This window comes from Flavobacterium ovatum (genome assembly GCF_040703125.1).
Lineage (GTDB): Bacteria > Bacteroidota > Bacteroidia > Flavobacteriales > Flavobacteriaceae > Flavobacterium > Flavobacterium ovatum.
The window spans coordinates 1,211,099-1,268,769 of the sequence record NZ_CP160035.1; the positions used below are offsets into that span (position 1 = coordinate 1,211,099).

The window sequence follows — 57,671 nt, forward strand, 5'->3', positions numbered from 1 at the left end:
ATTTCTCAATTGGATAATCTCCAGAAAGATTAATGTTTAAGATTGGAATTTCCTCAGAAAGGTTTAAATCAAATACATTGGGTTCTACTTTTACACCATTAAAAGTAGGCCAGTCTTCGTTTGATTTTTTAGCATCAACTTTGTCTTTTACTTTTTGTTTAGCGTCTTCAACTGCAATTTTCTCGTCAAATTCAACGGTAATAATTCCATAATCTTCTTGAGAAGTGGAAGTTACTTTAATAACGTTACTGACGTTTTTGATGTCCTCTTCTAAAGGGTCTATAATCAATCGTTCGATATCTTCAGCAGTATTTCCTGGGTAAACCGTACTGATGTAAATTTTGGTTTCCTTAATCTCAGGAAAATCTTCTCTTGGCATGGCATAATAAGCCGAAATTCCCAAAATGAAGAACAAAGCCATGATGACATAGACCGTCATTTTATTGTCAACGGCCAACGAAGAGAATTTAAATTCTTTATGCTTGATTGGTTTGTTCATGTTTTTGTTATTTTGTTATAGACACAACTTGTCCGTCTTTTACGCTTCTTGCTCCTTCTTTGATAATCAAATCACCATCACTGATACCTTCCAAGATTTCAATATAATCGCCTTGTGATTTTCCAGTTTTGATTATTACTTTTTTAGCTCTAGTTTGATTTTTCTCTCCGCTTTTCTCAACAATATAAAGGTATTGTTCTCCTTCAGAATTTTCGGAGATAATGCTCATTGGAACCGTTACAACACTCTTGTTCGAATAATCATTTATATTCAATTTAGAAGATAAGTTGGGTTTGATTAATCCTGATTTATTAGGTACTTGAACTTGAACTTTGAAAGAACGATTGGCTGGATTGATGTTGTTGTTTACCAATGTAATATTGGTTTTAATCGTTTCATTTAACATTGGAAAATTTACAATTACCTCGGTTCCACGTTTAATCGTGTTAATGTGTTTTTCAGGAACATCAGCTTCAAGGTACATATTGCCAAGATTGATGATTCTTAAAATTGGAGTTCCAGGTCCTACAACAGTTCCTTTTTCTGAAATAATTTCGTCAATTACACCAGAGAATGGTGCTTGAATCACAGTTTTAGCAATTTGTTTTTTTAATTGTTGCACTGCTTTGTTTTGACCTTCATAAGTAGATTTAGCTTGCAAAAACTGAATTTCAGAACCGATTTTTTGATCCCAAAGATTTTTTTGTCTTTCAAACGTAGTTTTGGCTAAAGTAGCTTGAATTTCTAATTGGGATAATTGTTGTGTCAATCCACCATCATCTACTCTTCCTAAAGTTTGTCCTTTAGAAACTCGTTGTCCTTCTTTAACAGAAAGTTGTTCCAATATTCCGCCAAGTTGTGCATTAACGATTAAGTTCTCTTTGGTTTGAACTTCGGCTTGTAGCTCAAGATAGTGTCGGAATACTGTGTCCTTTGCCGTAATAGTAGTGATCAGTGTTTCTTTATGATTTTCATCGACTAGACTAATAGCGTCATCTATTTTTTTTAATTCTTTAGAAAGTTCATCTGCTGATTTTACAATTTCAGTGCGTTTTAATCGCAATTGTTCTAGATTTCCAGATTCGATTATCGCTTCGGTTGAGTTCTTTTTGTCGCCTCCACATGAGAGTAGTACGATTGAAAACACGGTTAATAAAATAGTTTTTTTCATGATATATCTGTCTTTATTGCTGATTTTTATTTATTGTTTAATTTTTCTAAGCTTGCTTTTTTGTTGATAATATTGATCATTGATTGCAGGTAATTTTGTTGAGTCGTGTACAACTGTCTTTGTGCTTCACTGAAATCAAAACTAGAAGACAATCCTTCTTTGAATTTAATTTGTTGCTTTTTCTCTATTCTTTCCGCTAGAGCCAAATTATTTTTGGCTGTTGCCAATTCTTCTACGCCAAAATCAAATTCGCTTTTAGCATTAGCATATTGTAATTTTAGTTTTTGGTCCGTTTCGTTTAATTGTGTTTTAGCTTGTTCAACTGCGATTTTAGCTTGTTGTGTTTTAGCACGGAAGGCAAAACTGCTGAAAATAGGTACAGATAATCGCACTCCTAAATTGGAGTAATTTAACCACTTTTGATTCGATGAGAAAAAATTGAATTCATTGGCAAAAGAGTTGTATCCAAAGTTTACATTCGCTGCTAGGGTAGGCAAGGATTTACTCCTTTCTAGTTTGTATTCTAACTCTCTTTGTTTTTGAAAATTGGTTGCTATTTGATAATCAATGTTGTCATTACTATTAAACTGATCTAAAGTTAAAGCAACTCCCATACTAGTACTTGTAAGGTTTTCAAGTTTGTCTGTTACAATAAGCTGGTCGTTAATTTCGATTCCTAAAGTAATTTTTAGCATTTTGTATGCAATATCAAGTAATCGCGTTGTGTTGTTTAAATTACTATTTACAGATGCTAAAGTGATTTGTAGTTGTTCTACATTTTCTTCTTCGATCAAACCATTTTTGAAAGTTTCTTTAGTGTCTGATAAAGTTTTGCTTAAAGTATTTTTGTTTTTATTTAAGATAGCAATACTTTCTTGTGCCAAAAGGACATTACCGTAGGCGTTGATCACCATTTCCTTTACTTCGATGTCTGTTTTTATTTTAGCATTTTCGTAGTATTGTAAGTAAGTTTTTGAAGCTTGTAAAGCCACAATATAGGAACCGTCAAATAACAACTGACTTAAAGTTGCTGCGGCATTCATATTATGTTTGGTCCCAAAAGCAAAGGTTGAAATAGTGCCTTCATCACCTCCAAATGGCCCTCCACCAGTAACCCCTTGTTGTTGAAGAGAGAAATTGTTTGAGTAGTCAACTGTTCCATTTATTTGTGGTAAACCGGCAGCGGTAGTTTCCCATTTTTTTTGTCTTGCCACTTCTATATCCCGTCCAGAATTGATAACAGAATAGTTGTGCTCCAAAGCGTGAATGATCGCTTGTTCTAAACTATAGGAATAGGTTTTCCCTGTTTCCTGTGCATTTGCAATGGATGCTATTATTAAAATAGAGGTTAGTAGTATGTTCTTCTTTATCATAAAGTATGGTTTTCTAATTGTTTTTCAAGTACTGTTATTCCTTTTGCTGTTGCCATCGCACGGGTATGGTATTCAAGTGCTCTGAGTTCTAATCTTTTTGCTTCTTTTTCAGAACTCGTATTTTCATTGATGCTGAATATCAAAGTGTAATAAAACTTTACGTAATCCTCAATGTCTAAATCTTCTCTATACAGTCCTGAAGCTATTCCTTTCTCAATATTTTGTCTAAAACATTTGCTACATTCATTGATTTCAATAGATAATACCTCGGCATATATTTCAGGATAATGTTTTTTTAATTGATAAATAGGTGAGGTGTCATTGGATTGAAACATATCACTGAACATTTTTCTAATTTCAAAATTTTCTGTGATGGCATTATCGTTTTTGGTTGTAATGGATTCAATGATTTGATGCACTTCTTTGTGAACATGAGCCGTGCTTTCCTTGATAAGTGCTTCTTTGTTACAAAAATATTTATAAATTGTTTTTTTTGAAATGCACATTTCACAGGCGATATCGTCCATGGTAATGCTTTTAAAACCTAGTTTTAGGAAAAGTTCACTTGCTTTTTTTATTATTTTCTCCTTCATTATCATTTCTGTGTTTATGCTGTAAATTCTAAATTTGCTTCAATATGTAAATCTTGTCCAAGCATGATTCCGTCTTTTTGAAAAATGGAATTGGTTTTTAAATCAAAATCATTTCTATTGATGATTCCTTTTACTTCAAAAGAGGCTTTTCGGACACCGTTATAGAAATTATATCCTAAAAATGTAGTGTCTAACTCAATTACTTTTGTGATGTTTTTTACAGTCAGATTTCCTTTTAAGAAGTTGATGTTTTTATTAACTTTCTGGAAGGAAGTTGATTTGAAGTTAATTATAGGATATGCTTCTGTCTCAATGAAATCATTGATTTTTAAATAAGTATCTATTTGTTCCAGTGTGTTTTCCTTATTATTCACATCTAATGAAAATTCAATACATGCATTTTCAATGATGTCGTCTTTGATGTCTACATTACCTTTGAATTTATTAGTAGTTCCCGCGATATAAGCGATTATCGAATGTTTTATTTTTATTAACACATCCGATTGTTCTGAATCTATAGTCCATTTTGTTGGCATACTAGATGTTTTTTAATTAAATGACTAACTGCGAGCTGATTTAAGTTGTGAATTCTGGTGCAAATGTATGAAGGAAACTTTAGACACCAAAATAGTTTCCAGTGTTTTTTTTGTTTTTTTTGACATTTCATTAGTATCGTGGGTTTGTAATCCAGTGGGATTACTGTAAATTAGCCGAAAATTATTTTTATGCATTCTATTTTACAGTATCAAGAGTTTTTTATTAATTATTTAGAAAATCAATCTATTGATAAAGAACCAAGAAATCTTTACGAACCTATACAATATATAGTAAGTTTAGGAGGGAAAAGAATGCGACCTGTTTTAACTTTAATGGCGGCTGAGGTTTTTAATACAAATTACCATAAAGCACTTCCAGCGGCAATGGCGGTTGAGGTTTTTCATAATTTCTCATTAGTACATGATGATATTATGGATGATGCACCTTTGCGCAGAGGGAACCAAACGGTTCATGAAAAATGGAATGTTAATACAGGAATACTTTCTGGTGATGCCATGTTAATTCTTGCCTATCAATATTTTGAGAAATACGAACCGATCATTTTTAGAGATCTGGCGAAATTGTTTAGCAAAACAGCACTAGAAGTTTGTGAAGGACAACAATGGGATGTTGATTTTGAAGAACGTACTGATGTAACGATTCCTCAATACTTAAAAATGATTGAGTATAAAACTGCTGTTTTAGTAGCTGCTGCCATGAAAATGGGCGCTATTATTGCGGAAACTACTACTGTAAATGCCGAATTGATTTATGAATTTGGACTCAATTTAGGTTTGGCTTTTCAGTTGCAAGATGATTATTTAGATGCTTTTGGGAATCCAGAAACTTTTGGTAAACAAGTAGGTGGTGACATTATTGAAAATAAAAAAACGTATTTGTACCTCAAAGCAATGGCATTTGCCAATCCTGAGGATAAAGTTGCACTTTCGCAATTGTTTGCCAGTCAATTGGAAGATAGTACGGAGAAAATTGAAGAGGTGAAAGCTATTTTTATTCGTTCAGGAGCTGATGCATTGACACAAGATGCTATTGAAGAATATACCTTGAAAGCATTTGCTACTTTGGATAAAATGGACGTAGAAACAGCTAAGAAAGAAGTTTTAAGAGTGTTTGGTGAAAACCTAATGAGGAGAAAAGCATAATTCAATTAGTTATATTTAATGAATAAAATAGTAACGGCTTTGGTTAATGAAGGCAGATATTCTAATGCAAAAATACAATTAGTTTATGCGTTGTGTTTTCCATTTTTTACTATTTTGGCGTTAGGAATAGATTCGGTTTCTTTTGCGGATCAGTATTTTGATGGTAGGCAGATAACCAATGTTTTGGGTCTGATCTATTTTGCAGGTTTTTATTTGGCTTCCAAAACTCATTTACGAAAATTGATGTTGGTGATGGTTGGGCTTTCTTATATAGGAGAGCTTATCTTTTGCAAACTACTTGGTATGTATGAGTATCGCACCCCAATGATTCCTTTGTATGTGCCTTTTGGTCACGCCATAGTTTATGCTTCGGGCTTTGTATATGCTAATACAGTTTGGTCTTTTGAGAAAGAATTGCATTTAAGAAAGTACTTTCTCCTATTTTTTGCCTTTTTGTTTTTAGGTGTTGGGCTCTTTCTTAAGGATTATTTTTCATTGTTATCTGGGATCTTATTTTTTTGGCTTTTAAAAAGAAAACGTTGGCAGAATTTATATTGTTTTATCGCGTTTTGCGTTATATTTATTGAGTTGGTTGGGACTTATTTCAAATGTTGGGCTTGGGTTCCAAATGTGTTTGGATACATTCCTACTTCAAACCCTCCTATGGGAGCCGTCTTTTTCTATGCAGGTGGTGATGTTTTGCTAGCCAAAATTGTAAAGGCTTGGGATAATAAAAAAAAATAAAGTAAAATGAATTTCATTGCTCCAATATCGGTTGATTTATTGCTCCAAGAAGCAGAACAAGAATCCTTGTATCTTTCTTTGGTAGAACAAATTAATAAAGATTTTAATTTGGCTAATGAAGGAATTGATTTCCCTAAAAGCATAATGCCTGAAGAACTCAAAATTCAGTTGCACGAAAAAATCTACCGCATGATTCAGTATAAATTTGCTGAGTATTTGAATCTTCTATATATTATTGATGTTTCCGAAAAACAAATCAAAGCCCTTGATGGTTCGGATTTAGTAGTTTTAGCAGAGCAAGTGGCGTTCTTGATTCTGAAAAGAGAATGGCAAAAAGTGTGGTTTAGGAATAAGTACCGATAAGATGTTTATTCTCTTGTCTTTTGTAAGTCTTATAAATAACAAAACCGCTAAGATTTAGCGGCTTTTATGTATATCAATAAAGGCTTAATTTTTATTTGTTTAAAAATTAGAACTACGAATTTCAAAAGTTCCAGAATAATTCCCTATGATTACATCTCCAGAGCTAGAGGTCATTTGATAAGTACAGTTTATAGTTCCTGTTCCTGCAATAGTATCGATAGTAATGGCATTGATTGTAACCGTTCCGATTCCACCTGTTGGCATTTGAAACAGATTGGCTCCTGTATAACTAGGTTGTCCGTAAGATAATCCGCCACTTACGAAGGGATCATCAAAGTTTACTATGTTATTCAATACTTCGGTGTCATCAGTGTCCAAAGTGTGTGTGCCAACACCAACTGGCGCCATAGAAAACCCGGATGAAATGGGAACAGGTACATTCTCAATATACAAAACAGCCGCTTGTGTCATCGTTGTTTGCACAGCTACTTTGGATGGTGTTTCTTGAATTAAAGGTGCGTTTGAAAAGGTTAAGAAATACCTATTGTTTAAAGCGGAACCTTCGTCATATATTAAATAGGCATGTGGTGTTGCAAAATCGGTAGCGTTGACGGTGAAGTTATTGGACATTGGTGTTACTACAGGCTCATCCTCTGTGCAAGAAAATAATAGGCTTGATAATAAAAATAGTTGTAATAGTTTGATCGTTTTCATCTTGTTTGTTTGAGTGTTATATTACTATATAAACAAGCAATGAAAATTGTTACCCTATTTTTTTTGTAAATATTAAAATAAAAAACGAAAATATAGCTGTTCACTATAGGAACTGTTGACAAAATGAAAAATTATCTTTCTTTATCGATAATCATATATTTTGTAGAAAGCAAGCGACTAATATTATAATAGTACTGTGGTTCTTATAAACCAAAAATGTATTTGGGATGCAATATTTTGTAAATAGCCCCAACAGAAATGGAAAGCCTATACACGGAAAAAGCTAGTTTTTTGTAGTGCTAGCAGAGCGACTGAAAGAAGCTCCTGCTAGCGCATACAAAAATAGCTTGAGACGGATATAGCTTGTAGTGTATGGTGGGAAATAGCTCCTAATCCTAAAAATAAAACCGAATAAAAGGCATGAAGGCATCGCTATAAGCTCGGTTGTTTTGTTTGAATAAAACATTGTAGCGAACACCAATAGTTGCGTTGCCGCTTCGGTAACCTGCACCTAGGAATAATCCAGTATTCCAGAAATCATCAGTAAAATTATTAGGCGAAATTCCGGTTACATTGACGCGAAGTTGTTCTAATTCTACTGAAAGTTGAACCTCTGGTAAGGGGTTGAATAAAGTGATTAAGCTGCCTCCATAAAGATTGGAAGTGTAAGAGTTTTTGAGTTTTGCGTAGGTATACTGTGCGCCTAATCCTACGGAAAAGTATTGATTGACATTGTAAATTGCAGATGGAGCCACTGAAATATCAGTATATCCAGAGCCAATACTGAGTCCTAATCCGCCTCCAAATTGAACTTTATCCCAAAAATTATTTGAAGAATCAGAATATCTATTTTGAAATTGTGCACTCAACGAAAAACTAACAAAAAGCGAGGTTAAAATTAAATAAAGGTTTAAAAAGTGAGAAAGGTGATTATTTTTCATGGTTTTATAGTTTTTTTTAACAAATCTATATGTAAAAGTACTTAAAAAATAGATTCAGATATAATGGATTATTGTATTTTTGCGTAACTATTTAACAAAAAGTATATTCACTAACATTATGGATAGGTTTTCATTTTTAAACGCAGCACATACCGAATTTTTCGCACAATTATACGATCAATATTTAGAGAATCCAGATAGCGTAGAGCCTAGCTGGAGAAGTTTCTTTCAAGGTTTTGACTTTGGAATGGAAACTTATAATGAGGAAAATCCAGTTCAGTATAGTAATCAATCGTCTTCTGTAGCGTCATCTTCTGTAGATAGCAGTAAGATTTCGGAGCAACTTCAAAAGGAATTCAAAGTTTTGAAATTGATTGAAGGCTACCGCACTAGAGGTCATTTGTTTACTAAAACAAATCCAGTAAGAGAACGTAGATCTTTTACTCCAACATTGGATTTAGAAACTTTTGGACTTTCATCAGCCGACTTAAGTACGGTTTTTGATGCGGCCAAGTTATTAGGCCTGCAACCTTCGTCTTTGTCACAAATCATTAATCACTTAACTAAAGTATATTGTCAGCACATTGGGGTTGAGTACACGTATATTCGTAAACCAGAAATTGTTTCTTGGATTCAAGATAAATTGAGTATAAACGAAAATCAACCTACGTTTACTGTTGCTGAGAAAAAAAGAATTTTGAGCAAATTGAACCAAGCGGTTTCTTTTGAGAATTTCTTGCATACTAAATATGTAGGTCAAAAACGTTTCTCTCTCGAAGGAGGAGAAACTATTATTCCAGCTTTGGATGCTTTGATCGAAAGAGCAGCTGAACAAGGGGTAGAGCAGTTTGTAATGGGAATGGCACACCGTGGTCGTTTGAATGTTTTGGCTAATATTTTCGGGAAATCGACTCAAGACATTTTTGGGGAATTTGACGGAAAAGATTATGATCAAGAATATTTTGACGGTGACGTGAAATACCATTTAGGGGTTACGGCTGATAAAATTACACGTTCTGGAAAAAATATCAACATCAATTTGGCTCCAAATCCTTCGCACCTTGAAACAGTTGGTGCTGTAATTGAAGGGATCACTAGAGCAAAACAAGATAAATATTTTGAAGATGATTTCTCTAAAGTTTTACCCATTGCCGTTCACGGTGATGCTGCAATTGCAGGTCAAGGTATTCTTTATGAAATCATTCAAATGGCACAATTAGAGGGTTATAAAACTGGTGGGACGATCCATATTGTAATCAATAATCAAGTTGGTTTTACAACTAACTACTTAGATGCACGTTCGTCAACGTATTGTACGGATGTGGCTAAAGTAACTTTGTCGCCCGTGTTACACGTGAATGCAGATGATGCAGAATCTGTAGTACATGCTATGCAGTTTGCATTAGACTTTAGAATGCAGTTTGGGCGAGATGTTTTTATTGACTTGTTAGGATATAGAAAATACGGTCATAATGAAGGTGATGAGCCTCGTTTTACACAACCGTTACTGTATAAAATTATTGCGAAGCATAGTAATCCAAGAGAGATTTATGCAGAGAAATTATTATCAGAAGGTGTTATCGACGCTAATTTGGTAAAAACTATCGAGAAAGAATATAAAGACGACTTAGATCACAATTTAGAGGCTTCTCGTAAAAAAGAATTGACAGTGATCACTCCATTTATAAGTAATGAATGGGAAGGTTTTGAGCAAGTTTCTACTGAGGGTATGCTTGCAAAAGTAGATACTGCTTATTCTAAAGAAGGATTAACTGAGGTAGCTAATGCAGTTTGTAATTTGCCAGCTGATAAAAAATTCATCAGCAAAATTCAGAAGTTAATCAATGATAGAAAAACAATGTTTTTCGAAACTAATAAGTTGGACTGGGGAATGGCAGAGCATTTAGCTTATGGTTCATTACTTCAAGAAGGATTTAGTGTTCGTATTTCGGGGCAAGATGTAGAGCGTGGTACGTTCTCACACCGTCATGCTGTGGTAAAAGTAGAAGACTCTGAAGAGAAAGTTACACTTATTAGGAATTTGGAGAATGCTAAAGGGAAATTTTATATTTTCAATTCTTTCTTGTCTGAGTATGGAGTTTTAGGTTTTGATTATGGTTATGCTTTGGCAAATCCAAAAACCTTAACAATCTGGGAAGCACAATTTGGAGATTTCTCTAATGGAGCTCAGATTATGATTGACCAATACATCTCTTGTGGGGAGGATAAATGGAATACCCAAAATGGAATAGTATTGTTATTGCCACACGGGTATGAAGGTCAAGGTGCGGAGCACTCTTCAGCGCGTATGGAACGTTACTTGCAATTATGTGCGCGTCACAATATGTACGTGGCAGATTGTACTACTCCAGCTAACTTTTTCCACTTGTTGAGAAGACAAATGAAAACGACTTTCCGTAAGCCTCTTGTAGTGTTTACTCCTAAGAGTTTGTTGCGTGATCCAAGATGTACGTCTCCTGTTGAAGACTTTACTTCGGGAAGTTTTCAAGAAACGATTGATGATAATGAGGTAAATAAAAAAGAAGTAAAATCATTGGTTTTCTGTACCGGTAAGTTCTACTTTGATATTACTGCCGAAAGAGAAAATAATGGACGTAAAGATGTTGCGGTTGTTCGTATCGAACAATTATTCCCATTACCTGTGGAGCAGTTAAAAGCAATTATAGCACAATATCCAAATGTTGAAGATTATGTTTGGGCACAAGAAGAGCCTAAAAACATGGGTGCTTACGCGTATATGTTGGTTAACTTTGATTTAGTAAAATGGAGATTAGCTTCATTAAAAGCATATTCTGCACCAGCATCAGGAAGTTACACAAGAGCAAAACGTCGTCATGCGGATGCAATCAAAATGGTATTTGATAAAACATTATTTAGGTAAAAATTAGGAGCTATTTCCTGCTGTCCGCTGTATCTTTTATCCTGAACTCGTTTCAGGATCCTGAAACAAGTTCAGGATAAAAGGATGCCGCTACCATCAGGGCTAGGGACAATTGCAAATAATAAAGATTTATAATTAAAAGAAAATTAAAATTCATAATTTAAAATATAAGGACATGATTTTAGAAATGAAAGTTCCATCACCAGGGGAATCTATAAAAGAAGTTGAAATCGCCACTTGGTTAGTACAAGATGGAGATTATGTTGAAAAAGATCAAGCGATTGCTGAAGTAGATTCAGATAAAGCGACATTAGAATTACCTGCAGAAGCAAGTGGTATCATTACCCTAAAAGCAGAAGAAGGTGATGCGGTAGCAGTAGGTTCAGTTGTTTGTCATATTGATACAGCAGCGGCTAAACCATCTGGTTCTTCGGAAGCTTCTGTAGTAGCAACTCCAGTGGCTGAAGCACCAAAAGCAGCAGCAGCACCAGTAGTACCAGCAACACCGGCAGCGACTTATGCTACAGGAACTCCTTCGCCAGCAGCTAAAAAAATTTTAGAAGAAAAAAATATTGCACCAGCATCTGTTTCAGGAACTGGTAAAGCAGGTAGGATTACTAAAGATGATGCTGTAAATGCAGTGCCGTCAATGGGAACTCCTACAGGTGGTAGTCGTGGTCAAGAGCGTACTAAATTATCAATGTTGCGTCGTAAAGTAGCAGAGCGTTTAGTAGCTGCAAAAAACGAAACAGCGATGTTGACTACTTTTAACGAAGTAAACATGACGGCTATCAACAATATCCGTAACGAATACAAAGATACTTTCAAAGCGAAACATGGTGGTGTCGGTCTTGGATATATGTCTTTCTTTACCAAAGCGGTAACTAGAGCATTGCAATTATATCCAGACGTTAACTCTATGATGGACGGTGATCACAAAATTGCTTTTGATTTCTGTGATATCTCTATCGCGGTTTCAGGACCCAAAGGTTTGATGGTTCCTGTAGTTCGTAATGCTGAGAATTTATCTTTCCGTGGTGTGGAAGCTGAAATCAAAAGATTGGCTATCAAAGCACGTGACGGACAAATTACTGTTGATGACATGACAGGTGGTACATTTACAATCACAAACGGTGGGGTATTTGGAAGTATGTTATCAACTCCAATTATCAACCCTCCTCAGTCGGGAATCTTAGGTATGCACAATATTATTGAGCGTCCTATTGCTGTAAATGGTAAAGTTGAAATTCACCCAATGATGTATGTGGCACTTTCTTATGATCACAGAATTATTGATGGTAAAGAATCTGTTGGTTTTTTAGTGGCTATTAAAGAAGCACTAGAAAACCCATTAGAATTACTATTGGAAAACAATCCTAAAAAAGCATTGGAACTATAATTCAATACTTTTAAACAATAAAAAATCCCAAATTCATTTGATTGAATTTGGGATTTTTTATTGGGATGAATTAGTAATTGGTATTTATTAGTAAAGTTGATTCTTTGTTTATAGTTTAATACTATCAATAATTTGAGCTTTATTTTCTTCTGTAATTCTTCCGTTTTTGGTGATTTCTCCACCTTGGAGGAAATAATAGGAGTGTGATAAATCAAGTGCAAAGCCAACAAATTGTTCGACTAAAAGAACAGATACATTCAATTCTGAGGTGACTTTTTGAAGGATTCTTCCAATCTCTTGTACTACGTTGGGTTGAATACCTTCTGCAGGTTCGTCTAGTAAAATCATTTTGGGTTCTATGACAAGCATTCTAGCGATGGCCAATTGTTGTTGTTGTCCACCACTTAACATTCCGCCTTTTCGTTTACTAATTCCCTTTAGGTCGGGAAAGTAATCGTATCCGATTTCGAGTGCTTTTTTTAAGTTCATTTTTCGCACTTCGCATCCCAATAAAAGATTTTCTTCAACAGTTAAGTACGGGAAAATCATTCTACCTTGTGGAACGTATCCAATGCCTAATTGAGATATGGCTTCCGAATCAAAATTAGTAATATCTGTGCCGTCAAAAATAATTTCTCCAGACTTAGAGGGTAATAGTCCCATGATTCCTTTAAGAAGCGTGGTTTTTCCCGCTCCATTGCTTCCTATAATTGAGCAAATTTCGTTCTTGGGAATGGTTATATTGATGTCGTGAATGGCTGAGGTTTCTGAAGAATATCCAGCGGTCAAGTTTTTTATTTCAAACATATTTATTGAATTATGTGGATGTATTATAAGGAGAACATTCGAAAACAATTAGCTGTTTACTTTTGTCGTCCCAAATAAATTTCGATGACTTCTTGATTGTTGACTATTTTGTCAAAAGTACCGTTGTCAATGATTCGTCCTTCGTGCATTACTAATACCGAAGTAGAAAAATTGCTAACGAACTTCATATCGTGTTCAACTACGAAAACAGTTCTTTCCTGTGCAATTTGAGTTAGAAGTTCACCAGTTTTATCTCTTTCGTTGGGAGACATTCCTGCGATAGGTTCATCTACCAATAATAATTCAGGTTTGTTGATAATGGACATGGCTATTTCCAACCACTGCTTTTGACCGTGTGATAAGGAACCGCTAATGGCGTGTTTGACTTCTAGCAAGTTCAACTTTTCTAAAGTCTCGTCTATAATGTCGTGTTGTTCTTGGGTGATTTTTGAGCTAAAAAGGTACCACAGTGTGTTTTTTCCAGTAATTAAGGCCAATTTCATATTTTCAAAAACGGTTTGTGTATTGAAAATAGTAGGGTTTTGAAATTTTCGGCTAATTCCTAAGTGAACAATGCTTTCTGGTTTCTTATTTTGTATTTCTATTTCAGATTTATAAACAATAGTTCCTTTTGAAGTTTTTACTCGTCCGCAAATGGCGTCCAATATGGTGGTTTTACCTGCTCCATTTGGACCAATGATAAACTGAACTCCTTTGAAAGGAAAATCGATAGTAATGTTGTTTAGTGCTTTGTACCCATCAAAATCTACTTCAACATCTCTTAAACTAATGATGGGGTTTGGTATTATTTGATGAAATCTACTCATTTTTAAGTTTGTTAAGGGTGTTGTTAAACCATTTTTTTTCCAATAATGTACCAACAATTCCTTTTGGAACAATGATGGTTGCTGCTATGAATAAGAATCCATAAAAGTACCACCAGTATTCTGGCATAGATTCAGAAAAACTTGTTTTAGCATAATTGATTAATATCGCTCCTACAATAGGGCCCAAAAGTGTTGCTCTTCCTCCAATAGCGACCCAGATCACAAATTCGGTCGACATTAAAATACTCATAATCGAAGGAGAAATAATTCCAACAATTGGCACAAATAAGGCTCCAGCAATTCCGCAAATCGCAGCAGAAGTTGCTAATGTAATTATCTTGAACGAATCGGTTTTGTATCCTAGGAAACGCAATCTTGTTTCGCGGTCTCTAATGGCTTGGATAATAGTTCCGCCGTGTGAGTTAAGCATGAATTTACTAACAAAGTAGATTCCGATCAATATCGCAACAACTAATAAATAAAGTATTTTGATTAGCATTGGGTCGTGTAGTGTAAATCCGAATAAACCATCAAAACCAGTAATTCCATTTGATCCTCCGGTAAATCCCTGTGAACCTACAAAAAGAATAGACATAATAAGCGTTATTGCTTGACTTATAATTGTGAAATAAACTCCTTTTGTACCAGATTTGAAAAGCGGAATCCCGACAAGCAATGCTAAGGCGACTGGTAGGATAACAATCATCACCAATGTGGATGGGAAATATTTAAAAGGAGCCCAAAACCAAGGTAAAACTTCAATTCCTGACCATTCCATGAAATCGGGTAAAGGTTGCGATTGTAGTTTCATATACATCGCCATGGCGTAGCCACCAAGTGCAAAGTAAACTCCGTGACCAAGACTTAGAATTCCTGTGTATCCCCATAATAAATTTACAGAAATAGCCACAATGGAGAAAACTAGAAATTTACTCAATAAGGAAAGTCTAAATTCAGACATTGTCAAGAGTGGTATCAGTATGAGTGATAGTATTATTAAGGTATATATTGTTTTTTGTTTCATTTTAGTAATTGAATAAATTAATCAATAGTTCTATCTTTCATTGGAGATAATCCTTGTGGTTTGTATTGTAAAGTGACCAATACCATTACCAATATGATAACTTTCGCCATACTAGAGGTAGTGTAATATTCGATAAATGGATTACACATTCCGATTAATAAGGCACCTAGAATAGATCCTCGTAAGCCTCCAATTCCACCTAAAATTACTACCAAGAAGGTGTCAATTATGTAGTTTTGACCTGTTGATGGTCCAATTGATCCCAACATGGAGATGCAAATACCAGCGATTCCTGCAAGTCCACATCCAAAAGAAAAGGTAAATGAATCTGCTTTTTTTGTATTGATACCAATACATGATGCCATAGAGCGATTTTGCATTACCGATTGTAGAATTCTTCCTTTAGGAGTTTTATACATGAAATAATAAACAAAAAGACAAATGGATATAGAGATGAAAATAATTAATATTCGATTGTAGGGAAGGGTGATTGCATCGTTTATTTTCCATCCTTCGTTTAATATCTTTGGCATTGGTGCATCTACGTTATTAGAACCAAAAATGTTTCGTGCTAATTGTTGTAGAATCAAACTCACACCCCAGGTTGCCAAAATACTGTCTAGGGGTCGAGCATATAATCGTTTAATAATAAATTTTTCGACCAGAAAGCCAATTCCAAATGAGAGTACAAATGAAATGATAAAGGCAAAAAATAAAGATAACCAAGATCCTTCGCTTCCTAATGCAAGGCTTACAATGTAGCTGCTATAGCAACCAATCATGATGAATTCCCCATGGGCAAAATTAATTACACCCATCATTCCAAAAACAATACTTAGTCCTATTGCGGTTAGTAGTAAAATGGAGCTAATACTTAGTCCGTTGAATATAAATGGTATAAAGTCCATGTTTAAATGTTTTATTATAAAAGCCTACAGAATAATTGTTTTGAATTATTCTGTAGTAGGCTTTAAAGATTGAAATTAAAATAATGTTACTCCTAACAATCCTGTCATAGTATGGTTAAGCGGGCTAGCTACAACTCCTGCATTGGCTTTGATGCTGTAACTGTCTGTTATTTTAACGGGCTTACTTATGTTGATTCCAATTTCATTGATTCCAACGCTTTTTGAGTCAGCAACTGCTTTGTCTGTCCATTGCCAGAATGTTCCATCGTTGTCGCTATTCAAAGCAAAACCTGTAGAGATGTATGGAGTTACACTAACATCCTCGTTGATAGTAAAATCATAAGATGCTTTTACATAAGAAGAGTATCTTTGTGATCCATCTGCATTTCTATCTCTACCTTCGATAATGGTTGAAGCAAATAAGCTTAAACTAGTACTAGGAATTGTGTAGGCTACCGATAAGTCAAAGAAGTGTCTTGTCCCTGTTCCGTAATTGAAATAGTTAGATTGTGTGTGATTGCCGTAACCAGCATAGCTTGGTGAAGCAGCATAGTCACTATAGTTGTAGATATCCCAAAGCGCAATGCTTAATCCACCTTTGGTAGTGTAGGAAACGTATAAATCTACATCTTTCCATTGTCCTGCTAATCCGTATCCGTTCCATGTTCCAACTTCCAGTCCTTTGTATTTAAAACTCGCTTGTGCAGCAATAATTGGGTCTGGTCCTACAGCATAACCTCTCCAATACCATTGGTTGTGAAGGGATGCTGTTAAGTCAAATTTTCCTGAATCTTGTGCGAATATTAGGGTTGTCATTAGCCCTGTAAGTAGTGTGAAAATGATTTTTTTCATAACCGGTTTCTTTAGTAGATTTTTTTTAAGATGTTTAAATAGCCGATTAAAGAATAATTTTCGATAAAAGTTAATCGGCTGTATTGGTGTGGAATTATTTGATTACTCCTGGAGCAATCACTTTTTTATCAGTAGCGATACTTGGGAAAGGATCAGCTTTGATCATTCCTTCAGATTGATAAACGATATCAAATTGACCTTTGCTATTTGCTTTTCCAATCATGAAATTTTTAATCGTATGGTTTGTAACAGGGTCAATAGATACTTTTCCTTCGGGAGCGTCAAAACTTATTCCTCCAATAGCTTTTTGTACTTCCATTGGTTCAAATGATTTTGCTTTTTCTACTGCTGCTGCCCATAAGTACACTCCAAAATAAGCTGCTTCAATTGGGTCATCAGTAACTTTGTCAGCTCCGTATTTCGCTTGGTATGCTTTGATGAATTTTTCGTTAGCTGCACCTGGCATACTCATAAAGTAGTTCCAAGCAGTTAGTTGTCCTTCCATAATGTCTAGTCCAATACCTTTCAATTCTACCTCAGCAATAGAGAATGACATACAAGTTACAGCTGGAGCAACAAGTCCATTAGATTTCATTTGTTTGAAGAAACCAATATTACTATCACCATTAATAGTGTTTAATACTGCATCAGCACCAGAACTTTTTATTTTTTGAACTATTGAAGTAAAGTCTGTGTGTCCTAAAGGAGCATATTCTTCACCAACAATTTGAAATCCTGCTAATTCTAACTTAGCCTTGATAATTTTGTTTGCTGTTCTTGGGAATACATAATCAGATCCAACTAAGAAAAATTTCTTTTTTCCTTCCTTAATCATATAGTCAACTGCTGGAAGTATTTGTTGGTTGGGAGCTGCTCCAGTATAAATTACATTTTTCGAAGCTTCCATTCCTTCATATTGTACTGGGTAAAACAATAAGTTGTTTTTTGATTCGAAAACCGGAAGTACTGCTTTTCTACTAGAAGAGGTCCAACATCCAAAAACTGCTTTTACTTCATCTTGATCTATTAATTTTGTCGCTTTTTCAGTAAAAGTTGGCCAGTCTGATGCACCATCTTCTGTTACAGCTTCAATTTGTTTTCCTAAAACCCCACCTGCTGCGTTTATTTCTTCAATTGCTAATAAGGTTGCGTTTTTACAATCTGTTTCCGAAATAGCCATTGTTCCAGATAAAGAGTGTAATACTCCAACTTTTACAGCGTCTGGGTTTGATGCTGCTCCTTCTTTGTTTTTACATGATGTTATCAGTACTAATGCTGCAAATCCTAAAATTAATTTTTTCATTTTGATCGGTATTAAATTGTTAATTATTCGTCAAAAGTATGTATTTTTTTATGTCACCCCCTAATTTTTGTGGGGGTTGAATGTCAGAATTATGATAATTGTAAAATACTACCCCCTCATTTTGTGATTTTATTTTTATTTATAGATTTTTTTAACAAATAGTTAGATTCGGTTTATTTTTTAAAAATGTTTAGTTATTCTTACTTATTTCAACTAATAATTACTTTATGTTTGTATAATAATACTATGAAATATGCACCTGAATCCGAAAGAAATCGAAAAATTACTTCTCTATACTGCTGGAGAAGTTGCTCTTAAAAGAAAAAATAGAGGTTTGAAATTGAATTATCCCGAAGCTATAGCATTAATAAGTGCAGACTTATTAGAAGCTGTTCGTGACGGAAAGACTGTCGCCGAGCTCATGCAGTACGGAACAACTATCCTAACTAGGGAAGATGTGATGGAAGGAATTCCAGAAATGATACATGATATACAAATAGAAGCCACTTTTCCTGATGGAACCAAATTAGTAACCGTACATAATCCTATCAAATGATACCAGGTGAATACATACTTAGAACAGAACCAATAGAAATTAATGTCAACAAAAGAACTATTTCTATTGAAGTGATTAATAAAGGTGATCGTCCTGTGCAAATAGGTTCGCATTATCATTTTTTTGAAGTAAACAAACAAATGAGTTTTGATCGAATGCCAACCTTAGGAATGCGATTGAATATTGCAGCAGGAACGGCAGTGCGATTTGAACCAGGTGAAGAAAAAGAAGTAGAACTAGTAGAAATGAGTGGTGATAAAACCGTTTATGGTTTTAATAATTTAGTAGATACAACCATCACAGATGCTAATCGTGACAGTATTGAGCAAAAACTAAAAGAATTTCTAAAATAAAGGATACTCAAGAGCATGGAAATTAATAGAATAAAATATGCCAACATGTTTGGCCCAACAGTTGGAGATAAAGTAAGATTGGCCGATACTGAATTGTTTATCGAAATCGAAAAGGATTTTGCTGTTTATGGCGAAGAATCCAAATTTGGTGGAGGAAAAACTATTCGTGACGGTATGGCACAATCTGCACGCGCAATGCGTCATGAAGGGGTATTGGATTTTGTAATCACCAATTGTATCGTTATCGATCATTGGGGAATTGTAAAAGGAGATATCGGAATCAAAGACGGGAAAATTGTAGGTGTAGGTAGAGCTGGAAACCCAGACACTATGGATGAAATTTCCGATAACATGATTATTGGTGCTTCTACCGAAGTGCATTCGGGAGCCGGAATGATTGTTACCGCGGGAGGAATTGATACGCATATTCATTTTATCTGTCCACAGCAAATCGATCACGCTTTATATAGTGGTGTCACGACCATGATTGGTGGTGGTACTGGTCCTGCTGACGGAACCAACGCTACAACGGTAACTCCTGGAGCTTGGAATATTCAAAAAATGCTTGAAAGTGCCGAAGCTTTTCCAATGAATTTAGGTTTTTTTGGAAAAGGGAATTGTTCCACAACGGCTCCTTTGGTAGAACAAATCGAAGCAGGAGCTTTGGGATTAAAAATCCACGAAGATTGGGGAGCAACACCTGCAACGATTGATGCTTCGTTGAAAATTGCTGACGAATATGATATTCAAGTCGCAATACATACGGATACACTTAATGAAAGCGGATTTCTAGAAGATACAATCAATGCCATCGACGGAAGAGTAATTCATACTTTCCATACCGAAGGTGCTGGTGGAGGTCATGCGCCCGATATTATAAAATCGGCCATGTACCCAAATGTTTTGCCTTCGAGCACCAACCCAACAAGACCTTATACTATTAATACTATTGATGAGCATTTGGATATGCTTATGGTGTGTCATCACTTGGACAAATCGGTGCCTGAAGATGTGGCTTTTGCCGATTCTAGAATTCGGCCAGAAACCATTGCTGCCGAAGATATTTTGCACGATATGGGAGTCTTTAGTATGATGAGTAGTGATTCTCAAGCTATGGGTAGAGTAAGTGAAGTAATCATCAGGACTTGGCAAACAGCTCATAAAAATAAAATTCAACGTGGATTTCTGGAGGAAGACGAAGCTAATCAAAACGATAACTTTAGAGTGAAACGTTATATCGCTAAATATACCATCAACCCTGCAATTTCACACGGAATTTCAAAACATGTAGGTTCTATCGAAGCTGGAAAACTGGCTGATTTAGTGATTTGGAAACCCGCTATGTTTGGGGTGAAACCAGAATTAATCATCAAAGGCGGAATGATCATCGCAGGAAGAATGGGAGATCCAAATGCTTCTATTCCAACTCCGCAACCCGTAATTTATCGCCCGATGTTCGGAGCTTATGGAAAAGCGTTGCACAAAACCTGTGTGACTTTTGTTTCGAAAATTTCGATCGAAAATAAAACTATTGAAAAGTACCAATTAAACAAAATGATTTTGCCTGTTGAAAACTGCAGAAATATTGGTAAAAAAGATTTAATACACAACGACAAAACGCCAAATATCGAAGTCAATCCTGAGAATTACAAAGTAAGTGTAGATGGAGTACATATTACTTGTGAACCTTTGTCAGAACTTCCTATGGCACAACGTTATTTTTTATTTTAGATGATTATTACAGAAAAAATTAAACCAGAAGATACTTGTCCCAAAGAGAGAATTTCTGTTGCGGTAGATATTGAATGGTTCGAATCGAATAAAAGAATCCAGCACAAACGCGCCAGAGATAGTAAGGAGTTTCGACTAAAGTTTCTAAATGAAAATCCGAATTTAAAGCACGGAGATATTCTATTTCAAGATGAAAACCATAATTATACAATTAATATCCTTCCTTGTGATTGCTTGGTAATTGTGCCTAAAAACAATTTTGAAACCGCATCTATTTGTTATGAAATTGGTAACAAACATTTGCCTTTGTTTTATGACAATGATGCGCTTTTGGTTCCTTTTGAAAAACCATTGTTCCGACAATTACTAGCCATGGGATTCGAAATTCGTCAAGAAGAAAGAGCCTTGCTGACTCCGCTCAAAACCTCTGTCGCTCCTCATGTAGAAAGTGATAGTTTGTTTTCTAAAATTATGAATCTAACTCAAAAATAATGACCAATTCATTATTGAATTTACTGCACCTTTCAGATCCTACTTTGCCTATTGGAGGTTTTTCACATTCGTATGGGTTAGAGACTTATACTCAAAAAGAGATTGTAAAATCAACGGATGAGGTAGAGATGTTCCTAAACGAAATGCTACATCATAGTGTGTTGTACAACGAAGCTTCGTTTATCAGTTTGGTTTATGATGCCTGCGAAAACGGTGGTTGGCAACAAATAATCGAAATGGATGCGCTGTGCAATGCTTCCAAATTACCAAAAGAAATAAGAACGGCCAGCCAAAAATTGGGGGTTCGTTTGCAAAAAATATTCAACCCTTTAATTCAAACCGATTTTACCCAAAAGGTTGCTTTAGCCATAAAAAACAAAGAGCTTCATGGTCATTACTGTATTTTGTATGCCATCTATGCTTTCGAACTAAAAATTGAAAAGAAAGAAGCACTCGAAGGTTTTTTCTATAATGTTACCATCGGATACATTACCAATGCAGTTAAACTGATTCCGCTAAGTCAAGATTCTGGACAATTGCTATTGTTTAAATTGTTGCCTAGTTTGGCAAAATTGGCACAAAAAGCAATGCAGCCCGATATGGATTTATTGGGTTGCAGTTCGGCGGCTTTTGACATTAGAGCGATGGAACACGAAAATTTATATTCTAGATTATACATGTCTTAAATTAAAAAAATGAGCAGAAAATATATAAAAATAGGAGTAGCTGGACCCGTAGGTTCAGGAAAAACAGCTCTTATCGAAAAGTTGACACGAGAACTTGCTTCTCAATATTCATTGGGTGTAATTACCAATGATATTTATACACAAGAAGACGCCGAGTTTTTGACCAAAAATAGTTTGTTACCCAAAGAACGAATTATCGGAGTCGAAACGGGAGGTTGCCCGCATACTGCTATTCGCGAGGATGCGAGTATGAATCTCGAAGCCGTGGAAGAAATGGCAGAACGATTTGCCGATATCGAAATTATTTTTATCGAAAGTGGGGGCGATAATCTGTCAGCTACTTTTAGTCCCGATTTGGCCGACTTAACCATATTTGTCATTGATGTCGCTCAAGGCGAAAAAATTCCTAGAAAAGGCGGTCCCGGAATTACCCGAAGTGATTTGTTGATGATTAACAAAATCGATTTGGCGCCGTATGTGAATGCCGATTTGGGAGTAATGGAGCGCGATGCCCGAAAAATGCGTAACGGAAGACCGTTTGTTTTTACCAATTTGATGAAGAGAGATGGCTTGGATGATGTGATTGGTTGGATTCAAAAATATGCTCTTTTAGAAAATGTAGTAGAACCAAATTTGCACCGATGATTTCAAAGGTTACCATAGAATCCGTTGAAAAACGAGGCATAACGGAATTAAAATCTGTTTTTTGTTCGACACCTTTTAAAGTGGTTGAGGTCAGAGAGGACAAGAAGAATCCGCTGTTAGAATTGATGTTGATGAGTTCTTCTCCCGGCGTTTTGGACAATGATGAATTGAGTTTTGATTATTTGATTGCTGAGAACTGCCAAGTAGAAATGACTACACAATCTTTTCAACGGTTGTTTACCATGGAAAATAGTGCGGTTCAAAAAACGAATGTTGTGATTAAGGAAAATGCTTTTTTATCCTATTTGCCACAACCTACTGTGCCACATAAAGATTCCAATTTTAAAAGTGTAAATACCATTCATTTAGAAAAAAATGCTGCTGTTGTTTGGGGCGAAATTTTCACTTGTGGACGAAAATTAAAAGACGAAATTTTTCAGTTTACCCAGTTTCAAAGTTTGACTAAAATTTTCCAAGAGGAAAAACTCGTTTATTTTGAAAATTTATTTTTGAATCCAACCAAGCAAAACCCTTTAAATATTGGACAATATGAAGGATTTACGCATCAACTTAGTTTAGTTTACATTGAAGAAGCTTGTGATATTCCAGTTTTGAAAAAGCAATTGGATGCCTTCTTGGAGGATAAGGATTGTACGTTTGGTATTTCGGAAACGGCGACCAACGGATTGTCTATTAAAATATTAGACTTTAAGGCCGAGAAATTACTAACTCTCATGAAACAATTAACTCAGATTATAAAAAATGGTCGACTTTAATTTACTTTGTTTTACGGTTTTATCCATTAGTGCGATTCATACTTTGAGCGGACCAGATCATTATTTGCCATTTATAGTCCTGTCAAGATCCAAACAATGGAGTTTGAAAAAGACCCTTTTGTGGACTTTTCTCTGCGGGTTTGCTCATGTATTAAGCTCGGTTGTCCTTGGTGTAATTGGTATACTTCTGGGTTGGACAGTGACCAAAGTCTTTCATATCGAAGAAATTCGTGGAGGCTACGCTTCTTGGTTTTTACTGCTTTTTGGAATAGGTTACGTTGTTTATGCCTTGATCAATCTAAAAAATAATAAGACCCACAAACATTTCGATACTTCAGATGAAGGTGATATTTATGTTTTTGAACACAAACACGGACAAAGCATTGCGGGTAACAAGCGTTATAAAGTAACGCCTTGGGTGATGTTTTTTATTTTTGCTCTTGGACCAAGCGAACCTATGATTCCTTTAATTATTTATCCGGCCATTAATTATACTTTTTCGGAAGTTGGGATGTTGATCTTTTTATATACGTTCACAACAATTTTTACCATGATGTTTATGGTTTTGATGGGGTTTTTCGGCTCTCGTTTTATCAATTACAAAGGATTCGAAAAATACATTGAATTATTCAGTGGGATTTCCATCATCGTTTGTGGCTTCGGGATGGTGTTTTTGGAGTGGTAAGTTCTAAATCTTAATTGCCACGATATTCGACGAAATCAAACAACGCATAGTTTTGAGTAGTAGGAATGTGATCGCCAATAAAATTCAGGTTCTCAACACTACAAAAGATTTTGAATTTTTCTTTAGTACCATAATTCAGTTGAAGTGTACTAACTGTATTACCACCAATTTTCCAGTTGGCAATGTATTTGTTTTTGGAATTTAAAGTTAGTTCGATAGATAAATTATACCAATCTCCTCTTTTAATTTTCACAGGAGTAGATTGAAAAGGATTGGCTTGTGAGGTCATATAAGCGATTAAGTCGTCTGAAGCTGCATTAAGTGCGTTGCGTTCACTTTCTGTACCATAACCAATTTCAAAATCCAATTCATGGGTATCGTCATTGTATAAAAACGCACCGATGCTGGCTTTGTCACCCACGCCCATCTCAGGGACAAATACTCTCCATGTATAGATACCTGTAGTGTAGGTAGCAATCGTTTTTACTTTAGGGCGATCCCAGGTGTTTGGACGTGTATAAATGTTTAAATTTCCATTTTCAGTAAAATAATTTATTTGTCCGTTCATGTTTTGTGAAGCATCTTCCCATTCGGATAAATCATTGAAATTCCAAAATTTATTGCTCACGGTTCGGGAAGGTTTTGAGGTGTTTTCTATTGTAACGACTGATGATTCGGTTTCATTTACAAGCAGGTCATCAGCACATGAAAATAATAGTAATGCAATAATAACTCCTAGTATTTTAAAATTTAGCTTCATAATAATAGTTTTTTGTTTAGTCTTTATTGTAAATATAAATAATGATTGTAATAATCGATTATTGCTTTCCCTTTTAAAAGTACGTCAGCGCCAATAATTCCGTGAACGGGTTTGGATTTATATTGTATCAAAGCTTCATTAACATGCGATAAATCAAAAATAACCAAATCAACTTTTGTTTTCCAAGTCCCTAGTTGTAATTTATTTTTTGTTGACATTTGGGTCAACATTCCTGTAGCTCCAGCCCCAGAAGCTTTGGTTTTAGAATCTTGTGCATCCACCTGAAAAAGTTCGATGCTTTCAAAACCTATGCAACTGTTAGAAGCGCCTGTGTCTAATATAAAATTCCCTTTAACGCCGTTGATTTTGGATTTAATCAAGAGATGTTGGGTTTTGGTAATCTTAAATTTTATTTTTTTATATTTTTCCTTTTTGAGGATTTCTTGTAGTTTTTCCATTTTCTAAACTGAATGAAAGCCAAAAGTAAACCAATTATGGTTATAAAACCTATACTGTAAAGAGTATAGTTGAAAGATTCTTCTCCAGCAGTACGACTTCCATAATACACAAAAGCACTCCAGTAATAAGGTGATTTTTTGGCATTTGAAATCGTTTTGTCTTTCAAGAAATCTAATTTGGCATTGCGATTGGCTTCCCAATACGAATCTCCATCTTTACAATGTTGGTAGAAATAATCCATAAAAACCGAAGTTGTAAAATCATTGACTTTCCATAAGGAGAATAATAGGTTTCTAGCTCCTGCAAATTGAAATCCTCGTGCAATACTCATCGCTCCTTCGGATTTGTAAAGTCTTCCAATACCTGTTTCACATGCACTCAATACCACTAATTCAGGATTGATATTCAATTGATATAACTCCGTATATAAAATTTCTTGATCGAAAAATTTAATGCTCGCGGGAGTTTCGAGGTCGCCAGCCGTAGCATGTGTGGATAGATGAAGAATAGAATAACGAGCAGCATTCGATTTGAAATTATCAAAAGTGGCTTGTTTATTTTCGAAAAACTGTCCATCGAACTTGTTTTTTATGGATGCCATTTCGTTTTTAGAAAAATCCAAAGCATAGTCTGTTTTTTCGAAAACTGGAAATATCCCAAGTACATTTTTTTTAGGTTTTTCAAGTTCTACTTCGTTTAAATAAAATGATACAGAGTTATTGTATCCAATGGCGTAATCATTGACCAAATAATTCATTTTGGTAAAATTTGTCGTTGAAGTTTCGGCTGTGATTAAAGCTTCGAATGGAAGAAAATTTAATAATCCGTCCGGGATAATGATGAGGTTTCTCTCTTTTGGTTGTTTTGGTAATTCCAATAGATCATAAACTATTTTACCTTGATGATTGTATCCTTTTGAGTCTTTTAGTATAGCATCTGATTCTTTAAAATAATTTAAAAAATCAGTGATTTCTGCTTTATTAGTTTCGTTGTTATACGATTGAAGTTGAATGGTGTTTTTACGAAAAGTAAAAGAATAGGTTTTCACTGCGCCAGAAAAATAATTGACGAGGACTGTTTTTTCTTTTTCTAGTTTTTCAAAGACTAGTTGTAAATCGATATTTTGGTTTTTAGTTTGGGTAGTGGTGGATTGAATTTTTTTCAAAGAAAGGACTAGTTCATTTTGTTTTTCAATGGCGTGGTTGATTTTTGTAATGTCAGCTTTGTTTCCTTTTTGCTGCTCTTTAGTGATTTCAACAGTCCAGTTTTGCAATTGTTCAATGTGTAATTTTTCTTCTCTTGAGGCAGTTTTGTTTTTCTGCAAATAGCTTTTTAAAACGGTGGACTTTGTTTTTTCTGCCAGTTGAAAAGCTTGTTCGATATAAGCTTGTTTCTTTTCTTTTTGGAACAATAATTCATAGAGTACGATGCATTTTTCAGTACGCAATCGAACGCGAGTTTGGTTTATGATTTTTGAATTTTCGTAGATCAATAAATTAGAAAACAGATCTTCAATATAAGCGGAAAGGGCGTAGGCTTCCAGTGCTTTTTTGGGTGTGTTTTTGAGACTAAAAATTGCGCCTTGTAAATCTAATGCATCTAGTAAAACAGTTTCTGAATAGAGTGATTTGGACTCCGGCAGAATGTTTTTTGTGCTTGAATAATTAGGGATTAAGGTCTTGAATACGGAGCTCAGTAAAGCAGAGGCTTCTGCGTATTTTTGCTGTTCGAAAAGTAGAGCAGCTTCTTCATAATATAATTTAGCTATTTGTCGAGAATCTTGATTAACGGAGGTAAAGAATAGTTTTTTCGCTTTCGCAAAATAGTCGTTGGCTATTTCAAAGCTTCGTCTTTGGGTGTAAAGAGAGGCTAAATTCCGATAGCAGTTCGCTAGTTTATTGAATTGGGTTTTGTCCTCTTGTAGTAATTGAATAGCATATAGATAGGTGGATTCAATTTTTTTAAAACGGGCTGCATTTCCAGATGTCGCTAGGCTATAATTCAGCATATAGTTGTTGCCCAAATTATTGATTATAATTCCTTTTTGGGTTTTGGTTAATTTTTCGGTCTGGAGGGTTTTTTGCAGTAATTCAATGGCTAAGTCTGTTTTTCCAGCACTTTGATAAACGTTGGATAAATTGAGGATGGCTGCCAATTTTTGTCCCGAAGCTTCGGGATTATTTTTCTCCTTAGAAGCAATGTAATAGTATTGTTTGATGGTGTTTTCGGCATTGTCATAGTCGCCTTGCAGAGTGTATAAATTCCCTAATGGTTTCAATGCATATTCTATGATGTCGTATTGTGCTAATTGGTTTTTACTAAAAGTCTCCCATGCTTTCTCGTAGCTTGTAATGGCCGATTGGTTTTGTCCCAATTTCATTTCATAGTACCCTTTGTTGCAATTTAAAATTACGATAGCCAGTAGTTCGTCTTTAGTTTTGGTCTTTTTAGTGTTCCAAAAATCACGATCCATTTGTGTTAATTGTTTTAACCCGTTTTCAGAAGGTTGCGCTGCGAAGTCATCTATTGTTTTGTAAATAGAATCTTCTAAACGGGCGGAAGGCTGTCCGAATACAATCAGCGTTGAAAAGAGAATAAGGATGAAATGAATTTTTTTCATATTTTTAATGTAAACACAACGGTTTTTTTTTTAATACAAAAGGCACAAAAGTTATGAACTTAAAGTCGCCTGAATTTTTTTAACACAAAAGGCATAAAAGCTATGAGCGCAACGCTGTACGGATTTTTTTAAATAAAAGGTACAAAAGGTACAAAATCAATGAATGGTTTCCGACTTTTTTTAAACGGGAGTTATCTTTTTGCTTTTGTGTCTTTTTTGTTGATCTTTTTAAAACTTCCATATCCCATAAAACTGGAAATAGTTAAAGTTTTCTTTGAAGTTCATCACATAACGAGCTCCTACACTTGGGCCAATTCGTGCCGCTCCAATTGTAAGGTCAAAAAGTAATCCTGTTTTAACATCGGTAAAGCTCTTATTTGATGTTACTGTTTCTTCTTTAGTGCTAATTAAAAAAGAGGCTTTTTCATTTTCGTATATTTCTATTTTAGAATTTTGTTCTTGCTTTGAGGAAGTATTTATGTTTGCTTGAACCCCTGCACCAATGCCGATGAAATTGTTGATGTTGTAACGTATCAGTAAGGGGATTTCGTTATTGATATTTGTGTTTTTTGTAGTTGAGGTGGTTTTTCGGTATTGTCGATTAGTAGCTGAATTTTCAACAAATCCTTCACTAGTAGTAGTCTCCGATTTGTAATTGTGAATACTATTGATCAGTTCTGCTTGCCAATAAAAACGATACGATTTAAATGGCGAAATAGTCGCTCCAACAAAATAACTCGTGGAGTTGTTCAAGCTAGGATAGTAGTTGTAACCTGCTTTGGCACCTATGGAAATTCCGGGTAGAAATCGTGTAGTTGCGTAATTGGTAATAATGGGCTCGTTTTTATCAAAAATAATAGCCGTTCTACTTTTGGTATTTACCTTATGAAAGTCCTTGTTGAATTTCATGGAATACTTCACAAATCCTTTGGTGCTGTCTTTTTCGTGTACATTTTTTTGAGTACTTCCAGGCAAATAGATGTTTTTGAAAGTGAAGAAAATTTGTTTTTGCTTAATGATGGTATCAAGACAACTAGTCGTTGTTACTTCGTTTTTTGGACAAATAGGGCATTTAGGATACATATCCTCAATTTTGAATGTTTTTTTATCAAACATATCAGGGATATCGGTTTCTAGGCGAATCATTCTCGCAGGTCCTTCTCCGTTATTTTGAAAGCGTGTTTTGAAGTCTATCCTTTTGAAGCGCACGAAGCGGTAATTGATAAAACTTCCGCTAGAGCCCATTTTGTTAGGGTCATGAGAAGTTACTATTTCCATTTCAAGGTTTTTTACTTTGTGGTTTTTATAGCTTCTATTAGGGACAAAAACACCTCGAATGGTCACGGTGGCACTAGTGTCTTTGAGCATTTCGGGCGTGGTTTTAAAAGTATAGAACACATTGCGAACCTCGTTTGGGTTCATTTCATCCATTTCCAAAATATGAACTTGGTGGTATTCTTTTTTGGCTATTGCCAAAGTAGTTTCCAAATCCAGTTCATTGGTTGTATTTCGATATTTTTGAATGGGTTTGTAGGTTTCATTCGAAGCTAAAAAACGATTGCTATCATTGTTGTCATTTGCTATTGCAAAAGTATTTTCTTTCACTTCTCTTTCGCCTGCATGGGTACGGAAATCGACTAAGTCAAAGTTGTTACTTTTGAATTGGGTTTCGTTGTAAAAAAGATAGAGTTTTCCATTAGAAACGTAGTTTTCGGTGTTTTGATAACTCATAATTACGACCATTTCTTCTTCTGGAATGGGATCGCAATTTTTTTGAAGGTTAAAGCTACTAGGGTCAGTAATAGCTGCTATTGCAGTATTAGCGGGACTACTGATATCATTTATAACGACTTTCTTTGGTCGGGTGGCGGGTGGTTTTCCATTGTCGTAATTATTGGTTACGGCAAGACGGGCATTGTAAGTACCTTTGTTTTTGTACACGTGTTTAGGTTCTGCTTCTTTGCTGTAGGTTCCGTCGCCCATTTCCCATAGGTAGGAGAAACTAGGTTTGGGTGCGCCAGAAATTGGAATTAAAGGTGGGAGTTCAGGTTTGAAATTGACTTGATTACCTGTTTGAATATAACCGATTATGGCTCTACGGGTAACGGTGTCTTTTACTTTTGTTTGAGCCGTAATTAGGACTGATGCAAATAAAATAACATAAAATAAAAATGGTTTCATGGTCGAGTCGTTTTAGCCCTGATGGTTCCGAAGCCTCGGAAGGCATCCTTTTATCCTGAACTTGTTCAGGATCCTGAAACAAGTTCAGGATAAAAGATACAGCGGACAGCAGGAAATAGCTCCTGAAAACCATCAAGATTCCGATTAAATTTCATTAAAAGTAAAAAAAAGTGGTGAGCAAATCACCACTTTAATTAAAAATCTATTTTATGCTTCTATTGAATGGCGTTTATTGCGGCTACTAATTGCGCTTCGGAACCAACTGATGTTTCACCCATTGTGAATTGAAAAACATCATTAGCTTGAATTGTTACGGCTTTGATTGCGTATCTCCATTGCCCATTGTCCTCAGTGGCAAAGATGATGTGACAAGCTAATCCTACTGGGATTTGACCGTAATGCTCACTGAATAATCCTGCGTTAGTATAAGTGTCAAGTTTTGCAAGTGCATTTTGACCTTCACCATCATATGATAAATAAATTGAGCTGTTGGTGTTGTCATATCCTGATGGAGCTCCAACTAAAATGGTAGTTCTAGGTCTTGGATCACTGTAGAATTTATCCACATTTGTCCATCCAAAGTTTCCAAATGATACATAGTAACTGTTTTGCCCTGCTTCTACACCACCTTTTCCATTGGTTCCTGCGGCATCACGAGCGTCAGCCCAAGCTAAGTTACCTTCTTTATCAATGATTCCGTTCCATAAGGTCATAGCATTGTCCACACCATCCGTTAAAGCTGCCGGAACGTTTAGGTTGATGTTACAGGTAGTTCCTAAATCTACTCCGCCTTGAGTGGCTTTGATGAAGAATTCTCCTCCTGAGATTAATAAGCTTCGGTCACCGTTTGGCATAATTCCCATTGTAGGTTTGTTCGTTACCAACATGTTTCCTTTGTCAAAAAGTTCAACAAATTGGATGTCTATGGCCCCTGTTGCAGGATTTCCGTTCTTAGTCAAACAGTTTCCGTTTAAGGTGATGGTAACTCCTTTGGCTGAAGTTAGAGTGATTACTCCTGCTGCTGCGGTGGCTGTGAATTTTTGTGTTTGTGCTTCTAGAGCGGCTTCTCTCACTGCTGTAAATTGTGCTGCTGATGCTGGCGTTATTGGTTGATCTTTGTTGTCACAACTAATGAATGATACTGCAGCTAAGAATAAAAGTCCGATGTTTTTAAGATTCGTTTTCATAATTTCTAATTTTTAATTTATTATTTGATTGTTTTTTTATTATATCAATTAAGGTTTGATATTGTTACCCTTTATTTTAATTATTTTTAAAATGAATGATTATCTAATTTTTTCAACACTATTTTTTGTGTTGTGGTGTTTCGTTTTTATATCAATTCTATTTGTAATTTGTTACCCCATAATTGAAAAGTTTTTTATCTCGTTATAATTTTCCAAAGTGTACAAGTAAAAAAATGCTTGATTTTGTTTAAATACTTTCTCATTATTACAATATTTTAAAAGAACTAATTGTTGATTTATACTTATATATCCGTTACGGTCTCGAATTGTTACCCCTTTAATCTGAATTTATTTCAGATTCTCATGAATTAATTTTAGATCGTATCTGAAAGTTTATTAGAGATTCTTTTTTTATATTAGCACTTAAAAATAATTTTATGGCCTCATTAACTGCACATCCTGACCAAATGTATATCGAAGGACTAGCGTCGAATAACTCTGTTATCATCCAGTCTATCTATAAAAAGTTTGTTCCTAAAGTTATTCATTATATTAGAAACAATTCTGGAGACGAAGATCAGGCGCAAGATGTGGTTCAGGAAGTACTTATTTTATTATTTGATCAGGCTAAAGCCAAGAAGCTCACTTTGACTTGTCCGTTTGATGCGTACTTTTTTTTGTTGTGTAAAAGAAAGTGGCTTAATGAATTGAAAAAAACATCGAATAAAGGGGTAACAATTGCGGATGATTTTGGATCTATAAATGAAGCCAATGATGATTTGGTCACCCAAACCGAAGTGTTTGAAGAAAAACAACAGCTTTTTGATGCCATGTTTAAAAAACTAGGTGAAAAATGTCAAGAAGTACTCAAGTTGAGTTTTGTCCTCAAATCGATGGAAGAAGTAGCCGAAAAACTGAATGTGACTTATGGTTATGTTCGAAAGAAAAAATCATTATGTACGGGTCAATTGACTCAATGGATTCAAGAATCAAGTCAGTATCAAACCCTAAAATAATCGAGCCATGAAAGAGGAACACTATATATTATTCGACCAATACCTGCAAGGAGAGCTTTCGGGTGTTGAGAAAGAAACTTTCGAAAAGGAATTGAAAGCGGATACCAAATTGGCAACCGCCTTTGAAGCTTTTCAAGAAGTGAATTTTCAGTTGGAACAAAAATTTGGAATTGAAAAGGAACGAAATGCATTTCGAGAAAACCTGTCTATAATAGCTGAAAAACCAGCCAAAAAGAAAAAATCAAAATTACGAACGCTAAAACCTTGGTATTATTCGGTGGCAGCTTCGGTGTCGATTTTGTTTGGTGTTTGGTTTTTTATGCAAAATTCAAAACCTGTTTTTGAGGATTACAATCAATATGAAAATGCTTATTTTACGGAAAGAGGAGATGTGAATGTCAACATGAAGCTGGCACAAGAAGCTTTTAATGCTAAAAATTACGACGAAGCATTACCACAATTTGAAATTTTAGTAAAAGAAAAACCAAGTCCAGAGATCGAATTGTATTATGGTATTTCCTTGATGGAAATGAATCGAATGAAAGAAGCGGAAATAGTTTTTAAAGAAGTTCAGGCTGGAAATTCGATTTATAAAAATAAAGCGAGTTGGAATTTAGCCTTGCTGAAATTAAAACAGAAAGACTATCAAGGTTGTGAAGCCATCTTGAAAACCATTCCAGCTGATTATGAGAATTATGATCAGATTCAGGAATTGTTGAAAAAGTTGGATTAGAAAATTTAACACAAAAGACACAAAAGAAAAAAGCAAAGGCACAAAAGAGTTTTGTCAAAATAGCTCTTTTGTGTCTTTTGTGTTTTAAAAAATAACATAAAGTTTTTGTGTCTTTTGTATTTTAGTTTTAAAAAACATTGCAATTTTGTCTCCTCAAACTTTACCATTGGAAACAAAAACAATTCTTACCGACACCCACACTCATTTATACTCAGAAGAATTCAATGAGGATAGAAACGAAATGATACAAAGAGCAATTGACGCTGGAGTTTCTCGTTTTTTTATTCCTGCTATCGATTCTAGTTGTACCGCCTCTATGTATGAATTAGAAAAAAATCATCCTGAAAATGTGTTCTTGATGATGGGTTTGCATCCTACTTATGTAAAGGATAATTATCAAGAGGAATTACAACATGTAAGAGAAGAGTTAGCCAAAAGAAAATTTTATGCTATTGGTGAAATTGGAATCGATTTATATTGGGATAAAACTTATTTGAAGGAGCAACAAGATGCATTTAGAACTCAAATTCAATTAGCCAAACAATATAAATTGCCCATTATAATTCATTGTCGTGATGCTTTTGATGAAATTTTTGAAATTTTAGAAGAAGAAAAGTCCGATGATTTATTTGGGATATTTCACTGTTTTACGGGTACTTATGAGCAGGCACTTCAAGCTATTTCATACAACATGAAATTGGGAATCGGAGGTGTGGTCACTTTTAAAAACGGAAAAATAGATCAGTTTCTTCATCAGATTGATTTGCAACATATTGTGTTAGAGACAGATTCTCCTTATCTAGCTCCTATTCCTTTTCGAGGAAAGCGAAATGAAAGTAGTTATATCGTAAATGTAGCTAACAAATTGGCAGAAATATATGGTGTTTCTATTGAAGAAGTGGCGCAAAAAACTACAGAAAATTCCAAATCAATTTTTGGGATTTAAAGGTGGAAATCTTCTAAGTTTGACTTTTTTTTTGTTCTTTTGCTTTGACTAAAAAAACTATAATGCAAAAATTTGACGCAATTCGACCTTTTTATGACTCGGAGGTAAACGAAGTATTCAAAAAATTACTGTACCATCCGATGTTAAAATCTTTAATGGATTTTTCTTTTCCTGATCAGGAAGAGGGTGCTTGGAGAGATTTACTTTCAAAAACGCATTCTATACGTGATTTCCAATGTAATTTTATTTACCATTCTGTACAGACTTTATTGAAAAAAAGTTCTGATGGTCTTACGACTTCTGGTTTTGATAAATTAGAAAAAGGAGAGTCGTATTTATTTATTTCGAATCACCGAGATATTTTATTAGATACTACCTTGTTAAATGCTTCCTTATTTGAGCACGGTTTAGTGATGACCGCTTCTGCCATTGGAGATAATTTAGTAAAAAAATCATTTTTGATGAATTTGGCTAAATTGAATCGTAATTTTTTGGTGCAAAGAGGTTTGGCTCCACGCGAGATGTTACAGAGCTCCAAAACTTTATCAGAATATATCGGTCATTTGCTTACTCATGAGAGCCGTTCGGTTTGGATTGCACAACGCGAAGGTCGTACCAAAGATGGAAATGACGCTACCAACCCAGGTATTTTGAAAATGCTTGCCATGGGTTCTGACGAAGAAAATTTGATGGATTATTTCAAAAAAATCAAAATTGTTCCGGTCTCTATTTCGTATGAATACGATCCAACGGATGCTTTAAAAATGCCTCAAATTTTAGCAGAAGCTAATAATGAAGTGTATGTAAAGGATGCCAATGAAGATTTTATGACCATTCTTAGTGGTGCTTTGGGACCAAAGAAACATATTCACATCCATATTGGTGATGTATTAAGTGATAAGATAGATGTTATTGCTAAAGAAAATGATAATACCAACAAACAAATTCAAGCCATTGCTCAAGCTATTGATGATTCGATATTAAGCAACTATAGATTATGGCCAACAAATTATATTGCCCATGACATTGTAGCAAAAAATAATGATTTTGCTGCTTTCTATACCGAAGACGAAAAGACACTTTTTGAACGTAGAATGGAAAAACGTATTGATAAAGATAATCCCGTTGCTTTGCAAAGTTTTTTGAATATGTATGCCAACCCTGTTGTCAATAGTTTAAAATATAAAGATGCAGTCCAAGGCTAAAATATTGCTTGTTTATACCGGTGGAACCATCGGTATGAGCAAAGATTTTGAAACAGGAGCTTTGAAAGCTTTTGATTTTGGTCAATTATTGCAGCACATACCAGAGCTGAAATTGTTGGATTGCGAGATTGAATCTGTCTCGTTTGAAACACCCATCGATTCGTCTAATGTAGATCCTGAGATTTGGGGAAAATTGGCTTCGATTATCGAAAGTAACTATCTTAAATATGATGGTTTTATTGTTCTACACGGATCGGATACCATGGCATACACCGCATCGGCTTTAAGTTTTATGCTCGAAAATTTAGCCAAACCTGTGATACTTACAGGCTCACAATTGCCAATAGGTGATTTGCGTACTGATGCCAAAGAAAACTTAATTACAGCGATTCAGCTGGCCTCTTTAAAAGAAAATAATACTAGTGTTATTCAGGAAGTTTGTCTCTACTTTGGGTACAAACTGTATCGCGGTAACCGCACGATCAAAGTCAGTGCCGAACTTTTTAGCGCCTTTACATCTCCAAATTTTCCTTGTTTGGTTGAATCTGGGGTGAATTTGAAATGGAATAAACATTTGTTTTTGCCTTTGGAGAATCAAGCAGAATTTAAAGTTCAATGTTCTTTTGATACTAATGTGACCATCATAAAACTATTCCCCGGAATATGTGAAAAGGTTATAACTGCTATTCTATCTATTCCTGGTCTCAAAGGTGTGATAATAGAAACATACGGTTCTGGAAACGCAACTACAGCAGATTGGTTTATACAACTCATCCAAACCGCAATCAAAAAAGGAATACATGTGGTCAATGTAACACAGTGTTCAGGAGGTAGTGTCAACATGGGGCAATATGAAACGAGTCATGAAATGAAAGCTGCTGGTGTGATTTCTGGAAGTGACATAACCACTGAAGCGGCAATCACCAAATTGATGTATTTGTTGGGTAAAAATATGCCTTCTAAAGATTTTAAAACTGTATTTGAAACTTCTTTGCGTGGCGAGATGACCGAATAGCGTATTGCTGTGTGATTTCATTACTGTTTTATAGCTACTGTTCTCGTTTCTGTTTTTTCCTTATTTTTGAATACCAAAAATACAATTGCAGTTATAATGCACAAAATTCCTTGTACTGTTACTGTGAGTCTTGTGCCAATGTTGTGCGATAAAACTCCAATGAGTAGACTTCCAATAGGTAACATTCCTTGATACGCCATAATGAAATAGCTGATGCTACGGGAGCGCATGTGTGAAGCACTTTTTAATTGAATATATATGTTTATGGATGACGCTTGTGCCATCATACCGAGTCCGCAAAACGTTGTGCACAGCAGCGCAACAGTTAGATTTGGAGCAAACGATAGTAAAATCATACTAGTGCCTAATAACAGCGTGGCGGCAAGGGTGATCTTGGTTACATCTGTTCTACTTTTTAAATTGGTCAAATAAATTGCCGACAAAAGAGATCCGATTCCTGCAGCACTTTCGAACCAACTAAAAGTTTGCGCATTACCATTAAAAATATCTTTTGCAAAAACGGGTAATAAGGTGATAAATGAGGTTACAAATAAACTACTGCATACTAGTAAAAGCAACATTTTCCCCATGTCAGCTTCCTCTTTCACATAATCAAGTCCTTCTTTAAATTCTTCGTATATCTTAATTTTGTGATTGGATTTTGGTTGATAAGTCAATCGCATCATAAACAAGGAGCACAATACCGGAATGTAACTCAAAAAATTACCAACAAAGCAAACGTCTGCGCCAAATCTATGCAAAAGTATTCCAGCAAGTGCTGGGCCTGCAATTCGTGCAAAATTACTCAAACTTGTATTTAATGCTACGGCATTGGCTAGATTGTCTTTCTTGTCAACGATCTCAACCATCATAGTTTGTCGGCAAATCATGTCAAAGGAGTTGATGATACCTTGAAACAAGCTCAATGCCATGATTAATTCGATGTTATAGGTTTTGGTATAAAAGACTAATGCCATTAATCCCGCTTGAAACATGGCCATAAATTGTAAAACAATCATGGTTCTGTGTCTATCATACTTTTTCAAGAAACTCCCTGCTAAGGGCGACAGGAATAGCGACGGAATCATGCTGAAAAATATAACAAGTCCTAATAAAAATACCGAATTGGTGATGCTGTACACCATCCAACTCACGGCAGTCTTTTGCAGCCAAGTCCCAATGACAGAAATAGACTGACCGTAAAAGAATATTTTAAAATTTCTAGATTCTAATGCTTTGAACATGCTGATTGGTATTTGCTGCAAAGGTCGGGATTGTGAATTCATTAAAAAAGTTAATGTTTTCTTTGTGTTTATTTGAAGATGCTGCAATAGTAACTACTATTACCTCTAATCTTTGAATTTACACCTTTACTTTTATCAAATCGAGCGAAGTCGAGATTGTTTACTATTCCATAGAGCGAGGTTTCGACAGCGTTCAACCAGACAACCATTATATAACTGTAAATTCAAAACAGCAATGGTATTAAACTATTGAGCCCCTTACTAAACCTTACTGCTTGTAAAAATAGTTACATAATATCATTCGGAATTATTTTTCTCAAAAAGCACAATAGTCATTTTTTTTATTTCTAATTAGGCCGTATTAAAGCATCAATTGCTATGATTTTGTATGAATTTATCAAATGCAAAATTCTTTCCATTAATTTTTTTTAACATTTATTAACAAACAGATTTATTTGTTATTTGTAGGAAATAACTATTGATAAAGGTGTTTTTTGGGAAAAGGGGTAATATTGGCTTAGTGAAAGGTAATGATTTTTTTTGCTTCAGCGGATATATTGCCTTATTTTGTATTTACCTCAAATAATTATATATAATGTAATTTTACATCAAAATTTTCATCATTAATTATTTTAATTATATTTTTTTTGATTTTAATGTAATTTAATTAAAATCTTCTCATTTAAATCTGAATTGATTTATTAGAATAAAAACCAAAATTAGGTATTAAAAAAGAATACTTAATGAATTAAAAAACCAGTACTTATATGGAAAACAAAAAAACAATTTTAACAAAAAAATTAACAGTCCTTTTAATGGTCGCTTTTTTTTGTTCTCAATCTTCAATTTGGGCGCAAATAAATAGTGTTCAGGGTGTGATCACCAGTGCCGAAGATGGTTTGCCAATCCCAGGAGTGACTATTTTTGTTAAGGGAACAAAAAACGGAACAAATACTAATTTTGATGGTCAATATTTGATTAGTGCCAAGAAAGGAGATATTTTAAAATTTAGTTATATAGGTTTTGAAACAGAGAATATTAAGGTAACATCAAACAAAATCAATGTGGCTCTAATAGCTCAAACAAAAGAGCTAGAGGAAGTCGTTGTTATCGGTTACGGAACTGTCAAAAAAAAGGAGTTAACCGGTGCTGTTGCACAAGTAAAAGCTAAGGATATCGATATGTTTGTCAATCAAGATATTGCATCTTCCCTTCAAGGGCAAGTAGCAGGGGTAACTGTAGCTGCTGTGAGTGGAGAGCCAGGAGAGAGTTCTAGTATTCAAATTCGTGGAATTACTTCATTAGGAGGGACAAACACCCCTTTGTTTGTTGTAGATGGTATACCGCAACAAGGAGATCCTAGATTAAGTCCTAGCGAAATTGAAACTATTGATATATTAAAAGATGCGGCTTCGGCGGCGGTATATGGAACTAGAGGAGCTGCGGGGGTAATTTTAATTACAACCAAAAGAGGAAAAAGTGGAAAAGTGAGCATTAACTTGGATACTTCTAGCGGTTTTCAAATCTTAGGACAAGGAGTGCCATTAATGAATACCAACGAGAGAATAGCCTATGAATTGGCTCTTTTGGAAAATAATGTACCAGGAGCTGTAAATCCAGGTCCACACAGAAACCCAGACTGGTTGAATAATGATAACTCATTTGATGATAAGGTGATGGTTAACGGTGCTCAGACCAATCAATATGTTTTGAATGTATCAGGAGGCGCGCAAAATTTCTCATACAATCTAGTAGGTGGGGTTTTTGAGCAAGAAGGATTGGTGATAAATTCTGGATTTAAAAGATACAACGGAAGAGCAAATACGTCTTATAAAAATGATCAATGGGCTATTGATGCAGGTGTGGCTTTTTCTGTAGAAAACAGATTAAGAGCTAATAACAGTTTAGTGACCAATGCTATTCGTAGTCCAGCATATTTTCCTGAGGTAGATTTAGAGTCAGATATTGTTTATACTGATGCATTAGGAAGAGGTTCTGTCAATAATTTGGCTTTAAGCATGAAGAGAAAAGATGAAACTAATATGGATAGAATCAATGCTAATATAAGTATTACTAGAAATATTACCAAAGAATTAAGTTTTGTAACTCGACTTGGAGCGGCTGTAATTAATCAAACAAGAAACGTATTTAGTCCTCAATATACAGAAATTGATATTGATGACAATGAGTCGAATACGGATCCAACTAAAAGTTTTGTTCAAGCAACCTCTACCAGAAGAACCACTTTGACATGGGATGGTAGTTTAAATTACAAAAAGAAATTCGGGAATCATAGGGTTGGAGCTTTGGCTACAATGTCGTTGGATGAGAATAGTAGTGATGAGTTTACGGCATACAAACAAGGGGTGATAAACAATAGTATAGAGGTTCTTAATGGGGCTACGATTAACCCAGATGTGTATTCAGGCTTTAATTTTAAAACAAAAATCTTAGGATATTTAGGAAGGTTGCAATATGACTACAAAGGAAAGTATTTGGTGTCTGGAGTCATTAGGAAAGATGGTTCTTCAAAATTTGCAAAAGAGTACCGTTGGGGGACTTTTCCCTCTGTGTCTGGAGCTTGGAATATTTCAGATGAATCTTTTTGGAAAAAGTATAAAAAGACAGTCAACAGCCTTAAACTTAGGGTGAGTTATGGAACAGTAGGGAATCAAAGTTTTAGCCCTTATGAATATAGTAGTAATATAGCTTTAGGAAGTGATTATATCTTTAGTGATCAAGATGTAGATGTTGCTTATGGTGCTGCCATACGTTCTTACGCCAATGCTGATGTGAGATGGGAAACTTCTATTCAAAAAAACATTGGAATTGATGTTGCAATGTTTAAAAACAAAGTGAATCTAACGGCGGATTATTACCATACTAAGAAAGATGATATGTTGTTTCCAGTGAGGCTTCCGGGTTCTGCAGGAGCTTACTATGATCCAATTTTGACTCTTAATGTGGGAGATATGACAAATAAAGGTTTGGAATTGTCAGCAAGATACCGTGAGCGAATAGGAAAAAGTAATTTTAGCGTTAGTGCTACTTTTACCAAAAACACCAATAAAATTACGAGAATGGCTGGTGATATTGATTTGATATACAATTCAAACTCTGCTCTGCTAAACGGTGATCCGGCTTCGGTAGTTACTGCTTTGGCTGAAGGTTATGAAGCGGGTGCATTTTTCTTGTATGAAACGAATGGAGTGATACAGAGTCAAGAACAATTAGATGCCTATCAAAAATTCCCAACTAGAGCTACTGCGGCTTTGGGAGATTTGATTTATGTAGATCATAACGGTGATGGAGATATTACAGAAGCTGATAGACATTATCTAGGAAGTGGTTTAGCTGATTATGAAATTGGGTTTAACTTTAGATGGGACTATAAAAACTTTGATTTTTATATGAACTGGTACGGAACTGTAGGATCCGAAATTATGAATGGATCTAAAGCTGCGGCTTACGCTACAGGTAATCATAAGGATTTGGTTAATCAGTGGACAACAGATAACCCAACTTCTCAAATTCCGTTGAATAAAGGAGATAATAAGAGCGGTAGTTTCAATTATAGAGGTTTTACTGATCAATGGCTAGAGAGCGGTGATTATTTAAGACTTAAACTACTTTCTGTAGGATATTCAATTCCGTCCAATGTGGTTAACAAACTAGGTATTTCTAATTTAAGAATATTTATTTCGGCTCAAAACCCATTAACAATCACTAAATACTCAGGTTTTGACCCCGAAGTTGGGGGTAACAATGTAGCAAGAAGAGGAGTAGATGCTTCTAGGTATCCGTTGGCTGCTTTGTATACTTTGGGTGTTAAACTAAAATTTTAAATGATATGAAAAAAAAGATATATTTTATAGTAGGGTTCATAGCAATGGCAGGTGTTTTTCAATCTTGCTCGGATAGCTATTTAGAAGAAGAGAACCCTAATACGATTTCGTCCGATATTTATTGGTCCAACTTAACGGAGTCTGATGCAAATCTTACCTCTGTTTACGGTGCGATGTTGAATAATTATTTGTACTCAGTAGACTTTGAAGCATGGAGAAGTGATTTGGCTTTTCCAAAAGATAGAGACTTACCTTATGAGCTAGGGATGCCTTGGTATAACAAATCATACAATAACAATGTAAAAGATTTCGAAAAAAGCTGGAACGCTATGTACCAAGTGATTTTTAGAGCTAATCAAGTTATTGAAGGTTTGAATGGAATGACTGCAGACTTGAAAAGCCAAAAACAATGGACAGAGCAAATGGCTCAAGCCCGTTTTTTTAGAGGATTAATGCATTTTTATATGCATTCCAATTACAATCAAGGACGAATAGTGATCAGGGATAAAAACCCAGTAAAACTAGAAGAATTTTCAAAAAAACTATCTAGTTCGTCTGAAGTGCTTAAGTTCTTTAGAGATGATTTGTTATATGCTTACAATAATTTGCCAGATAAATTTGATCAAAAATCAAGAGTAACCGCAGGTACTGCTGCTATGGTTTTGGGGAAAAGTTTTTTGTATACCAAAGAGTATGATGATTCGATGTTCTATTTGAAAAAGGTTATTGGAAATCCTGCTTATGGATATCAATTATTAAAAGGGGATAATGTTAAGCTGCTTTTTACAGGTGAAGGAGATTTTAATTCAGAATCAATTCTAGAAATCAACTATTCGGCTGTACACCAAACTCAAGAAGGAACATTTGATGAGGAGAGTTTCTTTAATCGTTTTGCTAGGTATTTTGCTCCTGCTGGAACCATCAAGGGGCAAGCGTCAGTTGTACCTTCGGCCTGGTTGACTTATGCTTACCAAAGTGAAGAATTAGATTCACAGGATGCTAGGAATTATGTTGATAATGGTACTGGAGGGAAAAAATTGCGTAATGTGCCTTTGAGGGCTTCTCAATATGTTGCTTTAGTAAATGATGAGCAATCGAAATATTATAAGGCAGCTACGGCTAATGAGCTTGTTACCTTTGGAGGAACAACCTTTTCCTATTTCAAAAAATTCACTAATCACGATATCGTGGCCTCTGAGCAAGACATCTTGGAAACAGGTTTTAAATCGGGGAAAAATTTAGTGATTTATAGATTAGCAGATGCGTATTTAATGCAAGCCGAATGTTTGACACAAACAAATGATTTGGAAGGGGCTAAGAAGCTTATAAACGAAATCCGTATGCGTTGGGGGTTAATGCTACTTGGGGAAGATGACGGTTCTGGTCATGATTTTGATGAGGAAATTTACACTCAAGCCAGTTTGATGGAGCATATTATGCACGTAGAAAGACCTTTGGAGTTAAGCTGTGAAGGATATGCAGAAAGATCAGTCGACTTAAGAAGATGGGGGATTTCTAAAAAAAGATACCAAGATTTAGCGCTATTGGATTTTAATCTAATAGACTATACTACTCAAAAAGGAATTAAGCGTAGTAGTAGTTTGTTGCAAAAAGGTTTAAGTGCAGATCCTTCAAATCTTAAGATTTCAATCAAAGAGTATACTGATGCTGCTGCAAATTACAATACGGGTTTGAATGATTATCTGCCCTTACCAATTTCAGAGGTTTTGTATAATCAAAATTCAAAATAATCTAAAAAAAAGTCTAGATGAAAAACATAAAAAATATAGTATTATTAACGGTAGTCTTTCTTTTTACATTAAGTTGTGCGAATGAATATGAAGCACCATACGATGATTACTCCAGTTTTGGTTGGTACACCAGTCAGAGTTTTAAAGATTCCGATTATGTGTTGAGTGAAGGTAAATTTATTACTTTTTTGGATGCCTCTCAAAATGCAATTAGTCATGAATGGGTTATCCCTGAGTCAGGTAAGTTTTTGAGTGGAAAATTCACCTCTTTAATGACCGATTTTTCTAAATTTATAGTTGCAGGAAACGAAAAAAGCAGCTCAGATAACGCTGTAAATGTATTATTTACAGAGCCAGGTGATTATGAAGTGTTGTTGAAAAATGTCTTTAAGTACGAAGTAGAAGGTGCTGTCAAAGAGGGTGAAAACTGGGTAGTTAAAAAGATATTTACGGTCAAAGTATTTCCAAATATTAGTCCTGCTTGCAAAGTATATAAGTATGATTATAGTGTAGACCCTATTAACCCTCCTTTGGTTGAGGTATTGTCTCTTACTGAGGCTCAGCTTCCTGTGGTAGAAGGAATGGCGACATGGAAAACTGTGACAATAGAAGCGGGGGAAGAACTTGTTTTTGTGGATCTATCCACTACGGGGAACCCTAACACTAGAACTTGGTTTACAGTGGGTGGCAAGCCAGAACAAAGTAGTAATGAGACCTCTAATATAAAATACAATAAACCAGGAGATTATACTGCTTCAATGGAGATTAAAAGAAATGGAGATGGTGTGCCAGAAGCAACCGTATCTAAGTTAATTCCTCTAAAGATAAAAGTGATCCCTTCAACAAAAGATTTTGTTCAAGATGGTAAAGTGACCATCAGTAATAAGGTTATTTCGTTTAGTGTTACTGGTGAGGTAGAATCAGTTGATAATATTGCTGCCAATTTTGTGGTGCATGTAACCAATGATGTTTCGCCTGTTGCGTTTGATGAAAATGTTGCTGTGGCTGGGGTTGCGATAAGTGTTGTTGATCCATCAATTATTACTGTTACTCTTAAGGAGGAATTGTATAATACGGATATTGTTACCTTGTCTTATAATGCGGGTAGCATTGTGTCAGTTGACGATCGAGTTTTAAAAAGCTTTGGTCCTGTTGCAGTAATGTTAGGGTCAGGGAATAATGCTCTCGAGTCTAGTTTTGCTGGATTCGAAAAAGTAAGTGGTAATTATAAAGCAGCCTTTGTAGCGGGTTGGTTTGTGGGTAATAAAAATGGAACGGCTGGTGACCCTACTTATCAGCGTACTACATCAAGAGCTTATGAAGGAACAGCGAGTATGCAATATACCGTACCGGTAGGTGGAGTGGAATCTTTGAAATTACAAGGAACAAATTTCTCTAAACCCGACGGAATTCCTGCAGGTACCTATATTGTTTCTTTTAGAGTTTATCTAGAGGCTGGAAATACTATTAAACAATTTAATACCATATTAGATGGGCCTTCATTTCAGCTTGATAATTGGGATGTGTCTTCTTTGCCTACAGGCGAGTGGGTGCTAATGACCAAAGAAATTACTACTGATGCTATTATTTCAGGAACTAAGTTTAGAATTGCAATGGAGCCGGATATTAATCCTGGTGCCGTGGTTGGACAAAGTATTTTTTGGGATGATTTGAAATGGATAAAACTCAATTATAGAAATTAAGTTTAAAACCAATAATTTTAAAAAAAGGTTATAGTATTGCGGTGTGATACTATAACCTTTTGTTTTGAAAAAGAATGGATTAGGTTTTATTAAGGGGATGGGAGAATATTATTCTATTTTTTACTTCTCTAAGTCATTTTTTTTTGAGTTATTTGCAAACCTTAATTAGAGAGGTGTCTGAGTGGTTGAAAGAGCTAGCCTGGAAAGCTAGTATATGGGCAACTGTATCGAGGGTTCGAATCCCTTCCTCTCTGCAAGAAAATGAATGCTTCCTGAAAGGGAAGCATTTTTTGTTTTAGGGCGTGACCAACTTTTTTGTTGGTCTAAGCGGTACAACAAAAAAGGGGATCATAACGAAAACCTGTGGAGTGGAACAAATTAAGCATATATATTAGTTAGTCTAAACAGGAAGTATTCTATATTTCTAACTCCTCTGAATTTTGATCTGAATGCTTTTATTTTGGCATTGAATGATTCTGCAGAGGCATTAGTACTTCTATTGTCAAAATAATTTAATATGGTCTGATAATGATTTGTAATTGTACGAGAGATTGTGCCGAAAGATTTGAATCCGGATTGATCTACTTTTTCATGCCATTTGGCTAGTTTTGCAAACCCAATGATTTTGTCAGTTGTTTTTTCAAAGATAGTACGCAAATCTTGTGCTAAATCGTATGCTTTTAAAATGTCTGGATATAATTCAAACAATAAAGTGGCACGTTGCGTTTGGTTATGCGTCCATCTTGATTTGTTTTTGTATAAGAAATAACGACTTCTAGCGAGTAATTGCTTAAGTGTATCTCCATTTGAAAGTATTTGAGATTCGAAATTAGATTTGCTTTTTTTTGCTTTTTCAATAGCATTATTTTCTTGATCGATAGCTTCCCAACGATATTTAATCCTGATTTCCTGTAAAGCCTCTGTAGCTAGTTTTTGAACATGAAATCGATCTGTGACACGAGTTGCATTAGGAAAGCATTTTTTGGCAATCAAATTCATATTTCCCGCCATGTCTAAAGTTATTTCCTGAACTAGATTTCGTTGTTTAAGAGCGATTTTTTCTATAACTGCAATAACTGTATCGGCTTTAGTTCCTGCAATCATAGCTACAATAGTTCCCTTTCTCCCTTTTCCAGATTTGTTAGTTAAAATAGTATAGAGTTCGCCATTTGAAAGGGAGGTTTCATCTATTGACAGGTTCTTTCCAATGTTTTGCGGAAAAACAAGCCATTTTTTAGCATGTTTTATTTGATCCCAAGCTTTAAAATCACTTAAAAAGTCTTTGTATTGACATTGGAGGTTTCTACCAGAAACTCCATAGAAAGAAGCAATAGTATTACAATCATTTGGACTAGAATCTATTGATCTCTTTTAAAAAAGACGCAAACTCCTGTGTTACACGAGTTCCGTCTGCTACTAAATTCCAATCTCTAAAAACAACTTTACCAGTGTCTTCATTAAGCCATCTTCTACGAGTGATATGAAGATATACTTTATGACCGCGGATAGGGAAATCCTGGACTGTTATTTCATCGAAGAATCCTTTTGAACTTAATTTGTTTTGACGATATTCTTTTGGTAGTGAATTAATCTCTTTTAGATAAAGATGGAGTGCTTCATTTTCCTTTTTATAAGAAGTAAGTTCAAAATAGTTTATTATTATCTCAGGTAGTAATAATTTTAGGATCTCATTAAAAGAATCTTGCATTGGGAAAAGATTTTAAAATACAAATATCCTTATTTAAATATTTCCCCACAACTTTTTGTCTTGATCCAAAAAAGGCTTAGGCATGAAATGCCAAGCGCTCATGGGAATGTGAGACGCCCCTTTCAGGGAAAACCAGAGGTAATCCCTTCCTCTCTGCATAAAATGAGTGCTTCCCGAAGGGGAAGCATTTTTTGTTTTAGTGCGTGCCCAACTTTTTTGTTGGTCTAAGTGGTAAAACAAAAATGGCTTAGGTTAGGATATACAAAGTAATCATTTATTTTTGGAACGCCTTGATCTGGAAATGCCAGAGGTAACCTCACCTTGACTACTAGTAAAATGAATGCTTCCTGAAAGGGAAGCATTTTTTGTTTTAGAGAACAAATTTTTACTCCACTAAACAGTATTGCAAAAAAAATATTAGGAAGAAGTGGCAAGGATTGATTCGTTTGTTGAAGAAAACAGTAGGATACTTTAGTTTTTTAGTCAAAAGAGTTAATAGAATAAAAATACATTTGTATTTGAAAAACGTACATCTTAATAGAGTATGTTTGGTAATCAGTATTTTAGTTAGATTAATTGTCTAAAATTTTGTAGCTTTATAGTGTCTGTTTTTGCCAAAAAGTAAAAGAGTTAGCAGATTAAACCTCTTTTGTGCTATTGAAATGAATTATAGATTGAATAGAGCTATTGAAATCTTGAGTAAAAAGAAAATGGCCATCAATGAGGTATAGGTGATGACAGGTTTTAAAAGCAGAACCCATTTTGCAAAGCAGTTTTAAAATAAATACAATCGTGTGTCAAGTGAAAATGCAAAGAAAACAAATCTATTAAGTAATAGCGGTATGAAACTCTCTTTTTACACAAATGCAAATAATAATATACAGGTATTTATCCCAATAAATTAAAAATAAAACACGATGGGGTAAAATAAGACCATGCATTGGTAAGATTGCTTTGGTCATGAGCGTGATTTAATTGTATTTTTATATTAAAAATAATTTGTAGCTCAATATATTATTCATAGAGACCTATTATTTACTCATAAAGACACCGAAGTATAGGTGATTATATACTTTTGGATTACAATAAATTATTAAATATTAACTTAAATTAAATTATTATGAAAACACAATTACTTAAAAAAATGATTATGGTCGTTGCATTTTTTGCCATGACAAGTGCATCAGCTCAATTATTTGACTTTGAGAGTAGCAAAGGGGGATGGGATAAAGAATTTCAGATGGCATCTGCGGATTTAGTTATTGAAGGAGGTAGAGGTACATTAGCGTGTGTTAGAACAACTAATAATTCGACAATAGCATTAGCTCCTGCGACTGCAACAATAAATGCTAAAACTATGAATTTTTTAAAATTGGTTATCAAAAACACCAGTAAATCTAATTCAATAAGAGTCAAAGCACAAACTTCTGCTGCTACTGATAATACTGCAAATTTCAATATATCTGCTGAAGATACAGAGTTTCAAACCTATTATTTTGATTTAAGGACTACCACTGCTTGGACGGCTGCGCAAACAGCTAATTCCACAACTGAAGAAGTAAAATTACTTTTCAGAGGTAATTTTCCCACTGCCCCAGCCGTTGAGGGTATTATATATGTGGATTCTATAGAGTTTTTAGCTGCTATTCCTGCAACTCAATATTCAGAGTTTATTCAAAATCCAAATTTTGAAGACCCTACAGGTATAACGCAGTACTCAGGAAATGGAGCAACACGTTCAATATCGTCTGTTGGAGCACAAGCTGGGTTGCAAAGTATGAAAGTTACATTTACAGCAGCTCAAACATCAAATTTTTGGAATTTTAGTAATTATAAAAAAACTTATGCTCCTGGATTTTTAACTGGCAAAACAGCTATTGTTAAAGTTTGGGTTAAAACGAACAGAACTACTGCTGCTCAGATTAATGTTAAGTTGAAAACTGTAGATGCGTCAGATGCTGTTACTGCGAATCAGCCGCAAGTTACACAATTAACCACTAATTTCACTGGTGGTTGGGAAGAGTTAACCTTTTCTTTGCCTTTATTAGATGCTAATGTTGAAGGAATTACCTTCTTTCTTGGGGTTAACTGGAATGATCCAGCTGCTATTCCTGATAATTCAGCTTATAACGCAGTAGCTGGAAACAACTTTTATTTCGACACCATGTCTGCTACTTTTTCTACTACTTTAGGTACCGCAAAAAACACTTTAGAAGGTGTTAGTGTTTATCCTAACCCAGCTGATGATGTTGTAAATGTAAATTCAGTAAACGGTGGTGATATTACAGTATATAGTACAGTAGGAACAAAAGTTTTAACTGCTAAAGCAACTGCTAGCAATTATCAATTGAATGTTTCTGGATTAAGTTCAGGAGTGTATCTTTTAGAATTAGTTTCAGTAGGTAAAACATCAGTTACTAAATTGGTAATTAAATAATTACAGTAAGAAATAATATTTCAAAAACCGTCAAACTTTGTAGTAAGTTTGGCGGTTTTTTTTATGCCCTATTCACAGGTATAGTTAAGTGTAAAGTCAAAAATGCTTCCTTGATGGGGAGCATTTTTTGTTTTACTACTCCTGTGGGATAGTATTAAGTGCCTTCGTACAATTGGAAAACCTCCAATTCTAATACCAATTATATAGCAATGTCATTAAGTTAAGAGATTCTCTTTTTTAATTTGACGTAGATTCGGCAGATTTTTTCTTTTATTATCTGCTAAAATCTGCGAAATCTGCGTGCTATTTTGATGCACAATCTTTTACTAAACGACTTCTCTCGAACTCAATGACATTAAGTTAGGATTCGTCAGTTCGAGTTGGCTTACAATTTGCGATAGAAAATTGCAAGCCAGTATCGAGAACTCTAGCTTAAAGTGTGCTTCTCGATACAATTTTAAATAATAATGCTATCGCATTATCAATTAAAATCACTCGAATTGACAACAAAATAGGATTAATTAAACGCCTTCGCTCGAACTCGCAGTAGCACTTATATATACTAACTGGAATAATCTAGTTTTCTAGAAAAATCAAAAATTTACTAAGACAGACATTTCATTTACCCATTCACACAAGACTTCAATTATAAAAGGCGTATTTTGGTACAACAACTAGAAAAGGCGTGTAAAAACAACTGCTAGGTAGCTTTAAACTATAACAACCCACTTTTAAATCAAACAACCAATGAAGAGTAGCAATTCAGTAGTAATGAAAATTTATTTATCTGTAGTAATACTAAGCAGTTCCCTATTTGGATATGCAAATACTAGTAAGGACGATGGCGTGATTAGTATTGATACTAAATACACCATTACCAAAGTACGTACTGCCATTGATAAAAAGGGTACTTATGTAGCTTGTACAAGTTATGAAGGTATCGTTTTGGCCGTAGGTTACGATGGTGCAATACGATGGGAGAATAAATTGTCTGGTTTTATGAACCATGATTTATGGACTGGCGATATCGATAATGATGGCGTTGACGAAATTTTTGCAGCAAATGCAGATGGTGCTGTTTATTGTTTGAATAGTAAAGGAAAATTACTGTGGAAGTTCCAACAAAATGAGGCGCCTATGTACTCGGTTTGTGTGGTTAATAAAGAAGGTAAGGCGTATGTAGTTTGTGGCGGTTATGATAACAGTTTTTATTATGTATCTCCAAAAGGAGTGTTGGTAAGCGAAATAGCGTCCAAAACGTACTCGGTAGAAAAAGCTTCTAGTAAAGCTGCCAAAGAATTGCCACCAAGCGGATTGCACATTGCTAATTTTTTGAGACCTGCTAAATTAGCCAACGGCAAAGAAATAGTGGTAGTTCATGGAGTTCAAAACAGTATGAGTGGTAATGGTACGGTTTATTTTTTCAACCCATTAGACAAATTACCTTATGAAACAATAGTCATAAAAAAGAATGGTCCTTATGGTGATTTAAAAATTGCCGATGCAGATTTAGACGGAAATAGCGAAGTGTTAATGGGACGCACCGGCGCGCAAGCTAAAGGGATGACTTACATAAAAATTGACATTGCAAATCCTAAGAAATTGACACAGGTTGATTTTAAAAATGTAAAAAATAAAGCGTCACTCAGTAGAGGGATGTATCGGGTTATTCAAACAGAAGTATTCAATAATAATGGGAAACGGGCTTATGTGTCGCTTTTTGGAAGTGACATCATAATTAACAATGTCGGTGAAAAAGATGCGGATGGAGAAGTGGTTCCAACCCGATTTTCTTTCAATGACATGTGTAAGGATCCAAATTCGAATAAACTTATTTTAGCCAGTGCTCAAAGTGGGGGTAGTGCCATTCATATTATTGATTTTGATAATAAAAAATGGAGAAAGGATTTTGAAAATCTAATGCCTCCAGGAAAAATACAAGACATTCTTGTAAATACAAAAATCATAAAAGACAATTTAAAGAAGTTTGAAAAACCTTCTTATCAAAAAGAATCGGCTACGGTTTATTTGATGTCCGAAAACAGAAAAAAAGACGGTGCTGCTATAGCAATAGACCGTATTGAGGCTAAATATAAAAATCCTGTTTTCTTAAACGGAGGTAGTTTTGATAAGGAAAATTGGGACCGTTCTGCTATGCCCAGCGAAGTGTACAAAAACAAACGCGATGGTAGAATGAAATACGTATTAACACAAGATCAAGTGCTGGAAATACTGGCTAAAAAACACAAAGAATCCAACGGAAAAGGAATTTCCTATTGGGGAGGTCATGGTAACGATCCCTATATGTACCAAGTAGAAACAACCAAAAAAGGATTGGATTTGGCAAACGGAAACAAAACAGTAATCATCTATCCTGAGGTAGAAGACCATTCGGAGGCTTTTAATTTTGTGATGAACGATTTAATGTTGCCCTTGGCAGAGTATGCAAAAACCAAAAATGGTAGTTTGTACTTGCGTAACAAGCATTTGTTTTGGCAGTCGAGCGTGTATATGGACAAATGGAAACCATTGGTTTCTGGAAAGTACGCCAGTGTATTTGTACCTGCCATGGAAGAAACCACCGATAAATCTATGGAACTGAGTTTTACTGCTAGATTAGGACTTTGGGCAGCTGGTTCTGTAGATAGTTTTGGAGCACGTTGCGCTAGAGACAATACTAGTTTTGACCGTTTGCGTCAGCATTCGAACCAAACGTTACCCAATCATTTTCTACGAACAATGGTGTATTCTATTTCTAGTGGGGCGCAGTTTATTGATAATTTTCCTGTAGATCAGGAATACATGAGCATGCTTTGGGACTTAGTGGCTCAAGGTGCTATATATGTGCCACAACGTGCTGATATTTTGAGCTTTTCACCGGTGCATTTAAGCATTGCTAATCCCGATGAAGACTATCTAAACGATGCCAGTAACGTAAAATGGTTGACGTTTTTTGATAAAGATAAAAAAGACAGTGAACCTTTTGCTTTCAGTAGATTAAACGGTACATGGCCAGGAGCGCCGTTAACCGAATGGGATTTTTCTAGATACGCTGCCGGTGCAACCGAAAGAAGACTGAATTTTATTCCGAAATATAGTAACGGGATGGTTTTGATTACGCCACCACAATTTGGTGTTTTTGCAGATAAAACCGCTTTTAGAAAACCATTGGTTGATAATATTCATCCTTGGTACAAAAACATCATGAAAGAATATTATTCGGATGGTAAAAACTATTTTTCTGCTGACGGAAAAACGACTTATGCGCCAAATGAATATTACAAAGTGATTGAAGACGATATTAAAAAAAGTGCTGCCTTGATTCCGATTACGGTTTCTGGAAATGTAGGTTGGGTTGTAGCACAAGTTGGTCCAAAGCAATTGCGTTTAACATTGGTTGAAAACGGATATATCAATCCAAATAATGCCAAAGCAATTGTGAAAATAAATAACATCAAAGTGAAGAAAATAAAAGATATTTTGAATAACGAAGAGTTTAAAGGAACTGCAAATTCTACGGTTGAAATTGATATTCCATTGGGAGGATTTCGTTTTATCGATATTGAGTTAGAAGATAAATTGTAGTTTATTGCGGTTTGTGTTTTAGATTTACTGAGATTGTATTATGTAGGATTGTCAGGTTGAGCGCAGTCGAAACCATGTTCAGATTAATAATGGATCTCGACTACGATCAAGCTTATAAAGTATAATGTCTGAAATAATTAGTATCAAAAACCTTGAAGTCATTGGATTTCGAGGTTTTTTGTTTTTAATAGGTTTCCTGTCTTCAGCCCTGTTTAGCCCCGAGCGAAAGCGAACAGACGAAGTAATCATCAAGAATCTAAAAAATTGGTATAATTAATTTTTTAGATTCTCAGTAATTTGTAGCCAAAAATAATTGGTGCGTTTGCCCTGCCTGTTTGATTGTGATTCATTAGATAAGATGCGTATAAATATTTATATTTGTTTATCTTTTTAATTATTCTAAAACCAAAGGCTACAATGCGACAACTGCTTAATTCTATTTATTTGTTATCGTTTTTTAATTTGTGCGCACAAGAGGAAATCAAAGAGGCACAATCACCAATGATAGTGATTGATTCTTTGTATCGTGAGGATCAATTTTATTTTGGTTTTACGTTTAATAATTTAAATAACAAACCGTCTGGTTTATCCCAAAATAAGTTCTCGACTGGTTTCTCGGTAGGTTTTTTAAGAGATATGCCAGTGAATAAAAAAAGAACTCTGGCACTTGCTTCGGGAGTTGGGTTCACATATAACAATTTTATTCAAAATTTAGATATCGAACAAACTGGTGAAACTATTACTTATGCACTCTTTGCTTCATCAGAGGATTATAGTAAAAATAGATTTTCGCAACTTTTTGTAGATGTACCAATAGAATTTCGTTGGCGAACATCAACTTATGAATCCTATAAGTTTTGGCGTATTTATAGTGGTGTAAAATTTAGTTATTTAATTTATGACCGTTATGTTTCTACTGATGCAAAAGGGACTACGGTGATCACAAATAACAAGGATTTTGATAAGTTACAGTATGGAATTTATCTAGCTACAGGTTACAATACTTTTAATATCTATGCCTATTACGGCCTGAATGCCCTTTTTAAATCGGCAAAAGTTAATGGTGAGCAAATTGACATGAAAGCCTTTAATGTGGGGGTTATTTTCTATATCTTATAACCAGACATAGAGTAACAACATTTGCGGAATACTACCTAGTAAAAAGCCAATGGTGAGTTCTTTTCGAGTGTGTGCTTTCATTTTAAGTCGTGAGGCTGCTACAGCTGCATTCATAATGATCAAAAAGGGAACCCAAATAGTACCATAGGTTTCGAAATGCATATTCAAACCAAATACAAAAAGGGTCAAAGCACTAATTCCCATCATGTGAAGACTCGCTTTTATTTTTGCAAATAATAGGACTAAAGCGATAAGCGTACTGAGTAATCCTCCCAAAAAGAAAAAATGAAACTCGGGATAGAGTTCAATCGTAATTCCTTTTTTGACCAATAAGATAATCAAAAAACATTGAATAACTAAAGGCATTTTACGCTCCCCTAATTTGGGAATCATAGCAGAACTAATCTTACCAATAGATCGTAATAAGAAAAAAACAATAAGCGGTAGAATGATAGTAACTACAATTACTTGGAGAAAAATAATTGCTTTCTCTTTGGTGACAGTGTACGAATGATTCGCAAATACATAAAAAAATGTCGCGTATAAGGGAATGAATAAGGGGTGAAAAACATAAGAAAAGGAGACGAGAAACTTTTTCAAAGTGGTGGTTTTAGTTAGTGTAACAAATATAATAAAATTGTTGCTGATAATAGGTCGGTTAACAGTGCTTTCACTGTTGACAATTTATACTATTTGAACAGTTAACTATTAAAGAAATCAAGGTTTATTAAGTCTTAAATATTCTTAATTTCTTAATGGTGTTAAAAAACAGTTTCGACGGGAGTAGTTAAAATGTTCAGTTACTATGGAATAGGAGGTTTTTTAAAATAATAGACTTGCATTATAAGGAAATGATTCAGAAGTACTATTTTTGAGAAAGATTATAAAAAGACCATGAGCATTCTATTAAAAAATATTATTTCAGTTTTTTCGGCTACCTGTTATGGAGATATCTCCTCGGTGATTATAGATCATATTTCTATTGATAGTCGATCTTCACATAATGGTTCGAACACGTTGTTTTTTGCTTTGATTGGTCCTAATAATAATGCCCATCTTTATATAGAAGAATTAATCAGTGAAGGCGTAAACAACTTTGTAGTGAGTTATATTCCGGAGGGATTAGACGACAAAGCCAATTTCATAGTTGTTGAAAATACATTGGTGGCTTTTCAAATTTTCGCCATCTATTACCGAGGATTATTTGATTTTCCAGTAATTGGAATTACAGGCAGTAACGGTAAAACGATAGTCAAAGAATGGCTTAATTTTCTGTTGAGTCCCGATTTTAATATTATCCGTTCTCCAAAAAGTTTTAATTCGCAAGTAGGCGTTCCTTTGTCCGTCATTGCAATCAATGAAAAACACAATTTAGGGATTTTTGAAGCAGGGATTTCGACCATTTCTGAGATGGAAAAGTTAGAGCCTATTGTGAAACCTACAATTGGGGTTTTGACCAATATAGGAACCTCGCACGATGAGGGTTTTGAAAACACTACTCAAAAGATTGCCGAAAAATTATTGCTTTTTAAAAGTTCTGATGTTTTAATTTATAAAAAAGACGAAAGAGTAGATGCTTTGATTTCGTCAAAGAGGACAACATTTAGTTGGAGTTTTGACAATGAAAATGTAGATGTTTTTGTGACCGAAACTAAAATTTCAAATAAAAAAACAACCATTTTCTATCAGTTTAAGGGTGGTCTATATGAAATAGATATTCCATTTGAAGACATGGCTTCAATTGAAAATGCAATTTCGTGTTTATTAGTTTTACTATACATGAAGTATGATAATGTGACGATTCATTCCAGAATGGAGTTGTTGTATCCTGTTGAAATGCGATTGGAAGTCAAGAACGGTATCAATAATTGTAATTTGATTGATGATAGTTACAGTTCTGATTTTCAGTCGTTGAAGATCGCTTTAGATTTCTTAGAAAGTCAGAATAAATTCCAAAAGAAAACACTCATCCTATCGGATATTTTTCAAAGCGGACTTACGGATGAAGAGCTGTATGGCCGAGTAGCAAAATTGGTTGTTGCTAATAATATCCAGCGCGTAATAGGGATCGGACAAACGATTTCGGAATTTAAAAATCGATTTGTAAATTGTGTCACCTATGCACACACATCTGATTTTTTAGCTGATTTTGAAAATTTGGATTTCTCCAATGAAACAATTTTGGTCAAAGGCGCTCGTTCTTTTGAATTTGAAGAAATTGTGGCCGTTTTGGAACAAAAAAAGCACGAAACGGTTCTGGAAATCAACCTGAATGCCTTGAGTTATAATTTGAATTTTTATAAAGCCAAATTAAAACCCAATATCAAAATAATGGTCATGGTCAAAGCCTTTGGTTATGGCAATGGAGGACTAGAAATTGCCAGTTTACTGGAACATCATCAAGTGGATTATTTAGGTGTGGCTTTCGCCGATGAAGGAATATCGTTGAAAAATGACGGAATCCGTCTGCCGATTATGGTACTGAATCCTGAGAGCACTAGTTTTTCTTCCATTATTCAGCACCAATTAGAACCGGAGATTTATAATCTAAGAGGCTTAAATAATTTCTTGAAAATTGCGGAACATAAGAAACTAAAACATTTCCCAATTCATATCAAACTCGATACAGGAATGCATCGATTAGGTTTTGAACGAAACGATATTCTAGAATTAATTCAAACTTTAAAAGAGAATGATGCGGTACAAGTCAAAAGTATTTTGTCGCACATGGCTACAAGTGATGATAAAGTACACTATGAATTTGCCAAAGGACAAATTCAGCTTTTTGAAGAACTGTCTTCTCAAATGATGACCGAACTGCAAATCAATCCTATCAGACATATTTTGAATACATCAGGGATTAGTAATTTTCCGGAAGCGCAATTCAATATGGTACGATTGGGAATTGGGATTTACGGAGTTTCAAACGATCCCGAAGAGCAGAAATTTCTTGAAAATGTAGGAACATTAAAATCAGTGATTTCACAAATCCGTACTATTCCAGCAGGAGATAGCGTAGGCTACGGCAGACGCTTCATGGCCCAAAAAGAAACCAAAGTTGCCACCATTCCTATTGGTTATGCTGATGGAATTTCCCGTGCATGGGGCAATGGAATTGGTTATGTTACTATAAAAAATAGGAAAGCTAAAATCCTTGGTAGCGTTTGCATGGATATGTTAATGGTCGAGGTGACCGACGTGGATTGTATAGAAGGGGATGATGTAATTATTTTTGGTGAAAGCCCTACCGTTATCGAAATGGCGCACGCCTTGAATACCATTCCATATGAAATTTTGACAAGTATCTCACAACGGGTTAAACGTGTCTTTTATCGGTAATTATAGCTTTTAGTCTTGAAATGTTAAATTGTATTAACATTATTCGTATTTTAGTTTTTATGTTTAACTAAATAAATAATAGATATGGGATTTTTTAGTGATTTTAAAGCATCTTTAATGAAAGGTGATGTGTTGAGTTTAGCAACAGCAGTAGTAATTGGTGCTGCATTTGGTAAAATAATTGGTTCCGCTGTTAGTGATGTAATTATGCCTATTGTTGGTTTAATAACTGGAGGAGTTGATTTTACAACAAAATTCATTACTCTTGATGGGAATACTTATGAAAACCTTGAAGCGGCCCAAGAAGCAGGAGCAGCTGTGATTACTTATGGTAACCTTGTACAGGCGACTATTAATTTTGTAATTATTGCCTTTTTTGTTTTTGTTATTTTAAGAGCGGCTGAAGCATCTAAGAAGAAAGAAGAAGCTGCAGCGCCAGCACCACCAGCAGGTCCTACCCAGGAGGAATTGTTAATTCAAATTAGAGATTTGTTGAAAAAATAATATCGTTACATTATATATTCTACCAAAACCGCTTCTTAATCGAGGCGGTTTTTTTATGCTATGAAAACTTGAACCATTTAGGAGTTGCCATTTATTAAGTCTTAAAGCTCTTAGTTGCTTAAAAGGACTAAAAAAATGCTTTTTACTTTTATAATGATATTCGGTTAGTTGTTTTGTGGTTAATATTAAATGTGGTTTCTGTTTATTATATTCTTTAAAATGAGTTGTTTAGTATTTTTTCAGTTGTAAAAAGTTATATTTGTAACATTT

48 protein-coding genes and 1 tRNA gene (1 of these 49 cut by a window edge) are annotated in these 57,671 nt (G+C 34.9%); 27 read left to right on the forward strand and 22 right to left on the reverse strand.

Translation table 11 applies throughout. The features are described 5' to 3' along the window. The 5 genes in view from ABZP37_RS05195 to ABZP37_RS05215 are tightly spaced (at most 26 nt apart) and all read right to left on the reverse strand, a layout consistent with a single transcriptional unit that may run on beyond the window. Positions 1-499 carry the beginning of an efflux RND transporter permease subunit gene (locus tag ABZP37_RS05195; protein ID WP_366186208.1) on the reverse strand. Its footprint begins 2,969 nt before the window's first position, so only the first 499 of its 3,468 coding nucleotides appear in the window; its start codon is at positions 497-499; the stop codon falls past the left edge of the window. A gap of 7 nt (positions 500-506) precedes the next feature. Beyond that, positions 507-1,670, reverse strand: coding sequence for an efflux RND transporter periplasmic adaptor subunit (locus ABZP37_RS05200; protein ID WP_366186209.1), 1,164 nt, complete (start codon positions 1,668-1,670; stop codon positions 507-509). Positions 1,671-1,696: 26 nt separating this feature from the next. Further along, on the reverse strand, positions 1,697-3,043 hold the full coding sequence (locus ABZP37_RS05205; protein WP_366186211.1) for a TolC family protein: 1,347 nt from the start codon (positions 3,041-3,043) through the stop codon (positions 1,697-1,699). Beyond that, positions 3,040-3,636, reverse strand: a complete 597-nt coding sequence (locus ABZP37_RS05210; RefSeq protein WP_366186213.1) for a TetR/AcrR family transcriptional regulator — start codon at positions 3,634-3,636, stop codon at positions 3,040-3,042. The genes ABZP37_RS05205 and ABZP37_RS05210 overlap by 4 nt, the downstream gene beginning before the upstream one ends. Positions 3,637-3,650: 14 nt before the next feature. Next, positions 3,651-4,172: a YceI family protein gene (locus tag ABZP37_RS05215; protein ID WP_366186215.1), complete on the reverse strand. Its 522-nt coding sequence runs from the start codon at positions 4,170-4,172 to the stop codon at positions 3,651-3,653. A gap of 189 nt (positions 4,173-4,361) precedes the next feature. Here ABZP37_RS05215 and ABZP37_RS05220 point away from each other — a divergent pair, with 189 nt between their 5' ends. From ABZP37_RS05220 to ABZP37_RS05230, 3 genes are read left to right on the forward strand one after another with little or no spacing between them, the layout of a single operon-like run. Beyond that, a complete protein-coding gene (locus ABZP37_RS05220; protein WP_366186217.1) occupies positions 4,362-5,336 on the forward strand; it encodes a polyprenyl synthetase family protein in 975 nt (324 codons plus the stop codon). Between the two features lie 18 nt (positions 5,337-5,354). Beyond that, positions 5,355-6,080, forward strand: a complete 726-nt coding sequence (locus tag ABZP37_RS05225) for a hypothetical protein (protein ID WP_366186218.1) — start codon at positions 5,355-5,357, stop codon at positions 6,078-6,080. A gap of 6 nt (positions 6,081-6,086) precedes the next feature. Continuing rightward, on the forward strand, positions 6,087-6,443 hold the full coding sequence (locus ABZP37_RS05230) for a hypothetical protein (RefSeq protein ID WP_366186220.1): 357 nt from the start codon (positions 6,087-6,089) through the stop codon (positions 6,441-6,443). Between the two features lie 99 nt (positions 6,444-6,542). On the opposite strand, the gene ABZP37_RS05235 is transcribed toward ABZP37_RS05230, so the two are convergent. Further along, a complete protein-coding gene (locus ABZP37_RS05235; RefSeq protein ID WP_366186222.1) occupies positions 6,543-7,157 on the reverse strand; it encodes a hypothetical protein in 615 nt (204 codons plus the stop codon). Between the two features lie 395 nt (positions 7,158-7,552). Beyond that, complete coding sequence (locus ABZP37_RS05240) at positions 7,553-8,098, reverse strand: hypothetical protein (RefSeq protein WP_366186224.1); 546 nt, start codon at positions 8,096-8,098, stop codon at positions 7,553-7,555. A 118-nt stretch (positions 8,099-8,216) separates the two neighbouring features. On the opposite strand from ABZP37_RS05240, the gene ABZP37_RS05245 reads away from it, so the two are divergent. Together ABZP37_RS05245 and odhB are read left to right on the forward strand one after the other, a co-directional pair. Further along, a complete protein-coding gene (locus ABZP37_RS05245) occupies positions 8,217-11,000 on the forward strand; it encodes a 2-oxoglutarate dehydrogenase E1 component (protein ID WP_366186226.1) in 2,784 nt (927 codons plus the stop codon). A gap of 175 nt (positions 11,001-11,175) precedes the next feature. Further along, positions 11,176-12,399, forward strand: coding sequence for a 2-oxoglutarate dehydrogenase complex dihydrolipoyllysine-residue succinyltransferase (gene odhB / locus ABZP37_RS05250; RefSeq protein ID WP_366186228.1), 1,224 nt, complete (start codon positions 11,176-11,178; stop codon positions 12,397-12,399). A 108-nt stretch (positions 12,400-12,507) separates the two neighbouring features. Here odhB and ABZP37_RS05255 read toward each other — a convergent pair whose 3' ends face one another. From ABZP37_RS05255 to urtA, 6 genes are all read right to left on the reverse strand, one after another. Further along, entirely contained in the window at positions 12,508-13,206 is a 699-nt protein-coding gene (locus tag ABZP37_RS05255) for an ATP-binding cassette domain-containing protein (RefSeq protein ID WP_108739539.1), read from the reverse strand. A gap of 56 nt (positions 13,207-13,262) precedes the next feature. Then, positions 13,263-14,033, reverse strand: coding sequence for an urea ABC transporter ATP-binding protein UrtD (gene urtD, locus ABZP37_RS05260; RefSeq protein WP_366186230.1), 771 nt, complete (start codon positions 14,031-14,033; stop codon positions 13,263-13,265). Then, positions 14,026-14,994 carry an urea ABC transporter permease subunit UrtC gene (urtC, locus tag ABZP37_RS05265; RefSeq protein WP_366186232.1) on the reverse strand — a complete coding sequence of 323 codons (969 nt, stop codon included), beginning with the start codon at positions 14,992-14,994 and terminating at the stop codon, positions 14,026-14,028. The genes urtD and urtC overlap by 8 nt, the downstream gene beginning before the upstream one ends. Before the next feature lie 80 nt (positions 14,995-15,074). Beyond that, positions 15,075-15,965 (reverse strand): urea ABC transporter permease subunit UrtB, encoded by an 891-nt coding sequence (gene urtB, locus ABZP37_RS05270; RefSeq protein ID WP_366186233.1) that lies wholly within the window; start codon positions 15,963-15,965, stop codon positions 15,075-15,077. A 75-nt stretch (positions 15,966-16,040) separates the two neighbouring features. Continuing rightward, positions 16,041-16,817, reverse strand: a complete 777-nt coding sequence (locus tag ABZP37_RS05275; protein WP_366186235.1) for a hypothetical protein — start codon at positions 16,815-16,817, stop codon at positions 16,041-16,043. Between the two features lie 94 nt (positions 16,818-16,911). Next, positions 16,912-18,120, reverse strand: coding sequence for an urea ABC transporter substrate-binding protein (urtA, locus tag ABZP37_RS05280; RefSeq protein ID WP_366186237.1), 1,209 nt, complete (start codon positions 18,118-18,120; stop codon positions 16,912-16,914). Between the two features lie 253 nt (positions 18,121-18,373). On the opposite strand from urtA, the gene ureA reads away from it, so the two are divergent. The 8 genes from ureA to ABZP37_RS05320 are packed head-to-tail and all read left to right on the forward strand — an operon-like array spanning position 18,374 to position 24,044. Further along, positions 18,374-18,676 carry an urease subunit gamma gene (gene ureA / locus ABZP37_RS05285; protein ID WP_108739533.1) on the forward strand — a complete coding sequence of 101 codons (303 nt, stop codon included), beginning with the start codon at positions 18,374-18,376 and terminating at the stop codon, positions 18,674-18,676. Next, on the forward strand, positions 18,673-19,029 hold the full coding sequence (locus tag ABZP37_RS05290) for an urease subunit beta (RefSeq protein ID WP_264617972.1): 357 nt from the start codon (positions 18,673-18,675) through the stop codon (positions 19,027-19,029). Before ureA ends, ABZP37_RS05290 begins: the two co-directional genes overlap by 4 nt. A gap of 15 nt (positions 19,030-19,044) precedes the next feature. Then, positions 19,045-20,760 (forward strand): urease subunit alpha, encoded by a 1,716-nt coding sequence (ureC, locus tag ABZP37_RS05295; RefSeq protein WP_366186239.1) that lies wholly within the window; start codon positions 19,045-19,047, stop codon positions 20,758-20,760. Then, a complete protein-coding gene (locus ABZP37_RS05300; RefSeq protein ID WP_366186241.1) occupies positions 20,761-21,252 on the forward strand; it encodes an urease accessory protein UreE in 492 nt (163 codons plus the stop codon). Beyond that, a complete protein-coding gene (locus ABZP37_RS05305; protein WP_366186243.1) occupies positions 21,252-21,938 on the forward strand; it encodes an urease accessory protein UreF in 687 nt (228 codons plus the stop codon). The genes ABZP37_RS05300 and ABZP37_RS05305 overlap by 1 nt, the downstream gene beginning before the upstream one ends. 9 nt (positions 21,939-21,947) lie before the next feature. Further along, positions 21,948-22,583, forward strand: a complete 636-nt coding sequence (gene ureG / locus ABZP37_RS05310) for an urease accessory protein UreG (protein ID WP_108739528.1) — start codon at positions 21,948-21,950, stop codon at positions 22,581-22,583. Then, positions 22,580-23,359 (forward strand): urease accessory protein UreD, encoded by a 780-nt coding sequence (locus ABZP37_RS05315; protein ID WP_366186245.1) that lies wholly within the window; start codon positions 22,580-22,582, stop codon positions 23,357-23,359. The genes ureG and ABZP37_RS05315 overlap by 4 nt, the downstream gene beginning before the upstream one ends. Continuing rightward, the gene (locus ABZP37_RS05320) at positions 23,346-24,044 is read left to right on the forward strand and encodes a hypothetical protein (protein WP_366186247.1); all 699 of its coding nucleotides are present in this window, start codon (positions 23,346-23,348) and stop codon (positions 24,042-24,044) included. The genes ABZP37_RS05315 and ABZP37_RS05320 overlap by 14 nt, the downstream gene beginning before the upstream one ends. 10 nt (positions 24,045-24,054) lie before the next feature. Here the strand turns inward: ABZP37_RS05320 and ABZP37_RS05325 are convergent, their stop codons facing one another. The 5 genes from ABZP37_RS05325 to ABZP37_RS05345 form a co-directional block, all read right to left on the reverse strand. Continuing rightward, positions 24,055-24,804 carry a hypothetical protein gene (locus tag ABZP37_RS05325; protein WP_366186249.1) on the reverse strand — a complete coding sequence of 250 codons (750 nt, stop codon included), beginning with the start codon at positions 24,802-24,804 and terminating at the stop codon, positions 24,055-24,057. Between the two features lie 23 nt (positions 24,805-24,827). Beyond that, positions 24,828-25,262 carry a retropepsin-like aspartic protease gene (locus ABZP37_RS05330; protein ID WP_366186250.1) on the reverse strand — a complete coding sequence of 145 codons (435 nt, stop codon included), beginning with the start codon at positions 25,260-25,262 and terminating at the stop codon, positions 24,828-24,830. Continuing rightward, positions 25,214-27,883 (reverse strand): CHAT domain-containing protein, encoded by a 2,670-nt coding sequence (locus ABZP37_RS05335; RefSeq protein WP_366186252.1) that lies wholly within the window; start codon positions 27,881-27,883, stop codon positions 25,214-25,216. The genes ABZP37_RS05330 and ABZP37_RS05335 overlap by 49 nt, the downstream gene beginning before the upstream one ends. A 228-nt stretch (positions 27,884-28,111) precedes the next feature. Further along, the gene (locus ABZP37_RS05340) at positions 28,112-30,064 is read right to left on the reverse strand and encodes a PKD domain-containing protein (protein ID WP_366186254.1); all 1,953 of its coding nucleotides are present in this window, start codon (positions 30,062-30,064) and stop codon (positions 28,112-28,114) included. 215 nt (positions 30,065-30,279) lie between these two features. Then, entirely contained in the window at positions 30,280-31,251 is a 972-nt protein-coding gene (locus tag ABZP37_RS05345) for a hypothetical protein (protein WP_366186256.1), read from the reverse strand. Positions 31,252-31,688: 437 nt separating this feature from the next. Here ABZP37_RS05345 and ABZP37_RS05350 point away from each other — a divergent pair, with 437 nt between their 5' ends. The 5 genes from ABZP37_RS05350 (at position 31,689) to ABZP37_RS05370 (ending at position 36,166) form a co-directional block, all read left to right on the forward strand. Beyond that, on the forward strand, positions 31,689-32,267 hold the full coding sequence (locus tag ABZP37_RS05350) for a sigma-70 family RNA polymerase sigma factor (protein WP_366186258.1): 579 nt from the start codon (positions 31,689-31,691) through the stop codon (positions 32,265-32,267). A gap of 7 nt (positions 32,268-32,274) precedes the next feature. Further along, positions 32,275-33,000: a tetratricopeptide repeat protein gene (locus ABZP37_RS05355; protein WP_366186260.1), complete on the forward strand. Its 726-nt coding sequence runs from the start codon at positions 32,275-32,277 to the stop codon at positions 32,998-33,000. A gap of 166 nt (positions 33,001-33,166) precedes the next feature. Next, positions 33,167-33,946 (forward strand): TatD family hydrolase, encoded by a 780-nt coding sequence (locus ABZP37_RS05360; protein ID WP_366186262.1) that lies wholly within the window; start codon positions 33,167-33,169, stop codon positions 33,944-33,946. A gap of 62 nt (positions 33,947-34,008) precedes the next feature. Then, positions 34,009-35,151 carry a 1-acyl-sn-glycerol-3-phosphate acyltransferase gene (locus ABZP37_RS05365; protein ID WP_366186264.1) on the forward strand — a complete coding sequence of 381 codons (1,143 nt, stop codon included), beginning with the start codon at positions 34,009-34,011 and terminating at the stop codon, positions 35,149-35,151. Continuing rightward, entirely contained in the window at positions 35,135-36,166 is a 1,032-nt protein-coding gene (locus tag ABZP37_RS05370; RefSeq protein ID WP_366186266.1) for an asparaginase, read from the forward strand. The genes ABZP37_RS05365 and ABZP37_RS05370 overlap by 17 nt, the downstream gene beginning before the upstream one ends. Before the next feature lie 20 nt (positions 36,167-36,186). Here ABZP37_RS05370 and ABZP37_RS05375 read toward each other — a convergent pair whose 3' ends face one another. Continuing rightward, complete coding sequence (locus ABZP37_RS05375) at positions 36,187-37,410, reverse strand: MFS transporter (protein WP_366186268.1); 1,224 nt, start codon at positions 37,408-37,410, stop codon at positions 36,187-36,189. A 767-nt stretch (positions 37,411-38,177) separates the two neighbouring features. Between ABZP37_RS05375 and ABZP37_RS05380 the strand changes: the two genes are divergently transcribed. The 4 genes from ABZP37_RS05380 (at position 38,178) to ABZP37_RS05395 (ending at position 44,963) form a co-directional block, all read left to right on the forward strand. Further along, on the forward strand, positions 38,178-41,255 hold the full coding sequence (locus ABZP37_RS05380; RefSeq protein WP_366186270.1) for a TonB-dependent receptor: 3,078 nt from the start codon (positions 38,178-38,180) through the stop codon (positions 41,253-41,255). A gap of 5 nt (positions 41,256-41,260) precedes the next feature. After that, positions 41,261-43,006 carry a RagB/SusD family nutrient uptake outer membrane protein gene (locus tag ABZP37_RS05385; protein WP_366186272.1) on the forward strand — a complete coding sequence of 582 codons (1,746 nt, stop codon included), beginning with the start codon at positions 41,261-41,263 and terminating at the stop codon, positions 43,004-43,006. Positions 43,007-43,023: 17 nt separating this feature from the next. Further along, on the forward strand, positions 43,024-44,709 hold the full coding sequence (locus ABZP37_RS05390) for a hypothetical protein (protein WP_366186273.1): 1,686 nt from the start codon (positions 43,024-43,026) through the stop codon (positions 44,707-44,709). A 167-nt stretch (positions 44,710-44,876) separates the two neighbouring features. Beyond that, positions 44,877-44,963: transfer RNA gene (locus ABZP37_RS05395), tRNA-Ser, on the forward strand. 124 nt (positions 44,964-45,087) lie between these two features. On the opposite strand, the gene ABZP37_RS05400 is transcribed toward ABZP37_RS05395, so the two are convergent. Continuing rightward, positions 45,088-46,041 carry a transposase gene (locus ABZP37_RS05400; RefSeq protein WP_366187450.1) on the reverse strand — a complete coding sequence of 318 codons (954 nt, stop codon included), beginning with the start codon at positions 46,039-46,041 and terminating at the stop codon, positions 45,088-45,090. A 19-nt stretch (positions 46,042-46,060) separates the two neighbouring features. Continuing rightward, on the reverse strand, positions 46,061-46,417 hold the full coding sequence (locus tag ABZP37_RS05405) for a transposase (RefSeq protein WP_366182372.1): 357 nt from the start codon (positions 46,415-46,417) through the stop codon (positions 46,061-46,063). A 1,120-nt stretch (positions 46,418-47,537) separates the two neighbouring features. On the opposite strand from ABZP37_RS05405, the gene ABZP37_RS05410 reads away from it, so the two are divergent. The 3 genes from ABZP37_RS05410 to ABZP37_RS05420 all read left to right on the forward strand — a co-directional run bounded on the left by ABZP37_RS05410 (position 47,538) and on the right by ABZP37_RS05420 (position 53,558). Beyond that, on the forward strand, positions 47,538-48,854 hold the full coding sequence (locus ABZP37_RS05410; RefSeq protein WP_366186275.1) for a T9SS type A sorting domain-containing protein: 1,317 nt from the start codon (positions 47,538-47,540) through the stop codon (positions 48,852-48,854). A 747-nt stretch (positions 48,855-49,601) separates the two neighbouring features. After that, positions 49,602-52,439, forward strand: a complete 2,838-nt coding sequence (locus tag ABZP37_RS05415) for a hypothetical protein (RefSeq protein ID WP_366186277.1) — start codon at positions 49,602-49,604, stop codon at positions 52,437-52,439. Between the two features lie 417 nt (positions 52,440-52,856). After that, on the forward strand, positions 52,857-53,558 hold the full coding sequence (locus ABZP37_RS05420; protein ID WP_366186279.1) for a porin family protein: 702 nt from the start codon (positions 52,857-52,859) through the stop codon (positions 53,556-53,558). Here ABZP37_RS05420 and ABZP37_RS05425 read toward each other — a convergent pair. Next, positions 53,553-54,158 (reverse strand): hypothetical protein, encoded by a 606-nt coding sequence (locus tag ABZP37_RS05425; protein WP_366186281.1) that lies wholly within the window; start codon positions 54,156-54,158, stop codon positions 53,553-53,555. The two genes, ABZP37_RS05420 and ABZP37_RS05425, sit on opposite strands and share 6 nt — an antisense overlap. A gap of 294 nt (positions 54,159-54,452) precedes the next feature. Here ABZP37_RS05425 and ABZP37_RS05430 point away from each other — a divergent pair, with 294 nt between their 5' ends. Next, the gene (locus ABZP37_RS05430; protein ID WP_366186283.1) at positions 54,453-56,897 is read left to right on the forward strand and encodes a bifunctional UDP-N-acetylmuramoyl-tripeptide:D-alanyl-D-alanine ligase/alanine racemase; all 2,445 of its coding nucleotides are present in this window, start codon (positions 54,453-54,455) and stop codon (positions 56,895-56,897) included. Positions 56,898-56,981: 84 nt separating this feature from the next. After that, positions 56,982-57,401, forward strand: coding sequence for a large conductance mechanosensitive channel protein MscL (gene mscL, locus ABZP37_RS05435; protein WP_366186285.1), 420 nt, complete (start codon positions 56,982-56,984; stop codon positions 57,399-57,401). Positions 57,402-57,671: the final 270 nt, after the last annotated feature.

Bases quoted from the DNA above. Each gene is read 5' to 3' on its own strand.
- ABZP37_RS05200 (WP_366186209.1), bottom strand. From the start codon at position 1,670: ATGAAAAAAACTATTTTATTAACCGTGTTTTCAATCGTACTACTCTCA.
- ABZP37_RS05205 (WP_366186211.1), bottom strand. From the start codon at position 3,043: ATGATAAAGAAGAACATACTACTAACCTCTATTTTAATAATAGCATCC.
- ABZP37_RS05210 (WP_366186213.1), bottom strand. From the start codon at position 3,636: ATGAAGGAGAAAATAATAAAAAAAGCAAGTGAACTTTTCCTAAAACTA.
- ABZP37_RS05215 (WP_366186215.1), bottom strand. From the start codon at position 4,172: ATGCCAACAAAATGGACTATAGATTCAGAACAATCGGATGTGTTAATA.
- ABZP37_RS05220 (WP_366186217.1), top strand. From the start codon at position 4,362: ATGCATTCTATTTTACAGTATCAAGAGTTTTTTATTAATTATTTAGAA.
- ABZP37_RS05225 (WP_366186218.1), top strand. From the start codon at position 5,355: ATGAATAAAATAGTAACGGCTTTGGTTAATGAAGGCAGATATTCTAAT.
- ABZP37_RS05230 (WP_366186220.1), top strand. From the start codon at position 6,087: ATGAATTTCATTGCTCCAATATCGGTTGATTTATTGCTCCAAGAAGCA.
- ABZP37_RS05235 (WP_366186222.1), bottom strand. From the start codon at position 7,157: ATGAAAACGATCAAACTATTACAACTATTTTTATTATCAAGCCTATTA.
- ABZP37_RS05240 (WP_366186224.1), bottom strand. From the start codon at position 8,098: ATGAAAAATAATCACCTTTCTCACTTTTTAAACCTTTATTTAATTTTA.
- ABZP37_RS05245 (WP_366186226.1), top strand. From the start codon at position 8,217: ATGGATAGGTTTTCATTTTTAAACGCAGCACATACCGAATTTTTCGCA.
- odhB (WP_366186228.1), top strand. From the start codon at position 11,176: ATGATTTTAGAAATGAAAGTTCCATCACCAGGGGAATCTATAAAAGAA.
- ABZP37_RS05255 (WP_108739539.1), bottom strand. From the start codon at position 13,206: ATGTTTGAAATAAAAAACTTGACCGCTGGATATTCTTCAGAAACCTCA.
- urtD (WP_366186230.1), bottom strand. From the start codon at position 14,033: ATGAGTAGATTTCATCAAATAATACCAAACCCCATCATTAGTTTAAGA.
- urtC (WP_366186232.1), bottom strand. From the start codon at position 14,994: ATGTCTGAATTTAGACTTTCCTTATTGAGTAAATTTCTAGTTTTCTCC.
- urtB (WP_366186233.1), bottom strand. From the start codon at position 15,965: ATGGACTTTATACCATTTATATTCAACGGACTAAGTATTAGCTCCATT.
- ABZP37_RS05275 (WP_366186235.1), bottom strand. From the start codon at position 16,817: ATGAAAAAAATCATTTTCACACTACTTACAGGGCTAATGACAACCCTA.
- urtA (WP_366186237.1), bottom strand. From the start codon at position 18,120: ATGAAAAAATTAATTTTAGGATTTGCAGCATTAGTACTGATAACATCA.
- ureA (WP_108739533.1), top strand. From the start codon at position 18,374: ATGCACCTGAATCCGAAAGAAATCGAAAAATTACTTCTCTATACTGCT.
- ABZP37_RS05290 (WP_264617972.1), top strand. From the start codon at position 18,673: ATGATACCAGGTGAATACATACTTAGAACAGAACCAATAGAAATTAAT.
- ureC (WP_366186239.1), top strand. From the start codon at position 19,045: ATGGAAATTAATAGAATAAAATATGCCAACATGTTTGGCCCAACAGTT.
- ABZP37_RS05300 (WP_366186241.1), top strand. From the start codon at position 20,761: ATGATTATTACAGAAAAAATTAAACCAGAAGATACTTGTCCCAAAGAG.
- ABZP37_RS05305 (WP_366186243.1), top strand. From the start codon at position 21,252: ATGACCAATTCATTATTGAATTTACTGCACCTTTCAGATCCTACTTTG.
- ureG (WP_108739528.1), top strand. From the start codon at position 21,948: ATGAGCAGAAAATATATAAAAATAGGAGTAGCTGGACCCGTAGGTTCA.
- ABZP37_RS05315 (WP_366186245.1), top strand. From the start codon at position 22,580: ATGATTTCAAAGGTTACCATAGAATCCGTTGAAAAACGAGGCATAACG.
- ABZP37_RS05320 (WP_366186247.1), top strand. From the start codon at position 23,346: ATGGTCGACTTTAATTTACTTTGTTTTACGGTTTTATCCATTAGTGCG.
- ABZP37_RS05325 (WP_366186249.1), bottom strand. From the start codon at position 24,804: ATGAAGCTAAATTTTAAAATACTAGGAGTTATTATTGCATTACTATTA.
- ABZP37_RS05330 (WP_366186250.1), bottom strand. From the start codon at position 25,262: ATGGAAAAACTACAAGAAATCCTCAAAAAGGAAAAATATAAAAAAATA.
- ABZP37_RS05335 (WP_366186252.1), bottom strand. From the start codon at position 27,883: ATGAAAAAAATTCATTTCATCCTTATTCTCTTTTCAACGCTGATTGTA.
- ABZP37_RS05340 (WP_366186254.1), bottom strand. From the start codon at position 30,064: ATGAAACCATTTTTATTTTATGTTATTTTATTTGCATCAGTCCTAATT.
- ABZP37_RS05345 (WP_366186256.1), bottom strand. From the start codon at position 31,251: ATGAAAACGAATCTTAAAAACATCGGACTTTTATTCTTAGCTGCAGTA.
- ABZP37_RS05350 (WP_366186258.1), top strand. From the start codon at position 31,689: ATGGCCTCATTAACTGCACATCCTGACCAAATGTATATCGAAGGACTA.
- ABZP37_RS05355 (WP_366186260.1), top strand. From the start codon at position 32,275: ATGAAAGAGGAACACTATATATTATTCGACCAATACCTGCAAGGAGAG.
- ABZP37_RS05365 (WP_366186264.1), top strand. From the start codon at position 34,009: ATGCAAAAATTTGACGCAATTCGACCTTTTTATGACTCGGAGGTAAAC.
- ABZP37_RS05370 (WP_366186266.1), top strand. From the start codon at position 35,135: ATGCAGTCCAAGGCTAAAATATTGCTTGTTTATACCGGTGGAACCATC.
- ABZP37_RS05375 (WP_366186268.1), bottom strand. From the start codon at position 37,410: ATGTTCAAAGCATTAGAATCTAGAAATTTTAAAATATTCTTTTACGGT.
- ABZP37_RS05380 (WP_366186270.1), top strand. From the start codon at position 38,178: ATGGAAAACAAAAAAACAATTTTAACAAAAAAATTAACAGTCCTTTTA.
- ABZP37_RS05385 (WP_366186272.1), top strand. From the start codon at position 41,261: ATGAAAAAAAAGATATATTTTATAGTAGGGTTCATAGCAATGGCAGGT.
- ABZP37_RS05390 (WP_366186273.1), top strand. From the start codon at position 43,024: ATGAAAAACATAAAAAATATAGTATTATTAACGGTAGTCTTTCTTTTT.
- ABZP37_RS05405 (WP_366182372.1), bottom strand. From the start codon at position 46,417: ATGCAAGATTCTTTTAATGAGATCCTAAAATTATTACTACCTGAGATA.
- ABZP37_RS05410 (WP_366186275.1), top strand. From the start codon at position 47,538: ATGAAAACACAATTACTTAAAAAAATGATTATGGTCGTTGCATTTTTT.
- ABZP37_RS05415 (WP_366186277.1), top strand. From the start codon at position 49,602: ATGAAGAGTAGCAATTCAGTAGTAATGAAAATTTATTTATCTGTAGTA.
- ABZP37_RS05420 (WP_366186279.1), top strand. From the start codon at position 52,857: ATGCGACAACTGCTTAATTCTATTTATTTGTTATCGTTTTTTAATTTG.
- ABZP37_RS05430 (WP_366186283.1), top strand. From the start codon at position 54,453: ATGAGCATTCTATTAAAAAATATTATTTCAGTTTTTTCGGCTACCTGT.
- mscL (WP_366186285.1), top strand. From the start codon at position 56,982: ATGGGATTTTTTAGTGATTTTAAAGCATCTTTAATGAAAGGTGATGTG.